Raw genomic sequence first — 57283 nt, 5'->3', positions numbered from 1 at the left:
TCAATCTTATCGCCATTTTCAAATATATATTCCTTGGCATTGACAGGATTTCTGAGCACTTCTAAAACAGCAACCATTACTTCCTCGTCCAAATCTTCGTTTTCTGGAAACTTCAATACAAGCGCTCCGTTATCATATTTAAGTTCGCATCCTTTTTCGGAAACGAGTTTCATTAATTCTTCATTTTTCAATGTGTAACTCGCCCTTTGCTCACTTACATCAAGCTCCATGACGTAGTAGAATGGCATCTTTACACCCCTTGCTCTTTAGCAGCTACGTAAGCCTTAACCTTAGCTGCCAATCTTGACTTCCTCCTGCTCGCTTGGTTTTTGTGTATTGCGCCTCTTCTTGCTGCTTTATCAATCGTACTCTGTGCCTTGATGAAGAGTTTTTGAACTTCTTCAACTGGTTTCTGCTCTGCTATAGCTTTCAAAACTTCCTTAATGCGGTTCTTCATAGCTGTTTTGTAAGCTTTGTTAAGAACTCTTCTTTTTTCAGAAACTCTGACTCTCTTCTCTGCAGACTTGATGTTTGGCATACCAAAACCTACCTCCTGTTTTTCAGTTTTCTGACTTTCTTCATCGATTCACCATCCGTAGATGGTACTTTTAGTACTTTTCCAGAATCTGACAAAAAATCCCGAGACTGTAAACCTCTAATTCTCTTGGTTAACGATGAACGTTAAATGTTGAATGCACCTCTTAATTCTTTAACCATGTCTGTCTTTTCCCACGTGAACTCTGGATCGTTTCTTCCAAAATGTCCGTAAGCAGCTGTCTTTCTGTATATAGGTCTGAGAAGGTTAAGTTTCTTAATTATTGCACCAGGTCTGAAGTCAAATAGCTCTGTAACTACCTTGAGGAGCTTTTCCTCATCGACTTTTGCTGTACCGAAAGTGTTGATCATTATAGATACTGGTCTTGCAACACCTATTGCGTATGCAACTTGTATCATGAACCTGTCAGCTAAACCAGCTGCAACAACGTTTTTTGCAACGTATCTTGCAAAGTAATGGGCAGATCTGTCAACCTTGGTTGGGTCCTTACCGCTGAATGCTCCACCTCCGTGAGGAATCGCACCGCCGTAAGTGTCAACAATTATCTTTCTACCGGTTAGTCCTGTATCTGCCGATGGTCCACCAAGAACGAACCTACCAGTTGGGTTAACAAAGATTCTCATCTTGTCATCTCTTAAATCTGCGGGAATGATTGGATCAATAACGTATTTGACAAGCGCTTCCTTTATTTCAGGAATCGTTACATCTGGTTCGTGCTGAGTTGAAATCAATACTGTGTCAACTCTAACAGGTTTATCATTTTCATCATATTCAATGGTTACTTGCGTTTTGCCGTCTGGTCTCAAGAACGAAAGCGTTCCGTTCTTCCTTACCTCAGCAAGCTTCATAGCGAGTTTATGTGCAAGCATTATTGGAAGTGGCATCAGTTCTTCTGTTTCATTCGTTGCGTATCCAAACATCATTCCTTGGTCTCCAGCACCTACTTTTTCAAGCTCGTCCTCTGCTGCTTGACCTTCCTTGTACTCTGCTGCCTGATCGACTCCAAGTGCTATATCTGGCGACTGGCTGTGGATGGAAGATAGCACAGCACAAGTTTCACCATCGAAACCGTACTTTGCCCTTGTGTAACCAATGTCAAGAACGGTTTTCCTAACAATATCTTGAACGTCAACGTAAGCCTTTGTGGTTACCTCTCCCGCTACTACTGCAACACCTGTTGTAAGAAGTGTTTCAACGGCAACACGAGCTTTTGGATCCTCTGCGATGATCGCATCCAAGATAGCATCGCTGATCTGATCTGCCATCTTGTCTGGGTGACCTTCCGTAACGCTTTCGCTTGTGAACAATCTTCTCATCTCTCGGCCTCCTTTTCATAAGTTTCTCTTGAGATAAACTTTCCACCTTCTATCTCGATACTCACTGGTTTGTACGAACCAGTGAATTTTGCTTTTAATTCAATCTTATTCGGACATTTCGAACCTACATAGACTTTCTCTATAACAAACGGAACTGCACGATTATCGTAATCGATTATAAAATCGTACCCAATTCTAAGATGGCTCCTGAAGACCTCACCGCATCGATTGCATTTCAGATAAACAACGAGAGCATTTCCTTCCTTATAGAACGGGTTCCTCTCAAGATCTGCTTCGCTCTTCTCTCGTTTCTTAAACAGAAACATCGAATCACCTTCTTACTAAGTTGAAGTAGAAGTCTTTTGAGTTGCCAAATTCATCCCTTATTTCCAATTTCACTTGATAGTTAGAAGCGTTATATCCACTCATGTCGTTGACTTTTACAAATGGCAGTGATTCGTCAGAGTACAATTTGTAAAACCCACGATATGTAAGGGCACTCATTACAGTTTTTTCATCATACAAACTGTACGGCTTTTCCCACAATTCCATTGATAATCTGTCAAGCATTATATGATACACCAATTTTTCTGAAAAGTACACTTTTATCTCTTTAACACCAAGTAAATTTTTTGCTAATTCTGTGTATGCTTCCACAGCAATCTTTGGATATGGACCCGTGAACGTGTAAGTTCCATTTTCAGTATAATTAAATTCCTGGCCATCAATAATTAAGCTTTTCAGTATTATTCCCATTTGCACTGGTCTTAACATCGACTTATCAATAAACTCCAACGGATCAAAAATAACCTTTTCTTCCTTATCTCTGACTTCAAAATGACAATGCGCTTGTGCGGCCTCACCTGTCCTTCCAGAAAAGCCTATAACTTCCCCTTTCGAAACTTTGAAATCTTCCGAAAGGAACTCAACAACGATTCGTTTATCCCCGAATTCATCCCTCAACATATTGGCTATTTTTTCAAATTCTTCGTTGAAATTAGCAAGGTGTGCGTAGAGTGTTCTGTACCCATCTGGATGTTCAAGGACCACAGTATTGCCATAGATATTGTCCACATCAATCTCGAGTCTTCTCAAGAAACCTTCCTCAGCAGCCAATATCGGAATTCCTTCTTTTAAAAATGTGCTGAAATCAACTCCCGAATGAAAATGCGGAATCTTTCCGGTTGATCTGAACTCTAAGAATGTCGCTGTAACATATGAATTATCAACAGGTACCCTGTACAAAGCAAATGTCGAAATAGATAGGAATAAAATAAGAATAAATTGAATAATGAGCTTTTGAACAAGCTTTATTTCCATAGTCAACCTCTCCTTGTAAAAATTTAATAAGACTAAGTGATTTACTTTTCTGCACTTATAGAACTTTTTATTTTTTCTAAAACTTCAATCGGCCCGCTTAAATCAACATCTATGAATTCGCCATTAGCGTTCAGAGTATCGTAATTTATGAGTTCTGCATAGCGTAATACCTTTCCGAATTCTGACTGTCTCAATCTTAGTCGAATATGGGAATCGACAAACTGAAAATATCCCGAAATCCGTGAATAAAGTACGTCTAATCCGATACCGTTTTTTGCAGAAATGAAAATAGCTTTTGGATATTCATATCTAATTATTTCCAACCTGCTTTCGGGAACAATATCAATCTTGTTGAAAACAAGCATTATTTCTTTATCTGTAACGCCTATTTCACTCAACACATTATACGAAGCTTTTATCTTATCATTAAAATAGCCGTCCGAAGCATCGACTAAGAGTAATATTAGATCTGCATACAGGACTTCCTCTAAGGTTGAGTGAAAAGCTTCGATTAGGGTATGGGGTAACTTGTCTATGAAACCAACTGTGTCGCTAAAAAGATAGGCACGCCCGTTTGGAAATTTCACTCTTCTAACTTTCGGACTGAGTGTTGAAAATAGTTTTTCTGAAACAAGGATGCTCTTCTCATCAGACAATTTCTTTAACAAGGTACTCTTTCCGGCATTTGTGTAGCCTACTATTGAAACCAGTCTATACCCGCTTTCAAGCCTTGTCTTTCTGATATTTTCCCTTTCTTTCTTTATTTTTAGTAGTTCCTTTTTCAGTGACGAAATGCGCTCTTTGATTTTCCTCTTATCAAGTTCTAAGAGCTTTTCACCTGGTCCTCTTGTACCAATACCGGCTCCAGGGTTTGACAAATACAACCCCTTTCCTCTAAGTCGAGGTAATTCATATGTTAATTTTGCCATTTCTACCTGTAATTTACCCTCATGCGTAGTTGCATGCTGTGAGAAAATTTCTAAGATTACTTGCGTTCTATCAAGAACCTCGAGCTCTAAGAATTCTTCAGTGTTGCGTTGCTGAATAGGGGAGATTTCGTCATTAAAAACCAAAGCATCTACATTGTTTTCTTTACAAAACACCTTTAACTTCTCTAACTTTCCAAAACCTAAATATGTTGCCGGATCAGGTTTATCTCTTCTCTGGACTATCTTTTCAACAACTTCAAAATCTATTGTCTGGCATAGATTTTCAAGCTCGTTTAACGAGTCAAAAGCTTTGTCATCAAGGCGTGGTGATACAGCAACCAGTACTACTCTTTTTATTGTTTTTTCAACCTCCTTAAGAACCTTACAAAGCAAAATTCAGATGAATTATATCTGTTCGCCTTCGCTTTCCTGAGCCTCTTGTTCTTCCTTCTGTTCCTCTTCTTCGGTCTTCATTAGCATTATGTATTCAGAAGGCAAAATCGTACTAATGGCATGTTTGTAAATTAAAGTTTGCTGTTTACCACTCTCCAATAAAACCGTGAAATTATCGAATGATCTAACAATACCCTTAGCCTGAAATCCGTTAACTAAGTAAACTTTAACTTCTATCTTCCTTGTTCTAACAATGTTCAAAAATCTGTCCTGAAGGTTGAACTTTTCCTTTGCCTTTTCCTTTGGCACAAATATCCCCCCGATAGATAATATGGTAAAGAATATTAGATACGAAAGAACGTTAATATGAATTCAAACATATACAAGACAGATAAAATTATATCATAGAATTTGAAAAATTCAAAACAGGATTTAATAAGTTTAAACTCATTCAAAAAGCGCTCTTCAACTTATTCGTGAAGAAGTCTTAACTTCGAATTTAGTCTCTCAGTTATTAAGACCAATGCTAAAAGCAAGCTTAAAAGAAAAAGTGGCAAAAGCTGTATCCCTGCCTTAGAAATTAGAAGTCCAAACAAAAATGGTCCAAACGCACTTCCCAAATACCCACCTGCCATTTGCAAACTAACTATGAAATTTGACACTTCGACGCCAAATCTTCTGGGAGTTTCATGCATCATTGTAGGAAATATTGGTGCACAACCAAAACCAATGACTCCAAGGCTTATTAGATATAATACCGTGGGCATTTTTGACAAAAGCATAATCACCCCTATAAGTATCATGAGTAAAGACAATCTTATCATTGGAATACTTTTGATTTTCATGCTCAAGAAACCAGATAGAATTCTTCCAAGTGTTATTCCAAAGAAGAAAAGCGCAGTTCCTCTGGCTCCAAATGAAGGAGAAAGACCTTTGAAATTCACTAAGAAAGAACTTGCCCAAACATCTGTTGTTGTTTCGATAGCACAATATGCAAAAAAAGCTGTTACTGAGAGAATGGCGTTTTTTACCAAAAGAGGAGAACGTACGATACGTTTTTGCTCGATCTGACCCTCATTATTATTCTTATGAACGTTCCAAACCGGTAACATCAGCATAAATATAAAAGATAACAATAACTGAAACATCGAAACGACAGTGTACCCATTTCTCCACCCACCGTAAGAACCAACAAAAGCAGATATTATAGAAGCACCCAATGTTGTTCCGACACCCCATAGAGAGTGTAGCCAGTTCATATGCTTGGGCTTGTAGTGAAGAGCCACAAAATTGTTTAGTGAAACATCAATGCTACCACCACCTAAAGCCGTGAATGCTGTTGCAATGCAAAGATGTATGAGTGTTCTGGATTGAGAGAATAGTAATAACCCAACAGAAGAAAACAACGTGCTTATCACAATTAGTCTTCCAGTCCCCAAGCGCCTGACAATAAATGGATTTAACAGGGTTGAAAAGACAATAGTCAAAGTGCTTATTAACGAAATCAATCCAGCAGTTGAAACCGGCAACATCATATCATTTCTAATAACAGGCCAAGCGGCTCCAAACATGGAATCAGGTAAACCCAAGCTGATGAATGAAACATATATAAATGCTAATAAAAGTGTGACCATCTTTTACCTCCTGAATATAAATAGATAATTAAGAAAGTCAAATATATTTTATCATTTAGCTAACCAAATACAAGTACTTTCAAATCTCTCATACTGCTTATTTATGCGATTCTTCTCTCTTGTCAAAGTTTGTTCCAATATTTTTGTATTATTTGACAAAAAATTTTATAAGTGATACAATTATTTTGGAGGTGATTGTATGGCGAATATGCTTCCCAGATGTCCAGTGTGCGGGAAACCAATGAAAGTTATACAGCTAAGATGTGATGACGATGGAGTTACGGTTAGTGGTTACTTTGATGCCCCAGCTTTCGCATATTTGGATGAAGAGGATACGAAATTCATAATGATGTTTTTAAGAACAAAGGGAAACTTAAAGGAGATGGAGAGGCTCACCGGTATTGGCTACTTTGCGTTGAGAGGCAGGCTTGATAAGGTGCTCGAAAAGATGGGTCTAACTCCTATCGAATCGGATTCGGAAGAGTCGGAATCCGGAGATGTGTTCAAACTGCTAAAGGAAAAGAAGATAACTGTCGAGGAAGCTATATCTCTTCTAAAAAAGCAGAGAAGGGGTGAGGAAGATGGGAGAACTTCCGAATGACATCAGGGCGATTCTTGAGGCGCTTGCAAGAAAGGAGATCACAGTTGAAGACGCCGAGCAACTTATCCTTGCAATTAAGCAATCTAAAGAATCTGATCGGAGAAAAAAATCGAAAAGTTTTATAGGGAAAGAGTTTGTTTTAAACACAGGTGAAGAATACGTAGGAAATATTGAGATTGTAAACGGTCGAGCAGTGATAAACGGGAAACTTGTCGGTTCTTTGCAAGTTGTTTTTGGAGAAGTCGTGTTTTCAGGTGAAGTAACAAAAAATGTTGAATTAGTAGGGACTAACGTAACGTGGAATGGTGGACGTATTGGTGGTAATCTCCAAATGGTCGGTTGCAATTATAAAGGTGTCAAGCCGGTTGTTGAAGGAAATGTGAGTGAAGTTAACAACTTTTTTGTCAGTGGCATCATAGGTTTAGTAAAGAACGTTGTTGTAAGACCATTACTCTCGGGAATTAAGATAGAGGATTAATGACTCAAGAAGGGGAAGGTGAAAACTATGGAGCTGCGAAAAGTTTTAGAGGCAGTTGAAAGCGGAGACATAACACCAGAAGATGCGGAAAAATTGATTAATGCAATATTCGAATCCGAAGTCAAACACGTTGAGGAAGTAATCGACAGTACAATCGTGATTTCGGAAGGTGAGGTTGTTCGGAAGAATTTATCAGTGACAAATGGCAAAGTATTTATAAGAGGAGAGCTATTTGGAAATGTATCTACTGTCAACAGTACATTAGAAATATCTGGCAAGGTGCATGGAAACATTAACGCTGTAAGGACAAAGGTTAAATGGAGCGGTGGAGAAGTGGATGGCGATGTAAATCTCGTACTTTCGAGTGAGGAGGGCACGCCAACAATAAGAGGTAAACGTAACATAGTATCTTTTGAAGTTCCATTCGTTGAGAAATTTGCAAAGAACATAACATTTGGAGAAAATTCAATAATAGATGGAGAGATGAAGACCGAACGTTACAAGAAGGACAGAATTGTTGTGAATGGGGTTCTTCATGCAGATGATGTAGTGTGCGAAACACTTATCGTAACTGGGAAACTTTTTGCACGGAAGATCTCCACAGAAGAATTTATGGTTTCAAGTAGCGGTTCGATTACTTCTGACGAAATTACAGCAGAAAATGTGGTTAGTAATGGCACAATTGTCGCCAAAACTTTGAATTTTGAAGAACTTCAAAACAATGGTTTAATCAAGACAGAGACGTTTGTTGGTGAGAATATTGAGAATAGCGGAGAAATAGATGCCAGGAACTTGAATATTGAAAATATCACGAATTCTGGGAAGATATCATCTGAAAGTATGCATGCTGAAGATGTTGAAAATAGTGGTACAATATACACGGAGAAACTGTTTACAGAATATATAAGCAATTCTGGAAGCATCAAGGCAAGAGAATTCGATTACGAAGAACTGACTGGAAATCCAATACAAAAAATAGAGTAAGGGGTGTGATGAATGTGTTCTGGGGCGTTATTTTGGTTACGGCTGGTGTTTTTATACTACTTAGCGTTGTATTTTCAATTACTTCCCCAGTGTGGCTTATTTTCGGTGCCATTGCACTGGCGGGCGGTATTATCAGCATGATAAAAAGTTTTCCAAACGGTGTAGGTCTTGCCATACTCGGTGGACTAATTGTCGTACAATCTCTAGATTACATCAAAATGGGATTCTGGGAATTTGTGGTAGCTATCATCGCAGCAGGGTTAATTGAAATTGGTTTAAAGTTCATCATTTCTGGTAAGAGGAAAAGAGATTGGAATTAATTGAAAAAGGGGAGAGTATATCTCCCCTGTGCTTTTCCAATTTCATATGATTCAATAGAAATCACTGTCCACTCCAATAGTTTGGTGGTTCTTTCGTGATAACAATATCATGCGGGTGGCTTTCTTTTACAGATGCCGGTGTAATTTTTACAAATTTCGCTTTCTTTTGCAATTCCTTGATATCTTTTGCTCCTACGTATCCCATTCCGGCCCTAATACCACCAACGAGTTGGTACACTACGTCTTTGACTGCACCTTTGTAAGGCACCATGCCTTCAACACCTTCGGGAACGAATTTTTGGTTTTCGGATTGGAAGTATCTATCGGCACTTCCAGATTTCATCGCTCCGATTGACCCCATACCTCTATATACTTTGTATTTTCTTCCCTGATACAACACGGTTTCACCAGGAGATTCTTCCGTCCCAGCGAATATGCTCCCTAACATGACAGTTTCAGCTCCTGCTGCAAGTGCTTTGACTATATCACCTGAGTATCTTATCCCACCATCTGCTATTATCGGCACATCAAATCTTTTAGCAATTTCTGCACATTCCATGACGGCACTTAGTTGTGGTACACCTATACCAGCCACAATTCTGGTTGTACAGATAGACCCAGGCCCAATCCCAACCTTTATAGCATCAGCACCGGCCTTTATCAGAGCTTCAGTAGCTTCTGCGGTTGCAACGTTTCCCGCTATTAACTCTATCTCAGGATATGTCTTTTTTACCAACTTCACAGTTTCTATAACTTTTCTCGAGTGTCCATGTGCAGTGTCTATAACGATGACATCAACACCTGCTTTAATCAAAGCCTCAACGCGTTCAAGCGTATCTTTTCCCGTTCCGACAGCCGCTCCAACGCGCAATCTACCCTTTTGATCTCGTGCTGCGTTGGGATGTTCTATAACGCTGAGGACGTCCTTTATCGTTATGAGACCTATTAATTTATCATTTTCATCAACTATTGGAAGTTTCTCTATTCTATTTTGGTGCAGGATTTCCTTCGCCTTTTCAAGTGAAATTCCAGGTTTTGCAACAACCAACTTGTTTCTGGGAGTCATAAGTTCTTTTACCTTTTTCTTCACATCTGTCTCGAATCTAACATCTCTATTGGTCAACAACCCGACAAGATATCCACTGTCATCAACAACTGGGAATCCACCTATCTTATACTCTGCCATAAGTTTAAGCGCATTAAAGACCGTATCGTTTGGGTGAATGACTACTGGATTCTCGATTACACCATTTTCTGTTCTCTTTACAATTTCGACTTGGTGTGCTTGTTCTTTAATAGAAAGATTTTTGTGAATAATTCCTATTCCGCCTTCTCGAGCAAGAGCCTTTGCCAACTCACTCTCTGTTACGGTATCCATAGCAGCACTTAACAAAGGGATGTTTAAACGTATTCTTTTTGTTAAGCGCGTTGATACATCGGTATCTGACGGGAGCACTTCACTGTACTGAGGGATTAACAAGACATCGTCAAATGTCAGAGCTTCTTTAAAATTCACTTCTTTTATCCTGCTGACCTGTTTCTTAGAACTTGCCATCTTTTCAACCTCCATTCCGCCCCACGGCTTTTTCGTTTTTGTTTTTCTATAATAAAATAGACCCCGGCAAGGGTCCATTTTCTTAGTATCTATTTGCCATATGCAGATTTTTCTATGTAACTCATCGTAATTCATCTGGAGCGGGCGACGGGATTCGAACCCGCGGCCCTCAGCTTGGGAAGCTGATGCTCTACCAACTGAGCTACACCCGCTCTATGACTTCATTATTTATTATATCACAGTAGTTAAAAGTTTTCAAGTATCCTGAGCACAGACGTGCTGTCTTTAGATTTGAGAATTAACTTATTAGAAATTTGCACTTCCGCCAACGAAAGCTGTTTGTTTCCACTCCTGATTTTCCCAAATATATTTAACTCCGGCGTAGAAACTTCCAAACACAGGATAAGCTATTGTTAATCTTGCCTGCGTATTTGGATCAAAGAACTGTCCATCTTCGAATGGTGTCTCATCGTACAGATATCCGTACAGTACGAGTCCATTGGTACCGCCAATTGCTGGAATATTGACTACACCTTCTCCTGAAAGTGTCATTTTTCCTTCGAAATTCCCTTTTAATGATGCTGAAGCCTTTCCATAAGGACTGAGAGTGAATCCAAGGCTTACTATGTAACCCAGCTCAGCCTTGTACGTTTCAGGTCCAAAATCGTTACTCAATCTAAGTGTTCTATAATTCCTTCCGATAAGCCACGGAGAGAAACCATCAGTTGTCATATATGGTCCTGCTACTAATTGGAGAACTCCGAAATTTCCATAAGCGCCTGCGAATGCACCATAACCAATTGTACCATCTTTCCAATATTGGATATCTGCTTCTGCTCCTAATGATATACCAAATATCTCCTTAGTTAACGACACACCTGCAGCGTATTGCAAAGGTGTTGCACTTGGTGATTCAGACCCAATCTCTACTCCTCCAAATACTGACAAATCAAACATCAAAAGTTTTGAACTTAGCATCCCAGTGTAGAGTGAATCTGATTGAAGAGTTGTAAAATTCGAAAGCTGGGCGATTTGATACGGAATGTGAACCGACAAGTTTGTCTCACCAAATCGAACTCCTAAATCTAGAACCCTTATATCAGGTACAACGTATCCATTGAAAACAAATCCCATGCCATAAGTAATTGGTCTCATCCTTCCGTATCTGAACCAAAAACTCCCAAGATCAAGACCTAAGGCTGTAATGTTAATACCATCGACGATGTTAGTACTTGGTTGTTGAGCTCCGGGATAACCAAAATAGAAGTTACCAGTTGTCAAATCAGTAGCATAAGTAGTCAAGGTAATTCCGAGCGTTAAAGGTCCAACGGTAAACTCTGGACCAAACTCGTAAACCATGTAATTCTCATTACCTATTTGAAGAGTCCCAACGTTCAAGTAAAAATCCGAAAAGCCGTAAACAGCTACAAATAAAATAGAAATCAGTACGAATACTTTCACTTTTCCCATATTTGAACACCTCCTGTACTTATTAGACTGTGTACAAAATATTTTCGTTCAATGTGACATCTAGATTATAGCACAAATTGTATAAACAAAAAAAATACCGGGGAATATTCCCCGGCATAATGCCCGTATCTATCTCATCCGCCTTAGTTGAAACGATAAGCAAGTAATCATTTAAAAGAATTCTTAGCAATTTCCATTCCTTTTAGAATTGCCTGTTTGTTTACTTCTATGAGTGAAGCTTTTCCTCCGCTTAACTTCTTTTCGAGAGCCTTAAAAATACTTTCAGCATCAACGACATTTGTCGCACCTACAACAGCACCAAGCATAACCATGTTTGCGACTTTTAAGTTTCCGAGCTCATCGGCAATTTCGTTACATGGAACTTTTACAATGCTGATGTCATTTCTATGTGCTTCTCTGTCTATAACGGATTCGTTTAAGAATAAGAAACCATCTTTCTCAACGTGCGATTCAAATTTAAGCAAGGAAGGTATGTTCATTGCAACAATAACTTCGGCTTTGTCAGTCACCGGCGATGCAACTGGCTCATCGCTTATCACCACTGTACAATTAGCGGTTCCACCGCGCATCTCAGGACCGTAAGATGGCATCCAAGTAACGTTCTTGCCTTGAATCATACCAGCCAACGAGATTATCTGACCCATCAACATGACACCTTGTCCACCAAAACCGGCAAATATCATCCTTGTTGTCATTTTTCATCCCCTACCTTGTCAACGAATACTCCAAGAGGATATTCAGGTACCATGTGTTCTTCAAGCCACTTGAGTGAAGATACAGGGTCGATTCCCCAGTTTGTCGGACATGTTGAAAGAACTTCAACCATGCCAAACCCAAGACCTTTGACTTGTGCTAAGAACGCTTTCTTTATGGCTTTCTTCGTTTTTTGAACATCTTGAGGTGTATTTACCTTTGTTCGAGCTAAGAAAGCTACCCCTCTTGCTTCCTTAATTACTTCAGAAACGTGAAGTGGGTAACCATCGTTTGTGGCACTTCTTCCATATGGAGTTGTTGTTGTTTTCATGCCAAGTAACGTAGTTGGTGCCATCTGACCACCAGTCATTCCGTAGATAGCATTATTCACGAATATCGTTGTAATCTTCTCACCTCTATTAGCTGCGTGAACTATCTCAGCTGTACCGATTGCTGCCAAGTCACCATCTCCTTGGTACGTAAAGACGTAGAGGTCTGGTCTTGCTCTTTTCATACCAGTTGCAACAGCAGGGGCCCTACCGTGTGCCGCAACTGTTGCATCAGTGTTGAAAAATTGGTATGCAAAAACTGAACATCCGATTGGTGCAACTGCCAGAGTCTTTTCTCTTATACCTAATTCATCAATTACTTCTGCAATGAGTCTGTGTATAATTCCGTGTGTACATCCCGGACAGTATGTGAATTCTCTTTGAGTTAAGCTTTCTGGTCTTTTCAATATCACTTCAAATGCCATATTCATTACCTCCCGAGCTTAGATTTGAGGGCTTGGAGTATCTCATCTGGAGTAGGAACTACTCCACCAAGTCTTCCGTAGTATTCAATCGGTGCGTGATCTTTCACAGCAAGTCTCACATCTTCGAGCATCTGTCCCATGTTCATTTCAACATCGAATATTAACTTCTTGCCTTTTGCAATTTCTTCGAGTCTCTCGTATGGGAATGGCCACAGCGTAATTGGTCTGAGTAAGCCAGCTTTTATACCTTCTCTTCTTGCCTGTTCAACTACACTCTTAGCAATCCTACCAACGGTACCAAAAGCGGTAATCACTATTTCTGCGTCTTCTAATTTGTATTCTTCCCATCGTTTTTCTTTGGCTTCGATTGTCTTAAACTTCTCAATCAATTTAAGATTCATCTTTTCCAAAACGTATGGATCTATATCAAATGAAACAACTATATGCTTTTCTCTTCCAGCAGCACCTGTCAACGCCCAATCTTCGTGCTTTGGAAGAGTGTTCAAATCTCTAAATTCTGGGAATGTTACTGGCTCCATCATCTGTCCGATGACTCCGTCGGCAATTATGAGCACGGGGTTCCTGTACTCGTCGGCAAGGTCAAATGCAAGGTATGTAAGGTCAACCGCTTCTTGAACTGTTGATGGAGCAAGGACTATAAGTTTGTAATCTCCGTGGCCACCACCTTTTGTTGCCTGCCAATAATCTCCTTGTGATGGTTGAATATCTCCCAAGCCTGGTCCACCTCTAACAACGTTCACAAGAACAGCTGGAAGCTCAGCACAAGCCATATACGAAACACCTTCCTGCATGAGGCTGTATCCAGGCGAAGATGTCGATGTCATCACCCTTGTGCCTGTACACGCAGCGCCGTAAACCATGTTGATCGTTGCAACTTCACTTTCTGTCTGCAAGAAAGTACCGTCCACTTCTGGCATTCTCTTTGACATGTATTCTGGTAATTCGTTTTGCGGCGTTATTGGATAACCGAAAAACAATCTACAACCAGCTCTTATTGCTGCCTCACCTATCGCTTCTGTTCCTTTCACAAGCACTCGTTCCATTTCTATTTCCCTCCTCATTCTTTGCTATTTTCACTTATGCGCTTTCTTTATCTCTGTAGACCGTTATGCAAACATCTGGACACATGTTATAGCAAAAACCGCAGGCTATACACTTATCGACATATTTCGCTTCGGCGGGATGATATCCCTTAGCGTTGAAACCATCGCTGAATTCTATTACCTTCATTGGACATACACTTATGCACAATCCACAACCTTTACACCTTTCCTGGTCGATCTCGATGCGTCCTTTTACCTTTGGCATATAGGCTCATCCTCCTTCTCAAATCTCCATTTTCATGAAACGCTTAATTTTGAATATCGGATACCTGAAACCATTTTCACTTACGAACTCTGGTATCACGGTGAATTTGACAGGAACTTCTATAACCTCTGAGACTTTGCTAAGTATTTCTTCGCCTTTCGATATAAGTTCTGGTGTGGTTTCGTAAGACAGATTTGCGTTATTAATGAGGTAATCTACCTTAATCCTTGCGACTCGTTTCAGCTGTTCGTACGCCCTTATAATTCCATCTACTGTTGAAGAAAATGGCCTTGCTATGTTTACAACCATGCTTATTTCGACGTCTCCGAGGTATGGCTTTACGTATCCCAGCACAACTACGCCGTTCTCTTCTCCACCGACGTCCATAACGGTCTTGTACTCTGGATTCGACAAATAACCAATAGCTGCACCGGTTATTATCGGCAAGTCTGCATTCCTCAAAGCTCCTCTCGGATACACAGGTACTATGCCCATCTCTTCAAGTTCTTCGGCAACGTCTCTTGTTCTAAAGTAAGGTGAAATTATATCTCCATCTATGATCGCCACTTTATCGTATTCTTCTTTCAATCTTAATGCCCAGTTTATTGCAACTTCTGTCTTACCGCTTCCAAATAATCCTATAAACGCGTAATTTTTCGCCATTAGATTAACTTCCTTTCTAAAACTGCAATACGTTTTCCCAATAAGTCTTAGCTTTCTCTTGTCCTCTAAGAACTCTTAGTCCACCCATTGCAAGAGCCCTTTCTTCATCTCCGCCCGGGAATATAAGTATCGGTGCGATGAAACTTGTGTATTCAGTTAACCATCTGACCATGAATTCTTTATCGTAAGCAAGACCACCAGTGAGAACTATAGCATCTACTTCTCCTTTCAAAACTGCCGCCATCCTCCCTACCCATTTTGCGATTTGATATGCCATCGCCTTGTAAACGAGCTCTGCTTCTTTATCTCCATTTCTTATTCGTTCCTGGACAGTCATCGCATCGTTTGTACCGAGGTAGTCAACCATCCCACCAGCACCTTTTATCTTCTTTTTCATTTGATCAAACGTGTATTTGCCGCTGAAGCAGAGGTCTATGAGCTGTGTTAATGGAAGCGTACCGCTTCTTTCAGGCGTAAATGGTCCATCTCCATCGAGCGCATTGTTGACGTTGACCACTTTTCCTTTTCTGTGAGCACCTATCGATATTCCACCGCCCATGTGAACGACTATCAAGTTGACATCTTCATAGTTCTTGCCAAGTTGAGCGGCGGCATTTCTTGCCGTTGCTTTCTGATTGAGTGCATGGAAGATCGATTTTCTCCTAAATATTGGATGCCCAGTATATCTCGCCAAAGGCTCAAGCTCGTCTACGACAACAGGATCTACAATAAACGATGGAATATCGTATTTTCTCGTAAATTCGTAGGCAATTAAAGCACCAAGATTAGAGGCATGTTCTCCATTTTTAGCACTCTTCAATAACTCAAGCATGTCTTCTGTTACTTTGTAAGTTCCTCCGGGAATTGGATCCCAATAAGCCCCCTCTTCCAACAACTGCGGAAAGCTCTGTCGGAGCTATTCCGAGTTCTTTAAGAAAATCTTCAACTATCCTCGCTCTGAATTCGAATTGATCAGTTAATTTATCAAACGGAGCAAGCTCTTCGGGTGAATGTCTTAGCGTTTTTGAGGCTATCATCTGCTCATCATCGAAAACCGCAACCTTAGTACTTGTTGAACCGGGGTTTATGACCAGAATTTTCATTTTATGCACACCACCTTCATAAAGTAGTTACTACTCAACCATCAAACATGTAAGAGCAATAGATAATAGCTTTGTTTCATCACTGTCTGCTCGAGAAGTTAGAGCGACGGGGCACTTAGCACCTATTATCGCTGATGCAACCTTCGCACCTGCAAGGAATACCATTCCTTTGTAGAAGATGTTACCGGCTTCAATATCTGGCATGATCAAAACGTCAGCATCCCCAGCAACAGGGCTTACGATTCCTTTGTGTTCGGCGGCTTCTTTAGAAACGGCATTGTCCAACGCGAATGGTCCGTCAACAATACAGCCCTTAATCTGTCCTCTCTCGTTCATCTTTGAAAGCAACGCAGCATGAACTGTCGCTTCCATCTTTGGATTCACTACTTCTATCGCCCCAAGTATTGCAACTTTTGGTTTTTCAACGCCAACAGCCTTCCTTGCAACAAGCACTGAGTTCTCAATTAAATGTACTTTCTGCTCAAGATCAGGTGCGATAGTCATCCCGGCGTCACTAACAACCAAGAGCTTGTGATAAAGTGGTGTCTCGAATATACTCACAAGTGACATCGTTCTTCCTGTTTTGAGATTGTACTCATCTTTTAACACCGCTTTCATCAAATCTCCAGTCTTTATGTTTCCTTTCATGACAAAGTGAGCTTTCCCATTAACAACAGCTTTAACAGCATCATCAGCTGGAGCATTGGAATCTATAACTTCAAAATTCGATAGATTAACGTTAGCATTTTTGGCAGCTTTTTCTATTTTTTCTTTGTTACCGAACAAAATAGCGTCAACGATCCCTTCATTGTATGCCATTTCAACAGCTTTAAGTACTACTTCGTCATCTGCTGCCGCAACTGCGACGACCTTTTTTCCATTGGCTTTTGCCTTATCAAGTAGTTCAGAGAGCTTTTTCATCTCTCATCCCTCCACACCTTTGGTAGTTCTTCCCCTATGAGCACACGCAGGGCTCCATAAGCCAACGCTTCCATTTCCATTTCACCTGGAACCACAAATATAGGGCCGAATTTGTATATATATGACCTTATCATTTCTACAAACCTTTCGCTGTATGCCATCCCCCCAGTAAGGACGATTGCATCTACTTTTCCTTTTAATGATACACACATTGCTCCGATTTCTTGTGCAATTTGATAAGCCATTGCTTCAATCACTTCAAGGGCTTTCGGATCACTTTCTGCCATTCTGAAAGCTTCTCGCAAATCGTTTGTCCCAAGGTAGGCAACAAGCCCGCCTTTTCCAATAAACATCCTTTTCATCTGATCTTTGGTGTACTCACCTGAGTAAGCAAGCTTAACAACATCACCAACTGGCAGTTCACCTGTTCTCTCAACACTGAAAGGACCTTCGTCATTGGCGTTGTTGACATCTATCATTCTACCTTTTTCAAAAGGTGCAACTGATATGCCACTCCCAAGATGGGCAATCACCATATTCAATTCGTTGAACTTTTTTCCCAATTCTTCTGCAATTCTTATGCCAACTGCCCGCATGTTTGAAATATGTGAAAGGCTTTTTCTTTCTATATCCTTTATTCCTGATAAACGTGCTTCTGGAATCATTTCATCAACACTAACGGGGTCAGTTATGTACACAGGTATGTTTTTCGATGCCCCACTCGCAAGTTCGTAACCTATAACAGCAGCTAAATTCGATGCGTGTTGGACTTTTGTCCTATTAACAAGATAATCAACCATGTTCTCATCGACTAAGTAAGTTCCACCTTCAACAGGTGGCAGTATTCCACCACGTGCCGCTATTGCATCAAGATCTTCGATTTTCAGTGAATTCTTTGAAAGAAAGTCTAATATAGCCTTTGCCCTCATATCTTTTTGGTCCATTACAGATTTGTATTTATCGAGTTCTTCGACAGAATGTTGGAGTGTTTCCTGGATAACCTTATTTTTGTCTTCAAAGACAGCGATCTTGGTACTCGTTGCGCCTGGATTTATAACCAAAATCTTCATACTTAGATCAGCCCCTTCTTCTTACCGTACTCTTCAACAACCTCTCTGAGCCTCTTAACACCCTCAACAATCTTTTCTTCAGGTGGCAGACAGAAGGAGAGTCTCATAGATGAACTCTTGCCATCATCTATCGTAAATGCTTCACCTGGTATGTAATAAATCTTCTTCTCTTTTGCAATCTCAAACATTTCCATTGTGTCGAAACCTTCTGGAAGCGTCAACCAGATAAACAAACCACCTTGTGGGTTAACCCATTTCGCACCTTTTATGTCAGCAAAATTTTCCTCAAGTGCTTTTATCATCACATCTTTTTTCTTTCTGTAAAGCTCTATACCAGGTTTCAGTTGCTCAAACAAATCATACCTTTCAAGGTATCTTGCAGCGATGCGCTGGTTCAAGCTTGGACTACAGAGATCAGCAGCCTGCTTTGCAAGTGTTGCTTTTCTAACTATATCTGCTCTGCCAACTATTATTCCAATTCTTAAGCCTGGAGTAAGGATCTTACTAAACGTATTCAGAAGAACAACCCTATCTGGACCTGCTAGTTTATAAAGCGAAGGTAAATGCTCACCTTCAAATCTGAGCATGCCGTACGGATCATCTTCAAGAATCAAAATGTCATATTTTTCAGCAATTTCTATCAATCTTTTTCTCTTTTCGAGGCTCATTGTCACTCCGGCGGGATTATGGAAGTTGGGGACGGTATAGATGAATTTTACTCTGTTTATAAGTCCATTCTTATTGAGTTCGTCAAGCTTCTTCTCCAGGTAATTCACGTCCATGCCGTCTTCTTCAAGAGGTATTGTCTCAAACTTCGTGAATGTCATTCGGAAGGCACTTGCTGCACCTAGATAAACTGGGAACTCCACAAAGAGCAGATACTATCCTTATCCAGAAGCACTCTTGCCATAAGATCTAGTGCTTGTTGCGAACCTGTTGTAAATAGTAAATTCTCTCTTCCGATTCCAGTTATACCGTATGTTCTTTCCAAGAGTTTTACTATTTGAGTGGCTAACTGATCATCACCTTCTGTTGTGTTATATTGGAGCGTATATGCATATTCCTTCTCTATAACCTCTTTCGCAATTTCTGCTAATTCGTGTCTTGGGAATGTATTTGGATCAGGTACGCCACCACCAAACGATATGGAACCGGGTACAGATGCATATTTCAAAAGCTCTCTTATAAGCGACGATCTCAAGTTCCTTCCTACGTCGGATAATATACCTTCTAAGTTCATTGGCCTCACACTCCTTTTGGAAGTTATGAATAGTGTTTTCACTTATATATTAGCAACATTATGCCAAAATTCAAAACAAGCATTTGGATGGTATTTGATAGCTAAAATAGTATAATGAAGATTTTTGACAAATTTCGCACTTGCAAATACTTGCACGCAAAAAATTGCATCATTAAGGATATTGTCAATTTAGTAAGAAAAGATGTAAAATAATTGTGGGCTTATCAAAGATAAAGAAGTAAGTGTATTTTATTACATCACATATATCAAAAAGGAGGGAACAGCATGGTAAAAAGAACTTTACTTTTATCGCCTGGTCCAACGCCAGTTCCTCAAGAGATTCTTTTAGAAGGTGCAAAAGAGACTATCCACCACAGAACTCCAGAATTCGTTAAGATACTTGAAGAGACTCTCGAATTGACAAAATACGTCTTCCAGACACAACATCCTGTCTATGTTCTAACAGCATCCGGCACAGGTGCACTTGAAACAGCGATGGTAAACCTTGTTAATCCTGGCGAAAAGGCAATCATAGTCAGTGCTGGTAAGTTCGGAGAAAGATGGGTAGAAATAGCAAAAGCTTACGGAATTGTTCCTGTCGAGATTAAACTCCCTTGGGGTAAAGCTGTAACACCCGAGATGATAGAAAAGGCAATGAAGGAAAATCCAGACGCTAAGGTTGTTTTCACAACATACAGCGAAACATCAACGGGTACTGTTATAGATCTCGAAAATATAGCCAAGTTGACAAAGAATACTGACGTTATCCTCGTAACAGATGCGGTCAGTGGTTTACTTGCTGAACCACTTAAGATGGACGAATGGGGCGTTGACGTCGTTGTTTCTGGTGCACAAAAAGGTTGGATGCTCCCGCCAGGTCTTGCATTCATCGCTATTAACGACAAAGCATACGCAAAGGTGGAAAAATGCACAAATAATAGATATTATTTCGATCTCAGAAAATATAAGAAAAGCTCACCAGACAACCCATGGACAACAGCAGTTAACTTGATATACATGCTCAACAAGGCTGTTAAAATGCTCAAAGAAGAAGGAATTGAAAACGTCTGGGCAAGGCATGCACTTTACGGAGAAGCAACAAGAGCAGCAGTTAGAGCTCTTGGCTTGACATTCTTCTCAGAACGCCCAGGAAACGTTCTTACAGCAGTCAATTCTCCAGAAGGAATACCATCAAGCAAACTCACAAAACTCATGCGCGATAAATACGGAGTTACGATAGCAGCCGGACAAGAACCTATGAAAGACGAGATATTCAGAATATCACACCTTGGCTACCTTACACCGTTTGACATAATCACAGGTATAACTGCTCTTGAATTTGCACTCAACGAAATGGGATATAAAGTCGAAATTGGAAAAGGAGTCTTAGCTGCAGAAGAGGTACTTTTCAAAGGGTTGGTGAAGTAACATGAGGATACACATAAACGACCCTCTTGACAAACAGGCAACTGAAAAGCTTGCAAACGTTCCGGGTGTTAATCTCACATCTCAGCACTACGAGAAAGACGAACTCATAAAAATAATGCCTGAAATCGAAGTTCTCATAGTAAGGAGCGCAACCAAAGTCACCGCCGACATAATAGAAGCTGGTAGCAATTTGAAGATTATCGGTCGTGCGGGAACTGGACTCGACAATATAGATGTAAAAGCAGCCGAAGCTAAGGGAATTAAGGTAATTAACACGCCGGGTGCAAACAGCATTTCGGTTGCAGAATTGGCTATCGGACTGATGATCGCTTGTTCTAGACACATAGCAAGAGGTACAGCAGATTTGAAAAATGGAAAGTGGACGAAGAAGGAACTCGAAGGTCATGAGTTGTTCGGAAGAACAGTCGGTATAATCGGTTTTGGAAACATCGGCAGAGAAGTTGCTAAAAGGTTACTCGCGTTCGATATGAAAGTACTTGCATACGATCCGTTTGTAAAAGAAACAGATATGCCCGTCAAAATAGTTGACCTTGATACATTGTTTAAAGAAAGTGATTACATAACAATCCACGTGCCACTTACACCTGAGACAAAAAATCTGATAAACAAAGAAACAATATCAAAGATGAAAGACAGTGTCATAATAATAAACGCTGCAAGAGGTGGAATAATCGATGAAGCAGCATTATACGAAGCGCTTACAACAGGCAAAGTATATGCGGCAGGTCTTGACGTATTCGAAGTAGAGCCACCAACAGATGAGTTGAGACAAAAGCTCCTCTCCTTGCCAAATGTCGTTGCAACACCACACGTAGGTGCTTCTACATTCGAAGCCCAAGAAAGAGTTGGCATGTTGTTGGTAGAAAGGTTGATAGCTGAAATAACCAAGTGAATGTAGTGATTTCACAACTAAAAATCAATTAAAGAAATGCACGAGCGGAGGGAATTATTCCCTTCGCTATTTTTTACACGGTGCGTTATCAGTCTTATATTAAGACTGATTAACATTTTAGTATCTGTAAAATTTATAACCTTACAGTACATCTATGTCCAAAATAAACAAGCATAGCAAGGTTATAATTATCACTCTTGACACATGAGTGCTAATTATGTATAATATAGTCGGAACGTGAAAATAAGGAACAAAACCCCAAGGGGAGTGGAGGTGAGAGTATGTTGGCAAGAAGAAGCGACTTATTTGAACCGTTCATGGAACTTCAAAAGGAGATTGACAGACTCTTCTCGGATTTTGTGAGACCATTCAGAAGTGAGTTTGAATTCCTGCCAAAGGTTGATGCATACGAAACAGAAGATAAAGTAGTTCTTGAACTCGAACTTCCTGGTGTAAAGAAAGACGAACTCAAGATTACAGTAGAAGATGGTGTACTGAGAATAACTGGCGAAAAGAAGACAGAAAGAGACGAAAAAGGCAGAAACTACAGAATCGTTGAAAGGTCATTCGGTAAGTTTGAAAGGTCATTCATCATACCAGACTATGTAGATACAAAAGGAATCACAGCAAAATATTCAGATGGTGTTCTAACACTCGAGATGCCAAAGAAGAAAGAAGAAAAGCCTACTGTCGAAATAAAAATTGAGTAAACGCAAGGAAATCAAACGATACCTCCGGCGAGAAATCGCTGGAGGTATTTTTTTTGGCAATCTTCAGGACATTGATTTGACATTACTTACGCGAAATATTCATACAACGTTTTACTGAAAACGAGAGTCATAATACTGTCTTGGAAAGAAGCATCACTTTTGCTCTGATTTTGACTATACAGAACCAGTTATCATTTGAAGTATTTAACTTCATATAAGCAGAGCTAAGGAATACATTGCTCGTGTGGAAGTTCCAAATCTGAGAGGAGAGTGATTTTATGAAGAAGTTTGTCGTAACAGGAGTGCTTTTGTTAGCAATAACCTTAGCATTCAGTTTTGAGATATCTGCATTAGGTGGTTTAGAAATTGGCGGAAAGAACCGTCCATTCCTCGGAGTGCGCATTGGAACGCTTTCTGGTGGGATTTCTCTGATGTTGGAAGCGTATTACCCACTTTCAGACATACAAGAAATCGAAGAAATAGAAGTTGGAGAAATTCAGTTCTTAGAGATTGATCCATATCTTTATCTAGGCATACCGCTCTTTAACACTTTGTTTTACGCAGGTGCTGCACCTATATTTGTATATGATGTTGTTAATTCAGGTTTCACATTTTATCCCGATCTATTTCACGTTAAAGCTGGTGCAAGGTTCGGTCAAGGAATCGTGCTATTTGTAGAAGGTCTTGGTACAATGACAACTTCATTTCAGTTCTTGGATATCTTTGCCGTTTCTGCAGGCATCGGTATCGGATTTTGAGGGGTGATGAATATGAGAAAATTCAGAAGAGCCACGTTATTTGCGTTAATAGCCATTATTAGTGCGCTATTAGTTTATAGCTGTTCGGAAATTCCAATTGCTCCAAGAGTTATTCCGAAAGACCCTGTGGACACGACAAAACCTTCAACATCTGGATATTCAACGACAGATATATTCGGTACAGTGGATAAGACACCTTCACTCGTACCGATAGCAGTTCCAGATACGGTTAACATTAGGATAAGCTTACCAGGTGTTGAGAATTTACCAGTTAGCACTCTCCGGGTGTTCGAAGATAACAAAGAACAAGGATTTGTACTATATAAAGAATCAACAATTAGAAATAGACTTGATATAGCAATAATCTTGGATGTGACAGGTAGCATGAGCTACGCAATAAACGGGGCTAAAAATAGTATAATAGATTTTGCAACAAATCTTGAAGAAAGCGGCATGGATGTAAGAATTGGTGTTATACCATTCGATGACTATGTTAACCCGCCAAGTGATATCGATGTTGATCCTCCATATTTAGGGTTATCTTCACCGTCTGATGCGAAAGATTACGTTGGTGTACTGTACGCTGGTTACGGTGGCGATTGGGCAGAAAACCCGTACGATGCAATAATGTTCGCTGCAACAGCTCTTGAATGGAGACCGAGTGCACAAAGAGTTATGATAGTCATAACCGATGCACCGGCACACTATAAGTCTGACGGCATAGGGTTTTCACATTTTGATAAGGCAGACATGTTCCCAGCATTAGTAGGTTTCTTCACAATCCACGGCGCTTTTGTGCCAAGTGGTTATTACTACGACACCACTACTGACTTTTCAGACCCAGGTGACGTTAGAGAGCTTTGCCAGAAAACAGGCGGTGTGATAAAGTACACTGACAGTGCAGGAAACGTTAATCTTAACGATTTAGGTATCGTCGAGTATGTCGAATCTTCGTGGATAGTCTCTTTCGAAAGCGATTCGCCAGCTGCAACCCATACGATTGAGGTCTTTTACACTACCAGCACTGACAAGAGATATCTGAAAATAGAAGGTGCAACTTACTAAGGCATTTCTAAGACAATGAAAGAAAGAGGCGGTGTGGATAATCACACCGCCTCTTTTATGTTCTATCTCTCAAAAATCTCATCAATCTCTTCCTTTGAAAGTTCTCTCCACTCACCTTTTTTGAGACCACCAAGAGTGAGTCTACCTATGCGAACTCTCATGATTCTTTCCCATTCTATTCCAATCTTCTGGCACATTTTTTTAATTTGATGGTATTTTCCTTCAATAATTGTTATTGAAATAGTCTTCTCATCGATTTGTCCTATCTTTGCTGGCAGAAATTTCTCACCATCAATTTCTAATCCTTTTTCAAATTCTTTTTTAACTTCTTCCGTTAGTTTGTAAGGCTGCTTCGTATATATATAGTATTCTTTCTCAACGTGTTTTTTCGGAGATATCAATCTGTGTGTGAAATCACCATCGTTAGTCAGGATCAAAAGACCTTCGACGTCTTTATCAAGTCTTCCGGCTATGTGCAGTTCATCGACATATGGATGATCAATAAGGTTAAGGACGCTTGGTTCATATTCTGAAGTCGTTGAAACGAATCCTGATGGTTTAAAGAGCATTATATAAACGTTTCTATGAGAATTTACATATTCACCATCTACTGTTATCTCATCATTTGGTGACACGTGAAATTCTGGTTCATCTACTACACGACCATTAACAGTAACTCTTCCTTCTTTTATGTACTTTTTTACCTCGCTTCTTGTTCCCACCTTTGCGTTTGATAGGTACTTATCTAACCTTATTGATTCTTTAATACTTTTCATGATGAACCTTCTTTCACGAGTTTTTAATACTTTTGATTGCTTCTATGATTTTCACTACTTCTTTATTCTCTTTTACATCATGGACGCGTACTATTTCAACACTATGCATAGCGCAATAGGCTGTCACCGCAAGCGTTCCGTTTAATCTTTCTTCTGGCGGTAAGTTCAGAATCATGCCTATCATCGATTTTCGGCTTGCACCTATGAGTAGCGGATAATTAAGCTTCCTAAACTCTTCAATCCTTTTCAGTATTTCAAGGTTGTGTTCCAGCTTTTTGCCAAACCCAATCCCTGGATCAAGTATTAGTTTGTCCACTCCATGTTCCTTAGCGTATCTGATACGCTCATCGAAAAATTCCACGATTTCCGCGACAACGTCTTTGTATTCAGGATTCTCTTGCATAGTCTTCGGATTGCCTTTCATATGCATGAGTACAACAGGACATTTGTAGTGTGACGCGACTTCCACCATTTTTTCATCGAATCTCATAGCGCTGATATCGTTGATTATATCAGCACCTTCTTCGATAGAAAGTCTTGCAACTTCGGATTTATAAGTATCCACAGATATGGGTATGTCGAAGTGTTTTCTAATAATCTTTACAGCCGTTACTGTTCGCCTTATCTCTTCTTCAAGAGGTACTGCTTCTGCGCCAGGTCTTGTGCTCTCGCCTCCGACATCTATTATTTCAACCCCATCTTTAATCATTTGCTCAACTCTAATCAACAAGTTCGTCTCATCTACCCTGCTACCTGAATAGAACGAGTCAGGTGTGACATTTATTATTCCCATTATTCTTGTCCTCTTTGCGTCCATTAATTCATTGTAGTTGAACATACAACCACTCCTTATTTTGTTTCATTGTTTTCTCTCACCTTAGTTACTATGATGCTAACAATCTGCACATCAGGGAGAGAAATTGGTATCTTTGCAACACCATAGTACGGATTGTTTATGAGGAGATATCTTTTATCGGCTGATAATTCTAAAGAAAACTCACCATACAATGTATAAACTCGCCGATTTAATAGCCTTTTTGTGTATATGTCGTAAGTATCTCTGTAAATCGTGGTTTTACCTTCCAAAGGTCCAACACATTTGTACAGAACACGTTTAAGATTTTCAACCTTCTCATCAAATGCAAAAGATGACGTAGATAAAGTTTTGGAATATTTTGAATTTGGTTGTTTAGTTGCATGTCTATGGTAATCGAACCTGATGTAGTTGATAACATGGAATACTCTTAAGGTTCTTATATTCGTATTTAATATATAAGCCATGTGCTGGAGCACATGGCTATATCCATCCAAAGCGCTGATAAATATGATGGTAGAAATTATTAGACAAACCAACAGCTCGATATAGCTCAAAGAGAACCCCCCGCAATCCCCTTGAGATACGGTTGTTCAAACAAACAACAAACAATATGAGAAATGAATGATAAATTTAAAGCTTGAATTTTTCCTTAGGTGCTTCTTCTTTTGCTATCCTGTCCAAGACCCCGTTGATAAACTTGGCGCTTTCATCTGTGTCGTACTTTTTCGTGATTTCTACCATTTCGTCCAAAGTAACCTCTATTGGTATGTCATTCTCGTATAGCAGTTCATACGTGCCAAGTCTCAGAACACCTCTTGCAATGTGCGATACTCTATCAAAACTCCAGTTTAAAAGATGCTTTTCAATTATTTCATCAATCTTCGTTTTCTGTTCATGGATATTTTTGAGATATCTTTCTGCATCTTTCTTAATATTTCCATCCTTAACTGATTTTAATGCGTCACTTAATATTTCATCGAAATCTTCAGGTCTAAAGTCAAGTTGAAAAAGCGCTTTCAAAACTGACTCTCGAAGTATCCTTCTTTTGGAAACCAATTTTTTCAACTCCTTGAATTTCAGCACTACTCACGGTTAGGATTTCGAAAACTCTTTATCGCTAACACCAGTAACTACAACGTTAACCGCTTCAACTGTTTTGTCCGTCATCTGCGAAACATTTTCCGTGACAGTTTTCATTATATTTTCAGAGAAAGAAAGAATGTTCTCACCGTACGGAACTTCCAATTTGATGTTAACGATTACATTGTCCTCAGGTGTTCTCTCGATGTCTATATTTTTTCTAAATTTCTTGAACTCTTTATTATCTGGTTCTACACCATATATACTGCATATTGACCTGTACGCAATTTCGGCAATAACATTATCTGATACTGTTATGTTCCCCATCTTCTCCCTCCTTTCGATATCCTTAGATTTCTTCCCATGCCTTACCCTCTTTATGCCCTTTCAATGTACTCGCCAGTTCTTGTATCCACTTTTATTTTATCACCAACGTTTATAAAGAACGGAACACTAATCTTTAGACCTGTTTGGAGAACTGCAGGTTTTCCACCACCAGAAACTGTATCGCCTTTGAAATTTGGTTCTGTCTCTATCACTTCTAAAACAACCGTTGTTGGAAGTTGTATTCCTATTGGTTTTTCATCGTGCATAACCAGATCGACCTGAGTGTTCTCAATTAGATAATTCTTTGCCTCATCAACCTCTACCTCAGGAATAGCGTACTGCTCATAAGTTTGCAAGTCCATGAAGTAATAATTCTCTCCATCGTTGTAAAGGTATTCTGCCTTTCTGAAAGAAAGTTCTGCTTCCTCAACTTTTTCACCACTTGCGAAATTTGCGTCTCTTACAAGTCCGGTAGAAAGGCTTTTAAGCTTTGTTCTTATCAGTCCTGAACCTCTTGCTCTGAAATGCTTGTTGACATCGATCACGCGGTATATGTCACCTTCATACTTTATGTACATACCTTTCTCAAGATCTCCTACTTCGATCATACAGACACCTCCAACTCTCTTTATTCATATTTGACAACCAATATTGTTGTATCATCATGTTGCGGTACACCATGAGAAAATTCAAAAACAGAATCCATGATCCTTTTTACTATATCAGAAGCCTTCAAATATCTGTTCATCATTATCGTTTCTTGCAGCCTTTCAAAGCCATATTCTTCACCGGAGATATTTCTGGCTTCCACAACTCCATCTGTGTACGCAATCAGTATATCTCCATACTCAAGTTTGAACTTTTCAACATCGTACCACCCATCTCCAAGAATGCCGAACGGAGTGCCAGTGGATTCAAGCTTTACTATTCTATTTCCTCTTAGTATATATAACGGATCATGACCAGCATTGACGTATTCCATGTTACCGTCAGAAGTTATCCTTAGTATTATAGACGTTATAAACCTACCAGTTTCAAAATCTTCATGAATCATTTTATCAAATTGAGCCGCCAGTTTTTTCAAGTCAGTAGATATCTTTCCCGATAGCCTAAACATGCTTCTAAAAGATGACATAATAAGCGCTGCAGGTAATCCTTTTCCAGAAACGTCCGCAATGCAACATACAAAAGATCCATCATCAGCTTCAATTACATCGTAATAATCCCCACCAACCTGTATCGCGGGAACGCTCCGGGCGCTGATATCAAATCTTTCGTGCGTTGGGAAGTACTTGGGTAGTAGACCTTGCTGTATATTCCGAGCTATTTGAAGCTGCTCTTCGAGCTTTCGCTTTTCTATTTCACGTTGGAGCATTATATATCTATTAATAGAAGTAAGTAATTGTTGAGCCACTGCTTCCGTGATTTTCTTGTCGCCCGCTGTAAAAATCTTCTTAGTTCCATATCCAGAGATCAGTAATATACCGTATCTACCAAACTCCGCATAAAGAGGAACGGCAATAAATCCTCCGGAATCTTTGTTATAATCAACAAAAAAGGTATTTTCATCTTCGATATGTTCAATGGCAACTCTTTTAATGTAATCCTCTGCTTCTGAAAGTCCAAAGTATTCGTAATAGGATTTTTCATCGACATTCAGTATAATTACTCCTGCAGAATAGTTCACAGCATTTTTCAAAAGTTTTAAGACATTTCTCAGAATCATCCAAGGCTCGTTTACAGAGGCTATTATCTTATTTATTTCAAAAAGAGCAGAAAGTCCCTCGTATGTTGCCGTTAGTTCTTCGAGCTGTGCATCGATTAGTTGTTGCAGAGCATCGTTATTTGATTTTTGATCAATTATCCATTTTTGAAGATATTCTGTAACACGAGTACACTCCAAAACCAATGTTTCTACATCATTTATGGGTAGAATTTCCAAACCTACAAGCTGTGCAACATCTGTAACAGCTTTTGAGAGTTTCAGAAAAATTTCGTCATTCATTCGCCAAACTCCTCACTTCTTCAATGAGCTGAGTTGGGCTGAATGGTTTTGTAAGAACTTTTTTTGCACCTAAGGATAAGGCAATTTGTTCGTCATCTTGCCCACCCTTTGCAGTCAAGACAATGACAGGAATATTCTTTATGTTTTCATCTCTCCTCATCTCTTTGAGGACAGCAAATCCATCCATTCTTGGCATCATTATGTCCAAAATTACAACATCTGGTTGCCAAGTTTTCATCTTTTCAAGTCCATCTATTCCATCTATTGCTTCTTCCACGTCAAATCCGATTTTTTTAAGGTTAAAAACCGTTATTTTTCTAAGGACATCTGAATCGTCAACAACAAGTACTTTCATAAATCGTCCCTCCACCTATTCTCTTCCAAGTCATTTAAAAGGTTATGCAAATCCAATTCTTTAGCAAATGCCCTTTTTCTTGTAACCAAAAAAACACCGTTTAACAAGTACGGATTGAATATGTTATCCTTCGCAATTCTATATTTTAACACATAAATTCCATTTCTCAAAACTATATGAAAATCTCTTAACAACTCGCTTGGTATAAAAACTTTTCCAGAATGTTTTTTAAATTCCTTTTTCAAGTTAATTTCTTCTTTTGAAAACACAAGGTACTCATATTCATCAACAACACGGTTTAAATTGACTTCAACATCAAAGACATCTGCCAATTCAAGTCCAAAAGGCGATACTTCATTCACTGATTTCAAAATCTGCGCTTTTTTTATTTCATGACTTGTTTTTTCAGCATCCAATTGAACTGAAACGTAAAGCGCTAAATCTATAACTCCTGTTGGCGTTGAATCCAAAAAGGAAATCTTCGGCTTCGGGTGGAATCCTTCAGAATATTGCAATTTCAATCCTGACCTAATAAGTGTTCGTGTTATCAAATTTGCAGTTTCTATGGCAGAAAGAAACCTTAGAAAACCTTTCTTTTTGAACAGTAAAATCATTATACTCCTCCGAATCTATCGCTATATCTTATTCTCTCATTCTTCTCCAAGATAGACTTTCTTCACCATTGTATCTTGCAGAACATCTTCCGGATGTCCTTGTGCTAAAACTTCACCTTTATGAATCACATATAACCTATCTACAATAGGCCTTAACGCATCAACCGAATGGTCGGTGATTATAACCCCTATGCCTTTTTCTTTTAACTGAATTACTATCTTCTGAATTTCCTTTACAGTTTTCGGGTCAATACCTATGAAAGGTTCATCCAAGAGAACAAATTTAGGGCTTAGTGCCATCATCCTTGCCAATTCAAGTCTTCTTTTTTCTCCTCCTGAGAGTGAAAATGCAAACTGCTTTTTCAAATCTTGAATACCGAATTCTTCCAAAGTTGATTTAACAATCTCTTCTCTTTCTATTCTTCTTAGTTTCTGAAACTCAAGAACTAATCTAACATTGTCCTCTACTTTCAAGTCTCTGAAAACAGAAGTCTCTTGTTGAAGATACGTAATTCCAAGCCTTGCACGTCTGTGTATGGGCATATTCGTTATATTCTGTCCGTTGAAATAAACCCTACCTTTTGTTGGAACAACAACACCGAGTATAATGTTAAATAATGTAGTCTTGCCCGATCCATTTGGACCGAGCAAGCCTACAACTTCTCCAGTATTAACGTAAGCATTAACGTTATTAAGCACTACTTTTCTACCAAACTTTTTGAATATGCCTTCACAAGAAATCTGATCGAATACTCTTTCATCCATACAGTGTTTTTGTTTATTGCAATCTTATTTCTTTGCAGTCTTAAGATATTTTATGAACGCATCTGTAATGTTGTACGAACTGCTTCCGTAAGCCATAGTTGTGCTGTTGAAGATAAAATCGTATCCCATTACTTCCGCATATTCCTTTACTTTATTAAGTATTTCTGCCTCTATTTGTGCTTGTGTTTGAGCGATCTTATTGTTGATTGTCTGCTGATATTCAAGATACTTTTGTTGTTTTTGGTTTTGGTCCTTTATCTTATCAAGTTCGGCTTGGTACTTCGCAATCTCGTCTTGCATCTGTTTTTGAAACGTGATCCACTTATCGTAATTCTGAAGAACCTTGTTTGGATCGATGTATCCAAGTTTTGGACCAGACTTTGAATCAGCAGCTGTACCAACGATAACTGCTAATACAACAAGTGAAAGAACAACTGCATACAAAAAGTACCTTTTCATCATAGTAGCACCTCCATGCTGTGATTAAATTACAAATCATATTACAGATTCTGCAAAACTATTGAAGCAGCGCCAAGAATTCCAGCATTTTCAACTAACGGGCTTTGAACTATTGTATACGTATCTTTGAAGGAAGGCATAACAAGGTGTCGAACCTTTTCGCGAAGTGGGGCAAAAAGTATGTTTCCTGCCCTGGAAACACCACCACCGATAACTACTATACTTGGGTTGAATATATGTATAAAATTAGCGACTCCGATTGCAAGAGCATTTACAACACGTTCAGCTATCATCTGTCCGAGCAAATCACCATTACGTGCAGCATCAAACACCGCCTTAGCATTTATCTCTTCAGCAGAGAATATCTCGGATTCCGGAAATTTCTTCTGCCCTTCAAGAGCCATTCGCCTTATTGCAGTTGCCGAGGCAATAGCTTCCAAACATCCGTAATTTCCACAACCACACTGTGGTCCGTTGGGTTCTACTATAACGTGACCAAGTTCAGTCCCTATTCCATCTTTTCCTGTTATGAGTTTCCCATGTGAAATGACACCACCGCCAACACCTGTTCCCAACGTCAAGGCTACTATGTGTTCATGACCTTTACCTGCTCCAAACCATTTTTCACCAAGCACAAATGCGTTTGCATCATTCTCAACAAAAACAGGCTTATTTAGCAACTTTGAGAGAGTTCCACCAAGATTGAAATTTATCCAGTCAGGGAAATTAGGGGAGAACCTTACAATTCCATTATCGTGGTCAATCGAGCCAGGAGAGCCTATTCCAACACCAATATAGTCCTCACCATTGCTAACCTCTAAAACTGCCTGAGCCATTCTTTTAACTACTTTTTCCTTACCTTCCGCTACTCGAGTTTCCCATTCAACTTTTCGGAGAATCTCACCACTTTCGGTATCCACAAGCCCAACCTTAAAAAAGGTTCCACCTAAGTCTATACCAACTACGTACACTTTCGATTCCTCCTTAGTAATAATTAGAAAAAATTCTCAATTCATTATAACACACTTTCGGTATATATTGTATAATAGAATTTGAAATAGAGCAACAAGTACAATTTAAATTCTAAATTCTTTATCAGGAGGAAAGTTGTAGAGATGCCTGACTATACCGAACAAACAACTCAGGATATCCTCGAGAAAATAAAGCTATTATCACCTGGTACAAAACTGCGAAGAGCGCTCGATGACATAATACACGCTCAACTTGGCGCGTTAATTGTTTTCATCAATGAAGATGATATGAAAAACAGCAATGTTTTTCAGTCAGGTTTCAGGCTAGACTGTCCATTTACACCGGAAAAACTATACGAATTATCAAAAATGGATGGAGCAATAGTAATGGATGAAAACGCGACGAAGATATTGGCAGCAAACGTTCATCTTGTGCCGGATCCGAGCATTCCAACATCTGAAACAGGCACGCGGCACCGAACTGCAGAAAGAGTTGCCAAGCAACTTGGCAAAATGGTCGTCGCAATTTCCAAGAGACGGAACGTTGTCACATTGTATTACAGAGATAGAAAACACGTTTTCGAGGATATAAACTTCGTCCTGACAAAAGTTGGTCAAACGATAAACGCACTCGAGCGCTTCAGAGAATCTTTTGACAGGGATTTGGAGCGTCTCGACGAAATTGAGATCGAAGGACGTGTACCGTTGGAATTCGTATGCGAATTGTTGATTAGAGGTGTTGAGATCAACACGATCTCTGCAAATATTCAAACAAGCATAATAGAACTTGGAAACGAGGGAAAATTGGCTCAGCTCAGATTAAGAGAAGTACTGAGCGATCTGGACGAAATCATAAAACTTTTAGTTATGGATTATTCGAAAAAAGAGGTAACAGAGGAAGAAGCGGCAAAGATAACGGAAGCAATAACCAAATCCGAGCACAAGATAATGAACGTCTCTAAAGCTCTTGGATACGATGTACCAAACATCCAGCAACTTTCAGAAGTACGTGTAAGTCCCCGAGGTTACAGAATTCTAAGGAACGAAGTTCACATACCCATGAACATTTCACAAAATGTCATAAAATCATTCCACAGTATCGATAAACTGGTTAAGACGAACGCAAGTGTGCTTCAAAAAGTGGACGGCATAGGCTCAAAACGTGCAAAAGCAATTGTAAAAAGACTAAGAGAGATAAAGAAAAGGCGCGTGTAAGACGCGCCTTTTCAATTGCCGTTCTCTTAAATTAAATGTACGACAATACCACTCTTCAGTTTTGGTTCGAACCATGTGGATTTTGGAGGCATTATCTTTCCTTCATCGGAAACTTTGAGCAGGTCATCTATCGACGTTGGGTACATTGCAAACGCTACCTTAAAGTTTCCACTGTCTACGAGTCTTACAAGTTCTTCGATGCCAAGAATACCACCAACGAAATCTATTCTCTTATCGGTCCTTGGATTTTCAATACCAAGTATCGGAGCTAAGAGATTGTTTTGCAGTATGGAAACGTCGAGTGAAGCGATGACATCGTTTTCATCATACGTTCCAGTCTTAGGTTCGAGTCTGTACCATCTGCCAGATAGGTACATACCGACTGTGTGTTTTCTCTCTGGTTTGTACGTACCATTAACCTTTGTAATTTCAAACACTTCGCCGACTTTTTTCAAAAACTCTTCTTCACTCATGCCGTTCAAATCCTTCACTACTCTGTTATAGTCAAGTATTTTAAGCTGGCTATGTGGAAATAGTGCCGCTAAGAAATAATTGAATTCCTCTTCGCCTGTGTAGTTCGGATTCTCATTTCTGAAATCTATCGCAGCCCTGACAGCGGCAGCAGCCCTGTGGTGTCCATCTGCGATGTAGAACGCATCGACACTTTTGAATGCTTCAACAATCTTATTGATTTCATTTCTATCTCTTAATACCCAAACCATATGTCTTACACCTGATTCATCTGTAAAATCGTATTCCGGTTCACCGGTCGCGTGTTTCATTATCAATGAATCAACTTCTGGTCTGGATTTGTACATCAAAAATACAGGTCCTGTGTGAGCCTTTACTACTTTGACGTGTAAGGCTCTTTCATCTTCTTTATCTTTTCTTGTGAGTTCGTGTTTCTTAATCTTGTTCTCTATATATTCATCAACTGAGAACGTTGCGAAAATTCCAGTCTGAACGTGGTCTCTCCAATGTTGTTGATAAATGTAGATGTAGGGCTCACCATCTTCGAACATGTGACCTTCTTTTATAAGCCAATCCAGATGTTGCCTTCCCGTTTTCAACACTTCTGGGTCATGCGTATCGGCTGAATATTCGAAATTTATCTCTGGTCTTGAGACTTTGTAGAATGTGTACGGGTTGTTTTTTGCAACATCGCGTGCTTGCTCTTCTGTCACAACGTCGTACGGTTTAGCTGCTATTTTACTGACCATTTCCTTAGTAGGTCTTAGTGCCTTAAAAGGTCTAACTACCATCCAATCACCCCCAAGTATGTATCTATTTATCTAAGAATTATTCGACAGCTATCTTGCCTTGATAAAGCGGGAACTTCTTGCAGAGCTCCATGACACGGTCGGAAACTCTCTTCGCAACTTCTTCGTCTACATTTCCTTCCTCGTCCTTAACGTTCTTAAGCACTGTTACGATGAGCTCGGCAATTTCTTCCATCTGCTCTTCCTTCATTCCCCTGGTTGTTAGTGCCGGTGTTCCAAGTCTTATTCCACTCGCCACAAATGGTGACCTTGTTTCATTTGGAATCGTGTTCTTATTGACTGTTATATGGCAATATCCGAGTGCTGTTTCTGCAGCTTTACCCGTTACGTTGAGCGGGTTAAGGTCAACGAGCATCAAGTGTGTATCGGTACCGCCGGAAACGATTCTCAACCCCCTACTTTCAAGGGCTTTTGCAAGAGCTTTTGCGTTTGCTACTATCTGTTTTTGATATTCTTTAAACTCATCAGTCAACGCTTCTTTGAAACATACAGCCTTAGCTGCGATAACGTGCATCAGCGGACCGCCCTGTATTCCGGGGAATATCGCTTTATTTATCGCCTTGTAGATTTCTTCGTCGTTTGTAAGAATCAAACCACCGCGCGGACCTCTCAATGTCTTATGTGTCGTACTTGTCACAACATGTGCGTATTCAAGAGGATTTGGATATAACCCCGCTGCCACCAAACCAGCAAAGTGTGCCATATCGACAACGAGGTAAGCACCAACTTCATCTGCTATTTCTCTAAACCTCTTGAAGTCGATAATCCTTGAGTAAGCACTTCCACCCGCTACGATTATCTTTGGTCTGTGCTCTAATGCTAATCTCCTGACTTCATCGTAGTCAATTACTTCCGTTTGAGGATTCACTCCGTACTGGACAACTTTATATATCTGTCCCGAAAAGTTAACACTTGCACCGTGTGTAAGGTGTCCTCCGTGACTTAAAGACATACCCATCAAAACAGAACCAGGTTCTGCAAGCGCAAAATATGCTCCCATATTCGCTTGAGAACCGGAGTGTGGCTGTACGTTAGCATACTTGGCGTTGAAAAGCTTCTTTGCGCGTTCTCTTGCAAGTGTCTCTGCAACATCAACCCATTCACAACCACCGTAGTATCTTTTCTTTGGATAACCCTCCGCATACTTGTTTGTCAAAACACTTCCCATAGCCTCCATGACAGCTGGAGACACAAAATTCTCAGAGGCAATTAGCTCAAGCCCATATTCTTGCCTTTCCCATTCTTTTAAAATAACCTCATAAATCTCTGGATCGCTCCTCTTAACGCTTTCCCACATAGCTACACCTCCCAATTTGAGCTAATAAACTACAAGAATTTACGCTTGTACGATAAGATTATATATCAACAAGAAAAAAACGTGGAGTTCGAAAAACTCCACGCATGGACAAAAATTCAAAAGATTTTGCGCTTTTCACAAGGATGTTTGACGAAACATATTTATAAAACACGTTTATTCTTTATACTCCAAATACCGTGAAAGATAATCGTTCAGAAAAGCCTTGATAGTTCCAGTCATCGTTACTATAATCTCCTTCGTCACCTTGTACAAGCCTTCTAACTTTCCCTCTTCTTCAAGTCGTCTGAAATCATCAATTTCTGGTATCCTTTCTGTAAGGATACCTTCAAATGCTTTTTTCAACTCACTATGTACTAGCGGGAATTTTATATATCCGTACATCATCACCTCATTCATCAGTGATTCGTTATTTGATGGGATTCTTATTGCAGGAGTACTTTCAATCAGATTTCGTATCTCATCTCTATGTTTTGAATAGTAAATCAAGTACAACAGGTAATTGTCGTACGTGTAGTGCGCATTGTTGAGCAAATTCATAGTTTTCTTATCCATCAGGCTCATCAAAACTTCCCAAAAACTGCCCGGTGTTTCGTGGTATGGCTGGAATAAGTCTTCCATATAGTGCAAAGCGTACGATAAGAACCTCAACCCCCAGTAGCTATCATTTTTTGAAAACGCTTCCTGTGACATATTAACAAAATAAAGAAAAGACTTATCTCCTTCGAAAGCCTCGATAATTCCGAGTTTATACCTCATGTGTCTTACGCCTTGGCTGTTGCCTATAAGTGCTTGGAGTGGTGAAAGGTTGAGTCCTTCATCCATTCCGAAATCCGGAAATTGCGCATAAATTGTCAAAATCTGCCACACTGGAAGTTTTCCATCAACAGGTGCTGGATCTGATGGAAACTTTCCATCACCGAGCGGGTCGAAAAACTTCCTTTGACCTGCAAAATCATCGGTGTAATAAAACTTCGTATTATAAACCCGAGATTCGTTATATGTGTATGGTTTTATCTCTATTAGCTTATCCATGTTAAAATTAAGTGACTTAACAACCAAGTAAGTATATGCCTCATGTCCGCTCCAACCAAAGATTTTAACAACAAGTGTCAGAAACAAAACTACCAAAATACCCTTCTTTCCCATCCTATCCCACCACCTTTCATTCCTTTAATCTGTTTAATTTGACTCTTCTGTTCCAAAGAAATACACGAGCATCTCAGGAAGTCTTCTTGCCCAAGCGCCTTCTGAATGTGTTCCCCCTCTGTCTTCGATGTACAACACTTCCGAGTTATCTTTCTTATCCAATATCTTGAAAAGTTCCCTTGCGTTGTTCAGATGCACTTCTGGATTCTGCCCTTCTGCACTTCCCATGTCAACATAGAACTTCGTTGGATAATTTACTTTCTCAGATTTTACAAATTCTATCAATGCTTTATTAGCAAACCAAATGGAAGGACTCATCGCTCCAATTTTTGAAAAGACGCCGTTGTATTTTATCCCGATGTACAGAGAAATCAAACCGCCCATCGACGAACCGAGTATCGCTGTGTTTTCTCTGTCTGAAAGTGTTCTGAAATTGACATCGATGTATGGCTTCAGCGTATTAACTATGAACTGAGCGTACGAATCTCCTTTGCCTCCACCGTAGTTTGAGTCAACCCATGGGGAATACTCATTAATCCTATCAGCTCCGGTGTTGTATATGCCAACGATGATAATCGGCTTAATTGCACCGTTTTTGATTAATTCTTCAGCACTTTCGTCCGCTTTCCACTCAACACCTGCGAAAGACGTTGACTCATCGAATATATTTTGCCCGTCGTGCATGTACAAAACCGGATAACGATTATCTGATATTTCATAATCTGGTGGCAAGTAGATGATTATATCTCTCTTATTCCCAAGTTCAGGAGAATAAAAATCCTTAATCAGCTTGATATTTCCAGTATAAGTCTTTCTCAACGCTGCTTGTTGCTTTTCCACAAAATCCCTCCAGTGCAGAACAGTTATCTTTACTTCCATGTCTTTATCTACATCCAACACCCTATTAGGTATCTCCGCACCCTTTACACCCTTCTCGACAGTCTCCCAAGAACCGCGAGTGACTTTGAATTCCACCTTGCCAGATAAATCCAAAACCTTCTTGTACACAAATCCGTCTCTAACGCACTTGTAGTTCTCATCTTTTGGATTCCAGTTATTGAACGTTCCAGCCAGATAAATCTCAGCATCGTCTGGTGTGTATATTGGCACTTCGATGATGAATGTGACTTTGTAGGCAAGAGCACTTCTTAGAAACATCAAGAACACGATGAATATCACGACCTTCTTTAACATAACCTTCCCCCCTTCTATTTTCTAGAACAATTATAGCACATTACAATGAAGTTTTAGTATTGATTCCTGCTACCAGTTAAGAGACCAAAAAAGGTTCTACTAATATTCCTCATTTTTCTGCCGATAAATAAAGTGAAATTATACCTGAAAAGCGAGGCGAACTATATGCGCATCGATGACTACAACGTCGAGTTGTCATCTGAAAACCTTGCGATAAATTACTCAAAGTTCTCAAGTAAGATAAGAAAATACCACGTTCCAGAAAAGGTAGTAATCGAGATTAGCGAAAAGAAGCCGCAAATTGATGACAAGCATTTGCAAAAGATAAAACTGCTCAAAATAATGCTCGAAAAACTCACAGGCAAGAAGCTGAAGATATACATACCTGATGATAAGCAGTACGAAATAAGCATCAGAAAAGAAGGCGGGCAGGATATCGTCGAATACGAAAACGAAGAGGAGTACCTAAATGTTCAGTACTCCAACTTTTCAGCAAAAGGACAAGTTAAGACGAAAGATGGAAGGTTAATAGATTTTTCCATACAGACAAAATTATTCCAGCTGAGCTATTCGTATACAAAGACTTCCGGTAGAGTAGTAGACCCACTTGCGATTGATTTGAAGGATAAGACTGGCTCTCAGAAGATTGTTGAGCTCGATTTGAACTTTGACGGTACAAGAGAGAAGTTCTTCTTGGGCAGAGGTGTTGGATTGTTGGTGTACGACAAGAACGGAAATGGCGTTGTTGACAACGCAGCAGAGTTGTTTGGACCTGTTACAAACGAGGGTTTCTCAGAACTTTCGCAACTTGATACAGACAAAGACAATTGGATCGATGAAGATGATTTGGAGTTCTTGAAGATAAAGATTTGGACGATTGACGAAAACGGTAGAGAGCAAGTAGTAGGTTTACTTGATTTAAACGTTGGTGCAATATTTCTTGGCAGTGTGAGTACACCGTTTGACTATGCTGATTCAGTGCAAAAAAGCACAGGAATATACCTCTCAGAAGATGGGAATGTTGGAACAGTCAGGCAGATTGATTTCAAAGTGTAATCATGAAATACGCATAACCTCACCATATCTTCTTTTGTCCACCTGAAAGGGTGGACTTTTTTGATTTTTTTCTTGGGTTTGGTATAATAATAAATTAGATATTGTTCTTTTTAAAGCTAAGTTCAAAATCAATTTGAAGGGAGAAGGTATATGCTCTCGCCCATCGAACTGAGACACGAGTTACACATGTCTCCAGAGCTCGCATTCAATGAGTACAATACCCAAAAAATTCTATCGGAAGCGCTTAAAGAACTCGGTGTAGAATTTCACCCCATTGCAAAAACCGGATTGGCCGTCTTGATTCAGAGAGAGCCAACCGCGCCTTCTGTTCTATATAGAGCAGATATGGATGCATTGCCTATAAAGGAAGAAACCAGGTGGGAATACTGCTCGAGGAATGAAGGTTTAATGCATGCATGCGGGCACGATATCCACATGTCGGTGATGTACGGTGTTATCAAGAAGATCACTGAAGACGATATCCCAGGCAATTATGTATTCATTTACCAACCAGCAGAAGAAACAATCGGTGGGGCAAAGTATGTACTAGATGAGATGAGAGAAAGATACAAGGTTAAATACGCAACTGCCCTACATGTGACTGATGAATATAGACTTGGTGAGTTCGCCTCCACAAATGGCACTCTCTTTGCATGTGCCATGGAGATAACTGCGAAGTTCAAGGGGCTCTCTGCTCATATCGCACAAAAAGAAAAGGGAATTGATGCGATAAAGAATGCTGTAGCATTTACGTCTGAATTCTATCAAAATCCGATAGATAACAATGAGAAAGGTAGAAGAGTTCTTGCAGGATTTGGAAAGATGTTCGGTGGAAACGTCAGAAATGCCGTGGCAGATTATGCACAAGTCGAAGGTTCAATCCGAGGAGAAACTTTGGAAATTGTTATCGAAAACTTCGAAAGGCTCAAAGTTCTTGCAGAAAAGTATAGTGGTACTTTGGAAAGGGGAAGTCTTTATCCGCCAGTAATAAACAACGAGAAGCTCTTCGAACTTTTCAAAGATTACGCTTCAAATAATGGAACTTTCATAGATTGCGGCATGAAATATACTGGTGAAGATTTCGGCTTTTTCACGATGAAATATCCCTCGCTGATGTTCTGGGCTGGTGTGAGGACCAGCGAAGAGGTTTGGGGACTTCACAATCCGAAATTCCTTCCTGATGATTGTGTTATTCCACATTTGGTTGATTTCATGGTTGAATGGTTGATGTTATTAAGTAATAATGTTTGATGGTATAATTTAGTACGCAGGATGAGTAAACAGAAAGGGTAGGTGAATCAGAGATGATAGCATTTATGACCGACTGGGGCAATTCGCACTATGTTGGCATCTGTAAGGGTGTTATGAGACAAATCACAGATGCGGAAATACTTGACTTAACACACAATATCTCGCCATATAACGTACGGGAGGCAATGTATATACTCGATAGAAGTGTCGATTACTTTCCGGAAAAAACGGTATTTTTAATCGTTGTCGATTTTGGCGTCGGTACTGCAAGAAAGGCAATCGCCGTTGAAACAGATAAATACTATTTCGTTGCACCTGATAATGGGATTTTGACACTCGTTCTTGAAAGGCACATTCCAAGAAAGATAGTTGATTTGGTCAACAAAAAATACCATTTTGGAACATCGAGAACGTTCCACGGCAGGGATATTTTCTCACCAGCTGCAGCCTACATAACGAAAGGTATATTCGATGAGCTTGGAACGAGATTGCCTAACTACGCTACACTGCCTTACAGAAAAGCTCACCTTACACCAAATGGTGCATACGGAGAAGTTGCGTATTTTGACCGTTTTGGAAATATCGAGACAAATATTCCATTCAGTTGGATTGCGGAGAAGGACGCTGTTAAAATAAACGTCGGAAAGAAAACGTATGAAGTTCCGGTTGTTGAAACGTACGCCGATGTAGACGAAGGCGAGTTACTTGTACACGAAGATAGCACCGGGTATGTTGAAATTGCGGTCAATAAAGGCATCGCTCGAGAAAAACTGAAGTGTTTCGAAGGGAATGAACTGGAGATACTCTTTTGAGGTGTGACATGCGCCGGTTCCTAACTTTTGCGGTATTTGTTTTGTTAGCTCAATTAGTCTTTTCCGGTGAGCTCTACGACTTTGCGTATTCTTTTATGATAAAGCAGAAGGTACCTGAGAACCATGCCAGGTTGATGGCAAAGGCACTCGAAGAAGAGTCGCTTAAAATTCCAAAAGTGGTTGATCCTTTGTTCATGCTCGCTTTTGGCATTTGCGAGACCGGGTTTATAAACGCTATAGGCGACAACGGAAAAGCGGTTGGGTATTTTCAGCTACATGAAAACGCTCTTTTCTACGTAGCAAACTTTTATGAGGACGTCAGGAAGTTCAAACAGGAGAACCGAAATCATCTGTCTTTGTTGAATCATCCTGATTGGCAGTTGAGAATTGCCTACAGATATTTCTATTTAAGTTTGAAGTACATATTTGACTGGGACATCGTCCGTGCAATTTCGGCTTACAATGGTAGAAGCGATAGGTACAATGTTTATACGGTTAAATTTTTCTCGAATTACGGGAATATAGTTAGAGAATATACTGAGTTCATCAACTCAAGAAAGGATACATCAGACACTTCAAAGACCAAATAAAAGCTTGGGTGATTGATATTGAAACTGACAATTGGTAAATACATTCCTAAGAATTCTCTTATACATAGCTTAGACCCTCGGGCTAAGTTGTTTGTTGTTCTTTTACAAGTAACATCTATCATGTTGGTCAAGGATTTGATAGGTTATATTATACCAGTGTCACTCTTTATTATCTTGATGATTATGTCTAAGATAAAACCCGTTGTTTATTTGAGAAGTTTGAGAAGTTTGTGGTTTTTAATAGTCTTTGCCGCAGTGATACAATATTTTGTTTCAGGTTTTGTGATGAGTCTTTACATCGCTTTGAGGCTTTCCCTTATCTTTCTTTTTGCCTCTATGTACACCTACACAACCCCACCGTTGTTAACTGCGCGCGGAATAGTCGATATTTTGAAATTCTTTCGTGTAAGTGAAGAGAAGCGGGAAGATTTTGGTATGATGCTTGCGATATCTATAAGGTTCATACCTATTTTGCTTGATGAGGCTGATAGGATAATAAAAGCTCAAATTTCACGCGGGGCTAAGTACTCAGAAAAGGGATTGAAGAATAAGCTCTCGGCAATGACAAGCATAATAATTCCGTTGCTTGTTTCGTCTCTGAGAAAAGCTGAAGAGCTATCATTAGCTCTTCAGGCAAGAAAATATGGCATTGGAAAGAGAAATCATTATTATACTCTCGGGTGGACTAAAAATGATACATTTTATCTGGTGTTAAATGCGGTGGTTCTTTTTGGCGTAGTGGTTTTAAGATTTCAATAATTATTCAATGTTTTTCTAAATCTTACGTGGATTTCTTCAATTTCTTCTTCCGTTATATTAAGTGGTAGAAGGAATCTGATTACACCACTGCTCAAAACATTAACAAGCAGTCCATTGTCTATGAATTCTTCTACCTTGAGTGCTTCACCTTTCATTTTCACACCTCTCATAAGTCCCATTCCGTATATTTCACCAAATTCTGAGAACTTCTCTTTGAATAACTCTCCCATTTTTTTGACATTATCAAGTGTTTCATCAACTATCATCTCCAAAACTGCCTTCCCTGCTGCTAATGCTACAGGGTTAGGCGCAAAAGTTGAACCGTGTTCGCCGACCTCGAACACATTAGAGTAGTCTCCAAGCATGATGCAGGCTCCAAGAGGTAATCCACCACCGATACCCTTTGCAACCGTTACGATATCGGGGTTAATATTAAAGTGCTTGTAAGCGTAGAACTTTCCAGTTCTACCAAGCCCACTTTGTACTTCGTCTGCAACAACAATATATCCGAATTTGTTTTTGTATTCGTTTATAATATCAACAATCTCTTCTGGAATAACATTCAACCCACCACTCCCGTGGACAGTCTCAATGAAAACGGCAGAGATAGATTTCTCGTTCTCAAAAAATTCTCTTACTACTTTAATATCGTAGGGTAGGAATACAACATCTTCGCTGTTTACAAACTGCGCTCTTATGTTATCAAATCCTGTAACGCTCAGTGCTTGAAGCGTTCTTCCGTGGAAGTTTTTGACAAACGAGACAATTTTTCCGTTTTTCCTGACTTTTCGAACAACCTTCAACGCACACTCGGTACTTTCTGCGCCAGAATTTGTAAAAAATACCTTTCCATTGACACCAACCTCTTTCACCAAACGCTCGGCGATGAAACAAGCATCTTCGTCAAGAAAGAAATTTGATAGGTGAACGTACCTTTCAATCTTGTTTTTCATAGCTTCAATAACCTTATCATGATTATGTCCGAAAAGAAGAACGCCAATCCCCATGAATGTGTCTATGTACAAATTTCCCGCTGTATCCCAGACGTAGATACCTTTGGCGTGGGATATGGATATTGGATATCTCTTGTAAGTGTTAGCGATATAAGTGCAGTTGCTATTACTCATTTTATCAACTCCTGTTCATTGAATATCAGAGATCGAACTCTTCGCAGATGTTTTTCATAAGTTCCTCCGCCTTCTCTTCAGGAACCAACACAGAAATCTTTATCTCAGATGTTGTTATAATCTCAGGTTCAATGCCGTTTTTTGAAATAACCTCGAGAAACTTCGAAGCAACACCGTAATGCGAGCGCATACCTGTACCCACCACAGTGATTTTGGCGAATTGACCGTAGAAGTGGTACTTTGCACCGTACACTGAAAGTGTGTCATCGAGTAAATCTTTTATCTTCTCAACCCTATCTGGAACGACGGTGAATGATAAGTGGGTCGATGTTCCGTTCTTTACAAGCGAAATCATGTCGACGTTGATACCTTTCTCAGCAACTCTTTTGAATATATCCGAAATTATGTTTGCATCATTCGGAAGGTCCATTATAGATACCTTAACTTGATTTCTGTCCAAGCTTACCCCTGTAACAAGAGGTTCTTCTAACCATTCTGGTAACGTTCCTACCACCCAAGTTCCCTCCTCATCAGAAAATGATGAACCACAATATACCCTTACGTTATATTTCTTAGCTATCTCAACTGACCTTGAGTGCAACACCTTTGCACCCGTTGCGGCAAGTTCTAACATATCATCGTATGTAATGTACTTAAGTTTCTTAGTTTGGGGATAGAGCTTTGGATCGCACGTATAAACTCCTGCCACATCGCTGTAAATTTCACAGTCGCACCCAAGTTTTGCTGCCAACGCCACAGCTGAAGTGTCCGAACCACCTCTTCCCAACGTAGTTAAGTGCTCGTCTTCGGTTATACCCTGGAATCCAGTGATAACAAGCACATCGTGTTCCTGCAAGTATTTCTTGAGCCTTTTTTCGTCTATATCCATTATCCTTGCATTTGTGTGGTGCCTTGTCGTAAGGACGCGTATCTGGAACGCATTAAGCGAGATGGCATTTATCCCAATATCCTTCAGTGCCATAGCAACAAGTGCGCATGATATTTGCTCTCCAGTAGTCAGAAGCATATCCAACTCTCGCTCATCTGGTTTTGGAACCAAACTCTTTGCCATGCTGATGAGGTTATCAGTAGTCTTGCCCATGGCAGAAACAACGGTAACTACTTTGTGCCCTTCTCTGACTCTCTTAGCAATTCTGTTTGCCACGTTTCTAATTCTATCGACATCCGCAACCGATGAACCGCCATACTTTTGTACTATCACACTATTAATCACTGAACTTGACGATGTCTTTGTGCCCAATGCCCTCACCTGCCAAAGTACATATATTATTTATTCAGCTCTCTCAAACTTTCCAATATCTGCGTCTTGCTTGCCGTCTTTTCATCAACTTTTTTGACAACCCTTGCGGGAACGCCTGCAACGACTGTGTAAGGTTCTACATCATTCACTACCACCGCACCTGCCGCCACTACCGAATGGTGTCCAACCCTGACTCCTTCGAGGATAACAGCATTCGCACCAACCATTACGTGGTCTTCTATGACAACTGGTGATGCGCTCGGTGGTTCAACAACACCTGCAACAACGGCACCCGCACCGATATGACAATACTTTCCAATTCGAGCCCTCGCACCTATGACAGCATTCATATCAATCATCGTGCCTTCGCCTATTGTCGCACCAAGATTGATAACTGCACCCATCATGATAACAGCTTTGTCACCGATCTCCACGTATTCTCTGATAATAGCACCTGGTTCAATACGGGCATTGAATTTCGAAATATCAACAAGCGGAATTGCGGAATTTCTCGCAATGTATTCAATCTTGTAACTCTTTATCTTCTCATCTTTAAGAACGTTTGAAATGGACTCGAAATCTCCAATTAGAATACCAAAATCTGCACCCGAAATGATATCAAATTCTCCGTTGGTATTGTACTTACCCCAGTCGATAGAAGACAACTCACCTGAAATGTAGACTCGCACTATGGTCTTCTTTTTGCTCTTTGCAATAATTTCAATAATCTCTTCGCTGGTCAGTTCTCTGGCGCTTTTCTTGATAATTTCTTGAAAGTCACCCACAGCTTTCCCTCCCATTAACTAACGTAAATTCTCATTTAATACATCTTCGTACGAATAAAAACCCTTTTGCTTTTTCAAAGTGAAAAGCGCTGCATGTCTAACTCCTATTGAAAAAGCCCTTCTTGATAGTGCACTGTGTTTAATTTCTACTACCTCTCCTGCGTTCGAGAAAATCACGGTATGTTCACCGAAAACACCGCCGATTCTCAACGAACTTATTGGAATGTCTCTATTCATATCGTTTCTTAACATCTTTGCAGTTCCAGATGGTGCGTCTTTCTTCTGGGTGTGGTGTATCTCAACCATAGCAGCATCCCAATCTGAAAAATAGCGAGTATATTCTCTAAGAATCTTGCGCAAAATATTTATTCCCGTTGAGAAGTTGTAACTTTGGACGACTGGAACCTCATTTGCCAATTCTCTTAGCATTTCGAAGTGCCTTTCTTCCAAAGCTGTTGTCCCAAGTACAAGAGCAATCTTGTGTTCTCTGCAAAGTTTTACAGTCTCTTCCAAAGCGCTTGGAGAGGAAAAGTCTATTATCACCTGCGGTGTGTCTGTTTGCTCGAATGAATCAACATCCTTCTTAAGCACACACTCATCGCCAAACGTTGAAAAATACTCGAAAATCTCCCTTCCCATCTTTCCGCGGAAACCAACGATGCCGTATTTTAGACCGATCATGATATCACTCCCAGTTCTCTCAGAGCTGCTCTAAGCTTTTCCATAGTTGATTCTTTCGGTGGCACGAGAGGGAGTCTGAATTCGTTTTGGATTCTTTCCATGATATGAAGCGCTCCCTTAACTGGCATCGGGTTTGTTTCTATGAACAGGACTTTGAAGAGTGGAATCAATCTAACATGCAAATTCAGAGCGTTCTGTAATTCTCCTCTGAATAAAGCTTCAACCATTTCAACCATTTCCTTTGGCACAACGTTCGATGCAACAGAAATAACGCCCTTTGCACCGGCGCATATCATGTGGAATGCTCTATCATCGTTACCTGAGTATATGTAGAAATCAAGGTTTTTAGTTAGCCTGTATATCTCATCAGCCTGAGTAATATCCAGATTGGCTTCTTTTATTGCCTTTACATTCCTGCACTCCGCCGCAAGCCTTGCAACGGTTTCTGGTGCGATGTTTACTCCAGTTCTTGAAGGTACGTTGTAGATTATTATTGGCAGAGTTATTCTTTCGGATAAGTACTTATAGTGAGCATACAGTCCTTCTTGAGTTGGTTTGTTGTAATACGGAGTGACTATGAGTACCGCATCTGCACCGTTTTTTTCCGCACTCAGCGATAATTCCAAAGATTTATGCGTATCGTTCGTTCCTGTTCCAACAATTACCTGTGCTTTACCTTCGCAGATTTCCTTAGTTATCTGAATCAATCGCTCCCTCTCTTCGATAGTCAAAGTCGCCCCTTCGCCTGTGGTTCCTGCAACGATTATTGCCTTTACTCCGCTTTCAACTTGCCACCTAACTAAGTTTCTGTAAGCCTCGTAATCAACTTCACCGTTTTTAAATGGAGTTACTATAGCAGTTCCAACGCCTTCAAACATCTTACTCATTTACAACACCCCCTCCTAAGTAGATACCATCACTTTCGAATGATAGAGTTAAAATTCCTCCCTTTGTTTTAGCCACCAGCTTATCGGGTATCAAAGTATCCTTGTTTAAGTAGTACTTGATGAAATAACCCGTTGCAGTCGTTCCCGAGCCACAGGATAAAGTCTCTCGCTCAACACCCCTTTCGAACGTTCTAACCTCAAACAACTTGCTATCTAAAACATTGAACACGTTCACATTTGCGTTGAACTTGTGTCTTAATTCTTGTGCAATTCCCATGTCAAAATCCCATATATCTGCCCCGACATTCAAAACAACGTGCGGTACTCCAACCGTTATAAAAGCTCCTTCAAATCCAGCGAGTTCTTCTGGCAAGAGCATCTTTTCGAAAACTGGCTTTGGCATTTGGACCGATATCTCAGCGTCTGCTCTTCCAACTAACAAGCCAGCGTTCGTCCTAATCGATACCTTCCCACTTAAACCAAAGTGTTCCATCAGAAACTTCAAAAAAGCTCTTGAACCGTTCCCACAGAACGATGCACGCTTGCCGTCTCTGTTGAAGTAGTCCATAAAATATGATTCATCAGCCTTTTCGACAAAAATAACACCGTCTCTATCTTCAACAACTTCAAGTACTATTTCCTCTTTCTGTAAGTCGTTTAGATTTATTTGTGTAGCATCCACAATCACAAAACTATTTCCTGTTGCTGTGTACTTATATACTTTCAACACGTTCGACAGCTCCCGCATTCTCAGTAGTCTTCGAATTCAATTGATAATGTAATTTCAATATTCTGACAGCGTTCGTCGCCGCACCGACTCTCAAATTGTCCGCAACAACCCACATCCCAAAAGTGTGTGCGTCAAATAGTCTTATTCTGCTGACATGTGTGTAATCGTCGCCGGCAATTTCAAGAGGGGTGATTATATCATCGTGGACAATAACATCTTCACCAGAGGCAATCGTTTCTATGAGGTCATCTTTGCTCATAATAGGGAATAGTGTGCGAGCAATAACACTCTCGGAATGTCCTATTCGAACTGGAACTCTAACAGTTGTTGGAAAGACAGAAATTGAATTTGAATTTAAAATCTTCCTTGTTTCATTTATCATCTTCCATTCTTCTTGGGAGATGTCATCTCTCAAATCACCTATCAAGGGAATTACATTATGTGCAATCTGTCTTGGAAATACGTTATGTGTATTCTCTCCGTTGAGCTGATTTTCGTACTCACGTACTGCCTTGTAACCGGCGCCAGATACTGCCTGATAAGTCGAGACGAATATCTCGTGTAGCTGATACCTATCGTGCACCCTGTACAATGCCAACACCATTTGGATTGTGGAACAATTTGGGTTTGCTATTATTCCCGAATACCCCTTAAGTAACTTTCCATTGACTTCTGGCACAACCAATGGAATTTCTGACACCATCCTGAAAGCGGAGGAATTATCAATAACGGTTGTACCTACCTCGGCTGCAATTGGTGCATATCGTCTTGAAACATCGGCACCAGCTGAGAAAAGCAAGTAATCAAAACCTTCTCTCATCGCTTCTTCCGTTAATACTTCTACACGAACTGTTGTACCTCGGAATGGAATTTCTTGACCTGCTGACCTTTCCGAAGCAAAGAGCCTGAATTCTGAAATATCAACACCACTACTCTCAAGTACCTCGACCATATTCCTTCCTACCGCACCGGTTGCTCCAACAACGCCTACTCTTAATCCCATAAAAACACCCTCCTTCTATCAAAATTTGATGGTATTATAAAATTAAAGCGGGCTACAGTTTTTTACTGTAGCCCGCCTATGGTGGTTTCTATTTAATCGCCTGCGTTTTTATTCCATGCCAAACGCAAGCTGACCACCAGTAAGCGGGCAGCTGCGTTTAGCTTTCTTATTCATCTTGTTGTCAATTATGCTCATATTTTCGTTTTCAACAATGTTTATCAAAAAATTTCGAACGTATAACACGACTTTCTCTTCCTTTCTTTCGTATGCTTTACTTTGCTTGTATTATATCACACAAGTACCCTATTATGTCAATAGTTTTTCAAAAAAATCCTCTGACACGTCTTGTGTCAGAGGGAAAAGAAAGTAACAATAATGTCGAGATTTGGGAAGGGATGCTGGATTGATAAACTACTTACACGAGTTCTTTGAAACCCTCACCATACACTTGCCGGGCTTCGTTGACGAAGAAAAACGCCTTCGGGTCGATTGTTCGAATTGCAGTTGTAAGTTCGTGTAACTCGCGCCTTTTTATAACTATCATTAGAACATTCTTAGATTGATTTGTGTATCCTCCCCTTGCCTCAAAGACTGTAACACCTCTTTCAAGCTCGTTCAGCACAAATCTTTTAATATCGTCTGCTTTTTCTGAAACAACCCACAGGTTCGTTGATAGTTCGAGACCTTTCATAACAAAGTCAATTGTTGTTCCATTGACGATAATGGCAAGAATAGAGTATAAACCAGTATCTATGTTGTAAGCCAGTCCTGCTGAAAGACCTATGGCAAAGTCGAGAAAGAGTATAGACATACCAAAAGGCGCTCCAAAGAATTTATTAAGAATCTTGGCTATAATGTCTGTACCACCTGTAGATGCGTTCTGTGAGAAGGCGATAGCCATACCAACGGCTGTTAGTATATCGCCAAAGAAGACAGCCAAGATCATGTCGCTACCATGATACTTGTACATTGGAATAACCCTGTCAAATAAATCTATGAAAAAATTCAGCAAAAATGTACAGTATATCGTTTTGAAACTGAAGTCAAAACCTATTATCAAAAATGCGGTCAAAAATAGCGTAGCGTTTATTATGTACATCCATATACCAACCGATATTGGCAAGAATTTGTTCAGAACTATCGCTAAGCCTGAAGCACCACCAGCTGCTATATTATTGGGAATCAAGAATATTACCAAGCCAAGCGCTGTGAGAAATACTCCGAGCGATGATAAAACGTACTCTCTTGTTAGTTCAGCCAAGCGTTTCCTACTTCCCACGGAAATTTCACCACCCTTATTCCCATCTCATTCAGTATTGATTCCTTATACTGTACTTTTCCTTTTTCTCCTTCAACAATAGCACCTGCGTGCCCCATTTTCTTTCCTTCCGGTGCATGCCTCCCTGCAAAGAAAGCAACTATGTCTTTCGGAAGAAAACCTATCTTAAGAGCGTGTTTAATACCACTTATCTCATCTTCACCACCGATTTCGCCTATCACTAAGACTTTATCATACCCCAATTTCTTTACAGTATCAAACGCCTCTGAGACATTTGTACCAACCACTGGATCTCCGCCAAGTCCTAATCCAACCGCTACTCCAATACCATCACTCAGGTATTTTGCTGTCTCATACATCAACGTTCCACTTCTTGAGATAATCGCCACCTTACCGGGTTTGAAATACCTTTCTGGCATTATTCCGACTTTCACTTTTTCTAATGGGTGTATAACCCCCGGACAGTTCGGACCTATAACATTTATACCTTGGTACTTCGCAAGTTTTAAAACTTTCAATGTGTCATGTACTGGAACATGCTCGGTTATAATCACGCAGTTCTTTACACCGTTCGAAGCAGCATCTTGAAACGCCTCCAAGACACTTGGTGCAGGCACGAAAAGAATAGCTGTATCTACTGGTCCCAATTTGGAAACGTAATCTTCGAGTGATACTACAACTGGAATGTTTTCTATCGATTTCACTATCCTATTTTTACTCACGCCACAGACAACATTTGTACCGTACTCGAGCATTCTTTTGAGATGATAACTACCGTATTTTCCAGTAGCTCCATATACACAAACTCTCTCATTCGCGAACAACATCTCTTCTCACTCCTTTAACTCTCCTATCTACAGATTCAATAAGTTCCTTCATGTCATTGGTTGATACGATTCCACTCTCTTCTAACAACTTTTTAGCTATTACTTCGTTGTTTCCCGAAAGTCTTATGTATATCTCAAAACTCGGATTTTTACTTTTGAATTCGGTAACTCCTTTTGCAATTTCAAGACAGTCGGTTATTCCACCGAATATGTTCAGTACAGCCTTGTTTGTTATCTTTTGCACCTTTGTCAACGCACTGTAAAGTGTATCAGCCGTTGCACCACCGCCGATATCGCAGAAATTCGCTGGCTTGAACCCGTGTTCAGTGAGTGCATCTATTGTGGCCATGACGATACCTGCTCCACAACCGATGACACCAACGTCACCGCCGAGTACCACGAAAGAATCTTCCACGGAAGACTCTCCCGCCCACCACTGACGGTAGAGCGCGCTGTCGTCCACGTGGAAAACAGCATCAAGTGCGTAGTAATAACCATTAGATTCAACGAACGGATTTATTTCAAGCAGTGTCAGGTCGTACTTAACGAATATGTCATAAAGTCTTCTTGCAAAAGCTCTTACTTCAAGTGGTAAATCGTTTACTCTGTTTGTTTTTACAACTTCTTCTGGATGAGTCTTCGTAAACTCTTCGATATCTATTCCTCCATGACTCGAATATACAAAAACGATGTCTCTTAGACTTCTATCTATCGTTATCGAAATATAGTGTTCACTTTCGTGTGGAACAAATTCTTCAACGAGAACCCCTTCCGGAATTTCACCTTTTATTTCGCTGTCCATAATCTTACTCACATTACTTATTGCCTGTTCAATGGTTTTTGAAACAAGCACTCCTCCAGCCTTCATCCTTCCGCCTACAAGAACTTGAGCTTTAGCCACCTGAGGAAATCCTAATTTTTTTAGTGCTTCTACATAGTCTTGTAAGTCTGAATTTCTAAGAATCAGAATACTTTTCGGAACTCTCACTCCTTCGGCTCTCAAAATGTCCTTCGCAACGTACTCTTGCACTTTCATACTCTCGCCTCCCCTTAAAATTTTCAAAGAAAAATACCCCAAAAATCTGTGGTTTTTGGGGCGCCCATCCCTTAAAGGCAGGTCTCCCGACTTGCGGATCATCCTACTCCCTGCGCCTTCCCAGCCTTTTGAGAATTAGCCAGTGGCATTGTGCAGGTTTCGTCCCCACTCACGGTGGCCCGACCGTCCCGGATTCGCACCGGTGTTCCCTTTTAAGCTTTCGCACCTCTAAGGTAGGGGATATTTAGATTCAGTATGATTTTTCACTAATATCATATGGTGACTTGATGAAACTTTCAATACTTGCTAATAGTCGAATTTTGAAAATTATAAAGATTTAAATAACTGTTTTTTTAAATTTCATCTTAAATCTTCTGTATACTATATTCACTATTTCTCAAAAAACGATATAAAATTTATATGTAGACAAAGTCTATCTTTTTATGATATAATAAGTTACACCTAATTTAGTTATATTCGGACTCTTTCTATCAGAAAGTGAAGATAAGGGGTGGTTGTATGAAAAACTTGGGTCAATTATTACTCCAAGAAGAGCCTTTTTCAGAGATTGTTATTGGCAACACAGCGATAGTGCGAGCAATGATTGAAAGTGGCGTTAGAGTAGTTACATCGTACCCTGGTTCGCCAACACCTGAGATAGCCGAAACGATTAATCTACTTCCAAAAGAAAAGTCCCCGCTTTATTTCGAATTTTCCACGAATGAAAAGGTAGCCCTTGAGGTCGCCTTCGGTGCGGCGGTGAATGGATACACATCGTGTGTCTTTTTCAAAAGCGTAGGTATGAATGTTGTAGCTGATTCGTTTGTGCAGCTAAGCATGATGGAGATACCTGGCGGTATGGTTGTGGTTATAGGCGATGACCCGGGTGCGAATAGTTCTCAAAACGAGCAAGATAACAGACATTACGCAAGACTTTCATATACACCTTTGTTTGAACCAAAAGACGCTCAAGAAGTTTATAGCATGTTCATCGAAGCGGTTAAATACGCAAGAGAATTCAAGTCTCCTGTAATCCTCCGCCTTACAACCCACACAGCCCATTTCAAGCAAAAAGTCAAATTTGGAATTTACAAACAAACCGAATTAACACCTCATAGGTTTGACCCCAAAAATCTTGGACCGTACATCCCAATAGGGCAAAACGTACCAGTTATGAAGAGGCGTGCACTGGAAAAATTGAGGAAGTGGGAAGAAGTTTCCGAAAAGTACGCGTACATTTTAAACAACGGTAGCGAGATTGGAATTATAACCGCAGGGTTACCTTACCTTTCACTGCTCGATGTACTCGGTGATAATAAAAACAAAGTTGACATATTGAGGCTCGGAATGGTATATCCATTCCCACGAAAGGCAATCGTAAAGTTTCTTAGGTCACATAAGGTGATCAAAATACTTGAAGAGCTCGATGATTTCATCGAGGAAAAAGTTAAGGCAATCGCATTTGAGGAAGGTATAAACGTGAAGATTGTCGGAAAACAGGATATGGAAGATTTGATTGGCGAATACACACCGGAAAAGGTAGCAAACGTAATGCGCAAATTCATGCCTGAGCTGGTGAGAGAGATAAAATCTCCTGAACACAAAGTCCGTGCTATTTCAAGACCACCACAACTCTGTCCAGGTTGTGGTCATAGACCTGTCTTTTACGTGCTTTCTAAAATCCTCCGCGAGCATGACATGTCGGTTGCAGATATCGGTTGTCACACGTTGGGATTCTTAGAACCATACAACGTCGGACAAGTGCTACTTTCGATGGGGCACTCAACTGGTACTGCTTCGGGTTTGAGTTTGTTCAACACTGAGAGAAAAATCGTGGCTTTCCTTGGCGATTCCACATTCTTCCATGCAGGAATTCCTGGAATCATAAATGCTGTATTCAATAAGCATAACTTTACACTCGTTGTTATGGAAAACGGTACAACAGCCATGACCGGTCACCAAGACCATCCAGGAAAGGCAATGAAAATTAGGAACATCTTAGAAGCAATTGGTGTAAAACACATATGGGAAGTTGATACTTACCAACAAGACAAACTTGAAGAGATTTTGAAGACAGCGCTATCAACGCCGGAGTTCAACGTCGTCATAGCAAAGCACCCGTGTATGTTGAAATTCACAAGGGAAAGAAGACGGAAGGGTATTGTCAAGGTACCGCAAATGAAGGTTACAAATGCTTGTACTCTTGCAAGAGTTTGTATCTCCAAATTCGCATGTCCATCGTTCCAAATTGCAGATGACGGGAGTATTTTCGTACACGAAGACTTGTGTATTGGTGATGGTTCGTGTATTCCAGTCTGTCCTTCTGGTGCGCTTGAACTCGAGAAATTTGAAGTTGGTGGTGATACAAAATGAGAAAATTCGATATTTATCTCATCGGTGTCGGCGGGCAGGGAATAGGACTTCTCAGCGAAGTGCTCATACGTGCAATAGATTACAGCGGGCAAAATTGCATAGGGGTTGACACACACGGACTTGCTCAGAGAGGTGGTGTCGTGTCTTCGCATATAGGAATCGGAGACGTTAATTCTCCACTGACGATGTCAGGTGATGTTGATTTAGTCTTAGCACTTGAAAGGCATGAGGCAGGTAGAGCTATGAATTACCTAAAAGACGGTGGTACGTTGGTCTATTATGATACATCGTGGCAACCATTACCTGTCAGACTGGGAAGAGAAGGAGAATTGAAAAATGAAGAATTAGAAATCGTCGCAAGAGAACGGAATATTAAACTCTTCAGAGCTAAGTACAATTTGCCGGATGTACGGATGCAAAACATATCATTACTGGCAGTCGTAGCTAAGAATAATTTGATACCGAATGTCAAAACCGAACACTATTTAAAAGCTATGGAGGATCTGATGAATGAAAAAGTTTTTGAATCAAACAAGAAAGTCTTTGAAAGTATATTGGAGGCGATGTAAGTATGGAAAAGAGAAATGAGATATCAATCGTACTGAGCGGTGCGGCTGGTCAGGGAATTCAAGCTGTCGAGCACATATTGACACGAGTTGCTAAAGACTCTGGCTTTCATGTATTCGCTACAAAAGAGTACATGTCGAGAGTAAGAGGCGGAAACAACTCAACTGAAATCCGGATAGCATCACAACCTGTAAAGGCTTTTGTGAACAGAATCGACGTACTTGTTCCACTTAACGATAATGCAATTGAAAGACTGAGAGAAAGGATTACAGAAGAGACGATTATCATCGGAGAGGGGCGATATGTGGAAAAAGAGAAGAACTCGATACCGCTCATGTTCGAAGAGATAGCTGAGAGTTTTGGGAATAAGATTTACGAGAATTCTGTCGCCATCGGCGTCTTGGCAGGGATAATTAACGCCAGCGAGGATGCTTTGGTGAAGAATATCAGCGCCTATTTCTCAAAGAAAAATGAAGAAGTTGTGAAAGGTAATGTCAACGCAGCGCTTAAAGGTTACGAAATTGGTAAGTCACTTGGTTTGAAATTCGAGATAACGCCAAACGAAAAGGTTAAGAAACAGTATCTCTTGAACGGTTCAGAAGCAGTGGCTAAGGGTGCCATCGCAGGTGGTTGTAACTTCATCTCTTCATACCCGATGTCGCCTGCCACTACGGTATTCACCGAACTTTCAAGATTGTCAAACCAGTACGGTATATTGGTTGACCAAGCTGAAGACGAAATTGCTGCGGCAAACATGGCTATCGCAGCTTGGTATGCAGGTGCAAGAGCTATGGTCTCAACATCTGGCGGTGGTTTCGCACTTATGACAGAAGCGATAAGTTTATCAGGAATGATAGAGACTCCTATCGTTGTCCATCTTGGTCAGAGACCTGGTCCAGCTACTGGATTACCGACAAGGACTGAACAGGGAGATTTGAATCTGGTGCTTTACTCAGGGCATGGAGACTTTCCAAGAGTCATCTACGCTCCTGGCAACTTGTGCGAAGCATATGAACTTAGTGCAAAAGCGTTCAATATCGCGGATAAATATCAAGTTCCAGTCTTTATTCTCACCGATGAATACTTCCTCGATTCGTTCTACAATGTGGAGGAAATGCCAGAAGTAAAGATAGAACGCTACGTAGTGAAGAGTGATGAGAATTACAAACGCTACCTTCTAACCGAAGATGGAATCTCTCCAAGAAGTATTCCGGGTTACGGTAAAGGATTAGTAAGGGTCGACAGCGATGAACACGATGAATACGGACACATAACCGAGAGCGCTAAGGTCAGAAAAACAATGGTTGAGAAGAGGTTGAAGAAAGGCAAAAAGTTGTTGGAAGATGCCGTACCACCGAAGTTGTTCGGAAATGAGAATTATGATTACCTTATCGTCGCATGGGGCTCAACTCAGTTGATAATTCGCGAAGCGCTCGAAAAGATGGGAAATGAAAAAGTTGCACTCTTACATTTTTCACAAGTCTATCCTGTACCAAGAATCGCAGAAGAGTATTTGAGAAAAGCCAAGAAAGTAATATTCGTTGAGCAGAATGCGACTGGTCAGTTTGCAGACTTGGTTAAACTCACTTTTGGAATAGACACGAGTAACAGGATACTGAAATACGATGGATTTGCATTTTCTGTAGAAGAACTTGTTGAAACACTCTCCAAGGAGGTTGAGTAATATGTTCGAACCAAAGATATACGATATTC

The 57283-nt window shown here is 40.1% G+C and carries 63 protein-coding genes, 1 tRNA gene, 2 pseudogenes and 1 riboswitch (2 of these 67 cut by a window edge); of the genes and pseudogenes, 19 read left to right on the top strand and 47 right to left on the bottom strand.

Annotated features, from left to right (window positions below; translation table 11 throughout):
• The 8 genes from BUA11_RS04150 to BUA11_RS04115 form a co-directional block, all read right to left on the bottom strand.
• Positions 1–248 carry the 5' portion of a hypothetical protein gene (locus BUA11_RS04150; RefSeq protein WP_072758647.1) on the bottom strand. The gene continues 160 nt to the left of window position 1, outside the view, so 248 of the gene's 408 nt are visible here — the first part of the coding sequence; it begins with the start codon at positions 246–248; its stop codon lies off the left edge, out of view.
• A gap of 2 nt (positions 249–250) precedes the next feature.
• Positions 251–538 (bottom strand): 30S ribosomal protein S20, encoded by a 288-nt coding sequence (gene rpsT / locus BUA11_RS04145; RefSeq protein WP_072758646.1) that lies wholly within the window; start codon positions 536–538, stop codon positions 251–253.
• A 143-nt stretch (positions 539–681) separates the two neighbouring features.
• Positions 682–1872 (bottom strand): methionine adenosyltransferase, encoded by a 1191-nt coding sequence (gene metK, locus BUA11_RS04140; RefSeq protein ID WP_072758645.1) that lies wholly within the window; start codon positions 1870–1872, stop codon positions 682–684.
• Positions 1869–2198 (bottom strand): hypothetical protein, encoded by a 330-nt coding sequence (locus BUA11_RS04135; protein ID WP_072758644.1) that lies wholly within the window; start codon positions 2196–2198, stop codon positions 1869–1871. Before BUA11_RS04135 ends, metK begins: the two co-directional genes overlap by 4 nt.
• A gap of 4 nt (positions 2199–2202) precedes the next feature.
• Complete coding sequence (locus BUA11_RS04130; RefSeq protein WP_072758643.1) at positions 2203–3192, bottom strand: M23 family metallopeptidase; 990 nt, start codon at positions 3190–3192, stop codon at positions 2203–2205.
• Positions 3193–3233: 41 nt separating this feature from the next.
• On the bottom strand, positions 3234–4514 hold the full coding sequence (hflX, locus tag BUA11_RS04125) for a GTPase HflX (protein WP_143145268.1): 1281 nt from the start codon (positions 4512–4514) through the stop codon (positions 3234–3236).
• Positions 4515–4526: 12 nt separating this feature from the next.
• Positions 4527–4823, bottom strand: coding sequence for an RNA chaperone Hfq (gene hfq / locus BUA11_RS04120; RefSeq protein ID WP_072758642.1), 297 nt, complete (start codon positions 4821–4823; stop codon positions 4527–4529).
• A 161-nt stretch (positions 4824–4984) separates the two neighbouring features.
• Positions 4985–6148 carry an MFS transporter gene (locus BUA11_RS04115; protein WP_072758640.1) on the bottom strand — a complete coding sequence of 388 codons (1164 nt, stop codon included), beginning with the start codon at positions 6146–6148 and terminating at the stop codon, positions 4985–4987.
• Between the two features lie 199 nt (positions 6149–6347).
• On the opposite strand from BUA11_RS04115, the gene BUA11_RS04110 reads away from it, so the two are divergent.
• The 4 genes from BUA11_RS04110 to BUA11_RS04095 are packed head-to-tail and all read left to right on the top strand — an operon-like array spanning position 6348 to position 8531.
• Positions 6348–6749, top strand: a complete 402-nt coding sequence (locus BUA11_RS04110; RefSeq protein WP_143145267.1) for a DUF2089 domain-containing protein — start codon at positions 6348–6350, stop codon at positions 6747–6749.
• Entirely contained in the window at positions 6730–7227 is a 498-nt protein-coding gene (locus BUA11_RS04105) for a hypothetical protein (RefSeq protein ID WP_072758638.1), read from the top strand. The genes BUA11_RS04110 and BUA11_RS04105 overlap by 20 nt, the downstream gene beginning before the upstream one ends.
• 27 nt (positions 7228–7254) lie before the next feature.
• Entirely contained in the window at positions 7255–8211 is a 957-nt protein-coding gene (locus BUA11_RS04100; protein ID WP_072758636.1) for a hypothetical protein, read from the top strand.
• Between the two features lie 14 nt (positions 8212–8225).
• Positions 8226–8531 (top strand): LiaF transmembrane domain-containing protein, encoded by a 306-nt coding sequence (locus tag BUA11_RS04095; protein WP_072758634.1) that lies wholly within the window; start codon positions 8226–8228, stop codon positions 8529–8531.
• 61 nt (positions 8532–8592) lie between these two features.
• Here the strand turns inward: BUA11_RS04095 and guaB are convergent, their stop codons facing one another.
• The 12 genes and pseudogenes from guaB to BUA11_RS04035 form a co-directional block, all read right to left on the bottom strand.
• Positions 8593–10086, bottom strand: coding sequence for an IMP dehydrogenase (gene guaB, locus BUA11_RS04090; protein ID WP_072758632.1), 1494 nt, complete (start codon positions 10084–10086; stop codon positions 8593–8595).
• Between the two features lie 136 nt (positions 10087–10222).
• Positions 10223–10298, bottom strand: a tRNA-Gly gene (locus BUA11_RS04085).
• A gap of 94 nt (positions 10299–10392) precedes the next feature.
• Entirely contained in the window at positions 10393–11556 is a 1164-nt protein-coding gene (locus BUA11_RS04080) for a hypothetical protein (RefSeq protein ID WP_072758630.1), read from the bottom strand.
• A gap of 167 nt (positions 11557–11723) precedes the next feature.
• A complete protein-coding gene (locus BUA11_RS04075) occupies positions 11724–12272 on the bottom strand; it encodes a 2-oxoacid:ferredoxin oxidoreductase subunit gamma family protein (protein WP_072758628.1) in 549 nt (182 codons plus the stop codon).
• Positions 12269–13024 carry a thiamine pyrophosphate-dependent enzyme gene (locus tag BUA11_RS04070; RefSeq protein WP_072758626.1) on the bottom strand — a complete coding sequence of 252 codons (756 nt, stop codon included), beginning with the start codon at positions 13022–13024 and terminating at the stop codon, positions 12269–12271. Before BUA11_RS04070 ends, BUA11_RS04075 begins: the two co-directional genes overlap by 4 nt.
• A 5-nt stretch (positions 13025–13029) precedes the next feature.
• Positions 13030–14088, bottom strand: coding sequence for a 3-methyl-2-oxobutanoate dehydrogenase subunit VorB (locus tag BUA11_RS04065; protein ID WP_072758624.1), 1059 nt, complete (start codon positions 14086–14088; stop codon positions 13030–13032).
• A gap of 34 nt (positions 14089–14122) precedes the next feature.
• Entirely contained in the window at positions 14123–14353 is a 231-nt protein-coding gene (locus BUA11_RS04060; protein WP_072758622.1) for a 4Fe-4S dicluster domain-containing protein, read from the bottom strand.
• Positions 14354–14371: 18 nt separating this feature from the next.
• Positions 14372–15016 (bottom strand): ZPR1-type zinc finger protein, encoded by a 645-nt coding sequence (locus BUA11_RS04055; RefSeq protein WP_072758620.1) that lies wholly within the window; start codon positions 15014–15016, stop codon positions 14372–14374.
• Positions 15017–15032: 16 nt separating this feature from the next.
• Positions 15033–16119, bottom strand: a pseudogene (gene buk / locus BUA11_RS04050) (butyrate kinase).
• 30 nt (positions 16120–16149) lie between these two features.
• On the bottom strand, positions 16150–17040 hold the full coding sequence (locus tag BUA11_RS04045; protein WP_072758618.1) for a bifunctional enoyl-CoA hydratase/phosphate acetyltransferase: 891 nt from the start codon (positions 17038–17040) through the stop codon (positions 16150–16152).
• Positions 17037–18110: a butyrate kinase gene (gene buk, locus BUA11_RS04040; RefSeq protein ID WP_072758616.1), complete on the bottom strand. Its 1074-nt coding sequence runs from the start codon at positions 18108–18110 to the stop codon at positions 17037–17039. Before buk (BUA11_RS04040) ends, BUA11_RS04045 begins: the two co-directional genes overlap by 4 nt.
• A 2-nt stretch (positions 18111–18112) precedes the next feature.
• Positions 18113–19350: pseudogene (locus tag BUA11_RS04035) on the bottom strand (aminotransferase-like domain-containing protein).
• Between the two features lie 285 nt (positions 19351–19635).
• On the opposite strand from BUA11_RS04035, the gene BUA11_RS04030 reads away from it, so the two are divergent.
• The 5 genes from BUA11_RS04030 (at position 19636) to BUA11_RS04010 (ending at position 24224) form a co-directional block, all read left to right on the top strand.
• The gene (locus BUA11_RS04030) at positions 19636–20778 is read left to right on the top strand and encodes a pyridoxal-phosphate-dependent aminotransferase family protein (RefSeq protein ID WP_072758614.1); all 1143 of its coding nucleotides are present in this window, start codon (positions 19636–19638) and stop codon (positions 20776–20778) included.
• A 1-nt stretch (position 20779) separates the two neighbouring features.
• Positions 20780–21691, top strand: a complete 912-nt coding sequence (locus BUA11_RS04025; RefSeq protein ID WP_072758612.1) for a hydroxyacid dehydrogenase — start codon at positions 20780–20782, stop codon at positions 21689–21691.
• A gap of 281 nt (positions 21692–21972) precedes the next feature.
• A complete protein-coding gene (locus tag BUA11_RS04020) occupies positions 21973–22401 on the top strand; it encodes an Hsp20/alpha crystallin family protein (protein ID WP_072758611.1) in 429 nt (142 codons plus the stop codon).
• Positions 22402–22679: 278 nt separating this feature from the next.
• Entirely contained in the window at positions 22680–23159 is a 480-nt protein-coding gene (locus BUA11_RS04015; protein WP_072758609.1) for a hypothetical protein, read from the top strand.
• Positions 23160–23171: 12 nt separating this feature from the next.
• Positions 23172–24224, top strand: a complete 1053-nt coding sequence (locus BUA11_RS04010; protein WP_072758606.1) for a vWA domain-containing protein — start codon at positions 23172–23174, stop codon at positions 24222–24224.
• Between the two features lie 62 nt (positions 24225–24286).
• Here BUA11_RS04010 and BUA11_RS04005 read toward each other — a convergent pair whose 3' ends face one another.
• From BUA11_RS04005 to BUA11_RS03950, 12 genes are all read right to left on the bottom strand, one after another.
• Positions 24287–25000, bottom strand: coding sequence for a pseudouridine synthase (locus BUA11_RS04005; RefSeq protein WP_084634350.1), 714 nt, complete (start codon positions 24998–25000; stop codon positions 24287–24289).
• A 13-nt stretch (positions 25001–25013) separates the two neighbouring features.
• Entirely contained in the window at positions 25014–25838 is an 825-nt protein-coding gene (gene folP, locus BUA11_RS04000; RefSeq protein ID WP_072758604.1) for a dihydropteroate synthase, read from the bottom strand.
• A gap of 11 nt (positions 25839–25849) precedes the next feature.
• The gene (locus BUA11_RS03995) at positions 25850–26371 is read right to left on the bottom strand and encodes a hypothetical protein (protein ID WP_072758602.1); all 522 of its coding nucleotides are present in this window, start codon (positions 26369–26371) and stop codon (positions 25850–25852) included.
• A 76-nt stretch (positions 26372–26447) separates the two neighbouring features.
• Entirely contained in the window at positions 26448–26873 is a 426-nt protein-coding gene (gene nusB / locus BUA11_RS03990) for a transcription antitermination factor NusB (RefSeq protein WP_072758600.1), read from the bottom strand.
• 36 nt (positions 26874–26909) lie between these two features.
• Positions 26910–27224: an Asp23/Gls24 family envelope stress response protein gene (locus BUA11_RS03985; protein ID WP_072758598.1), complete on the bottom strand. Its 315-nt coding sequence runs from the start codon at positions 27222–27224 to the stop codon at positions 26910–26912.
• A 50-nt stretch (positions 27225–27274) separates the two neighbouring features.
• A complete protein-coding gene (gene efp, locus BUA11_RS03980) occupies positions 27275–27832 on the bottom strand; it encodes an elongation factor P (protein ID WP_072758595.1) in 558 nt (185 codons plus the stop codon).
• 20 nt (positions 27833–27852) lie between these two features.
• A complete protein-coding gene (locus BUA11_RS03975) occupies positions 27853–29229 on the bottom strand; it encodes a PP2C family protein-serine/threonine phosphatase (RefSeq protein ID WP_072758593.1) in 1377 nt (458 codons plus the stop codon).
• Complete coding sequence (locus BUA11_RS03970; RefSeq protein ID WP_072758591.1) at positions 29222–29584, bottom strand: response regulator; 363 nt, start codon at positions 29582–29584, stop codon at positions 29222–29224. The genes BUA11_RS03975 and BUA11_RS03970 overlap by 8 nt, the downstream gene beginning before the upstream one ends.
• Positions 29581–30198, bottom strand: coding sequence for a TIGR03936 family radical SAM-associated protein (locus BUA11_RS03965; RefSeq protein ID WP_072758589.1), 618 nt, complete (start codon positions 30196–30198; stop codon positions 29581–29583). Before BUA11_RS03965 ends, BUA11_RS03970 begins: the two co-directional genes overlap by 4 nt.
• 36 nt (positions 30199–30234) lie before the next feature.
• Positions 30235–30963 carry an LPS export ABC transporter ATP-binding protein gene (gene lptB / locus BUA11_RS03960; protein ID WP_072758587.1) on the bottom strand — a complete coding sequence of 243 codons (729 nt, stop codon included), beginning with the start codon at positions 30961–30963 and terminating at the stop codon, positions 30235–30237.
• A gap of 24 nt (positions 30964–30987) precedes the next feature.
• Positions 30988–31425 (bottom strand): OmpH/Skp family outer membrane protein, encoded by a 438-nt coding sequence (locus tag BUA11_RS03955; RefSeq protein WP_245789504.1) that lies wholly within the window; start codon positions 31423–31425, stop codon positions 30988–30990.
• Positions 31426–31463: 38 nt separating this feature from the next.
• Positions 31464–32393, bottom strand: a complete 930-nt coding sequence (locus BUA11_RS03950) for an ROK family protein (protein WP_072758586.1) — start codon at positions 32391–32393, stop codon at positions 31464–31466.
• Positions 32394–32537: 144 nt separating this feature from the next.
• On the opposite strand from BUA11_RS03950, the gene disA reads away from it, so the two are divergent.
• Positions 32538–33608 carry a DNA integrity scanning diadenylate cyclase DisA gene (disA, locus tag BUA11_RS03945; protein WP_072758584.1) on the top strand — a complete coding sequence of 357 codons (1071 nt, stop codon included), beginning with the start codon at positions 32538–32540 and terminating at the stop codon, positions 33606–33608.
• Positions 33609–33634: 26 nt separating this feature from the next.
• On the opposite strand, the gene BUA11_RS03940 is transcribed toward disA, so the two are convergent.
• From BUA11_RS03940 to BUA11_RS03925, 4 genes are all read right to left on the bottom strand, one after another.
• Entirely contained in the window at positions 33635–34870 is a 1236-nt protein-coding gene (locus BUA11_RS03940) for a DUF1015 domain-containing protein (protein ID WP_072758581.1), read from the bottom strand.
• A gap of 37 nt (positions 34871–34907) precedes the next feature.
• The gene (glyA, locus tag BUA11_RS03935; RefSeq protein ID WP_072758579.1) at positions 34908–36185 is read right to left on the bottom strand and encodes a serine hydroxymethyltransferase; all 1278 of its coding nucleotides are present in this window, start codon (positions 36183–36185) and stop codon (positions 34908–34910) included.
• Between the two features lie 174 nt (positions 36186–36359).
• Positions 36360–37352 carry a phospholipase C/P1 nuclease family protein gene (locus BUA11_RS03930; protein ID WP_072758577.1) on the bottom strand — a complete coding sequence of 331 codons (993 nt, stop codon included), beginning with the start codon at positions 37350–37352 and terminating at the stop codon, positions 36360–36362.
• Between the two features lie 33 nt (positions 37353–37385).
• Positions 37386–38546, bottom strand: coding sequence for an alpha/beta hydrolase (locus BUA11_RS03925; protein ID WP_084634349.1), 1161 nt, complete (start codon positions 38544–38546; stop codon positions 37386–37388).
• 165 nt (positions 38547–38711) lie between these two features.
• Between BUA11_RS03925 and BUA11_RS03920 the strand changes: the two genes are divergently transcribed.
• From BUA11_RS03920 to BUA11_RS03900, 5 genes are all read left to right on the top strand, one after another.
• Positions 38712–39602: a hypothetical protein gene (locus BUA11_RS03920; protein WP_072758575.1), complete on the top strand. Its 891-nt coding sequence runs from the start codon at positions 38712–38714 to the stop codon at positions 39600–39602.
• Positions 39603–39752: 150 nt separating this feature from the next.
• Positions 39753–40853 (top strand): M20 family metallopeptidase, encoded by a 1101-nt coding sequence (locus BUA11_RS03915; protein ID WP_072758573.1) that lies wholly within the window; start codon positions 39753–39755, stop codon positions 40851–40853.
• Between the two features lie 53 nt (positions 40854–40906).
• On the top strand, positions 40907–41665 hold the full coding sequence (locus BUA11_RS03910; protein ID WP_072758571.1) for an SAM hydrolase/SAM-dependent halogenase family protein: 759 nt from the start codon (positions 40907–40909) through the stop codon (positions 41663–41665).
• Between the two features lie 8 nt (positions 41666–41673).
• The gene (locus BUA11_RS03905) at positions 41674–42255 is read left to right on the top strand and encodes a hypothetical protein (RefSeq protein ID WP_072758728.1); all 582 of its coding nucleotides are present in this window, start codon (positions 41674–41676) and stop codon (positions 42253–42255) included.
• Between the two features lie 18 nt (positions 42256–42273).
• Entirely contained in the window at positions 42274–43014 is a 741-nt protein-coding gene (locus BUA11_RS03900) for an energy-coupling factor transporter transmembrane component T family protein (RefSeq protein WP_072758569.1), read from the top strand.
• Here the strand turns inward: BUA11_RS03900 and BUA11_RS03895 are convergent.
• The 11 genes from BUA11_RS03895 to BUA11_RS03850 form a co-directional block, all read right to left on the bottom strand.
• The gene (locus BUA11_RS03895; protein ID WP_072758567.1) at positions 43008–44141 is read right to left on the bottom strand and encodes an aspartate aminotransferase family protein; all 1134 of its coding nucleotides are present in this window, start codon (positions 44139–44141) and stop codon (positions 43008–43010) included. The two genes, BUA11_RS03900 and BUA11_RS03895, sit on opposite strands and share 7 nt — an antisense overlap.
• 25 nt (positions 44142–44166) lie before the next feature.
• Complete coding sequence (locus BUA11_RS03890; protein ID WP_245789502.1) at positions 44167–45402, bottom strand: aspartate kinase; 1236 nt, start codon at positions 45400–45402, stop codon at positions 44167–44169.
• Positions 45403–45428: 26 nt separating this feature from the next.
• A complete protein-coding gene (dapD, locus tag BUA11_RS03885) occupies positions 45429–46145 on the bottom strand; it encodes a 2,3,4,5-tetrahydropyridine-2,6-dicarboxylate N-acetyltransferase (protein WP_072758723.1) in 717 nt (238 codons plus the stop codon).
• A 60-nt stretch (positions 46146–46205) separates the two neighbouring features.
• A complete protein-coding gene (locus tag BUA11_RS03880) occupies positions 46206–46868 on the bottom strand; it encodes a 4-hydroxy-tetrahydrodipicolinate reductase (protein WP_072758565.1) in 663 nt (220 codons plus the stop codon).
• Entirely contained in the window at positions 46865–47746 is an 882-nt protein-coding gene (gene dapA / locus BUA11_RS03875; RefSeq protein WP_072758721.1) for a 4-hydroxy-tetrahydrodipicolinate synthase, read from the bottom strand. The genes BUA11_RS03880 and dapA overlap by 4 nt, the downstream gene beginning before the upstream one ends.
• A 1-nt stretch (position 47747) precedes the next feature.
• Positions 47748–48485 (bottom strand): diaminopimelate epimerase, encoded by a 738-nt coding sequence (dapF, locus tag BUA11_RS03870; protein WP_245789501.1) that lies wholly within the window; start codon positions 48483–48485, stop codon positions 47748–47750.
• Positions 48469–49488 carry an aspartate-semialdehyde dehydrogenase gene (locus BUA11_RS03865; protein WP_072758561.1) on the bottom strand — a complete coding sequence of 340 codons (1020 nt, stop codon included), beginning with the start codon at positions 49486–49488 and terminating at the stop codon, positions 48469–48471. Before BUA11_RS03865 ends, dapF begins: the two co-directional genes overlap by 17 nt.
• Positions 49489–49596: 108 nt before the next feature.
• Positions 49597–49731 (bottom strand): hypothetical protein, encoded by a 135-nt coding sequence (locus tag BUA11_RS10545; RefSeq protein WP_281246562.1) that lies wholly within the window; start codon positions 49729–49731, stop codon positions 49597–49599.
• A 172-nt stretch (positions 49732–49903) separates the two neighbouring features.
• Entirely contained in the window at positions 49904–50767 is an 864-nt protein-coding gene (locus BUA11_RS03860; RefSeq protein WP_143145265.1) for a YitT family protein, read from the bottom strand.
• Positions 50737–51594 (bottom strand): succinate--CoA ligase subunit alpha, encoded by an 858-nt coding sequence (locus tag BUA11_RS03855; RefSeq protein ID WP_072758557.1) that lies wholly within the window; start codon positions 51592–51594, stop codon positions 50737–50739. The genes BUA11_RS03860 and BUA11_RS03855 overlap by 31 nt, the downstream gene beginning before the upstream one ends.
• Positions 51578–52630 (bottom strand): ATP-grasp domain-containing protein, encoded by a 1053-nt coding sequence (locus BUA11_RS03850; RefSeq protein WP_072758554.1) that lies wholly within the window; start codon positions 52628–52630, stop codon positions 51578–51580. The genes BUA11_RS03855 and BUA11_RS03850 overlap by 17 nt, the downstream gene beginning before the upstream one ends.
• Before the next feature lie 59 nt (positions 52631–52689).
• Positions 52690–52875, bottom strand: a riboswitch (cobalamin riboswitch).
• A gap of 274 nt (positions 52876–53149) precedes the next feature.
• Here BUA11_RS03850 and BUA11_RS03845 point away from each other — a divergent pair.
• The 4 genes in view from BUA11_RS03845 to BUA11_RS03830 are tightly spaced (at most 2 nt apart) and all read left to right on the top strand, a layout consistent with a single transcriptional unit that may run on beyond the window.
• Entirely contained in the window at positions 53150–55003 is a 1854-nt protein-coding gene (locus tag BUA11_RS03845; protein ID WP_072758552.1) for a thiamine pyrophosphate-dependent enzyme, read from the top strand.
• Positions 55000–55572, top strand: a complete 573-nt coding sequence (locus BUA11_RS03840; protein ID WP_072758550.1) for a 2-oxoacid:acceptor oxidoreductase family protein — start codon at positions 55000–55002, stop codon at positions 55570–55572. Before BUA11_RS03845 ends, BUA11_RS03840 begins: the two co-directional genes overlap by 4 nt.
• A 2-nt stretch (positions 55573–55574) precedes the next feature.
• A complete protein-coding gene (locus BUA11_RS03835) occupies positions 55575–57254 on the top strand; it encodes a 2-oxoacid:acceptor oxidoreductase subunit alpha (RefSeq protein ID WP_072758548.1) in 1680 nt (559 codons plus the stop codon).
• 1 nt (position 57255) lies between these two features.
• Positions 57256–57283, top strand: the 5' end (the start) of a protein-coding gene (locus BUA11_RS03830) for a thiamine pyrophosphate-dependent enzyme (RefSeq protein WP_072758546.1). Its footprint extends 803 nt past the window's final position; the window shows 28 of its 831 coding nt (coding positions 1–28); its start codon is at positions 57256–57258; its stop codon lies beyond the right edge, outside the window.

Origin of the sequence: Fervidobacterium gondwanense DSM 13020 (genome assembly GCF_900143265.1) — a bacterium.
Taxonomy (GTDB): domain Bacteria; phylum Thermotogota; class Thermotogae; order Thermotogales; family Fervidobacteriaceae; genus Fervidobacterium; species Fervidobacterium gondwanense.
The sequence above is the reverse complement of the archived record's forward strand: the minus strand, read 5'-3'. Positions and strand labels throughout refer to the sequence as shown.

Bases quoted from the DNA above. Each gene is read 5' to 3' on its own strand.
- disA (WP_072758584.1), top strand. From the start codon at position 32,538: ATGCCTGACTATACCGAACAAACAACTCAGGATATCCTCGAGAAAATA.
- BUA11_RS04135 (WP_072758644.1), bottom strand. From the start codon at position 2,198: ATGTTTCTGTTTAAGAAACGAGAGAAGAGCGAAGCAGATCTTGAGAGG.
- BUA11_RS03910 (WP_072758571.1), top strand. From the start codon at position 40,907: ATGATAGCATTTATGACCGACTGGGGCAATTCGCACTATGTTGGCATC.
- BUA11_RS04060 (WP_072758622.1), bottom strand. From the start codon at position 14,353: ATGCCAAAGGTAAAAGGACGCATCGAGATCGACCAGGAAAGGTGTAAA.
- BUA11_RS03930 (WP_072758577.1), bottom strand. From the start codon at position 37,352: ATGGGAAAGAAGGGTATTTTGGTAGTTTTGTTTCTGACACTTGTTGTT.
- BUA11_RS04005 (WP_084634350.1), bottom strand. From the start codon at position 25,000: ATGAAAAGTATTAAAGAATCAATAAGGTTAGATAAGTACCTATCAAAC.
- BUA11_RS03850 (WP_072758554.1), bottom strand. From the start codon at position 52,630: ATGAAAGTGCAAGAGTACGTTGCGAAGGACATTTTGAGAGCCGAAGGA.
- BUA11_RS03915 (WP_072758573.1), top strand. From the start codon at position 39,753: ATGCTCTCGCCCATCGAACTGAGACACGAGTTACACATGTCTCCAGAG.
- BUA11_RS04045 (WP_072758618.1), bottom strand. From the start codon at position 17,040: ATGAAAAAGCTCTCTGAACTACTTGATAAGGCAAAAGCCAATGGAAAA.
- BUA11_RS04055 (WP_072758620.1), bottom strand. From the start codon at position 15,016: ATGGCGAAAAATTACGCGTTTATAGGATTATTTGGAAGCGGTAAGACA.
- BUA11_RS04115 (WP_072758640.1), bottom strand. From the start codon at position 6,148: ATGGTCACACTTTTATTAGCATTTATATATGTTTCATTCATCAGCTTG.
- BUA11_RS03895 (WP_072758567.1), bottom strand. From the start codon at position 44,141: ATGAGTAATAGCAACTGCACTTATATCGCTAACACTTACAAGAGATAT.
- BUA11_RS04110 (WP_143145267.1), top strand. From the start codon at position 6,348: ATGGCGAATATGCTTCCCAGATGTCCAGTGTGCGGGAAACCAATGAAA.
- BUA11_RS03985 (WP_072758598.1), bottom strand. From the start codon at position 27,224: ATGGGGAACATAACAGTATCAGATAATGTTATTGCCGAAATTGCGTAC.
- BUA11_RS03865 (WP_072758561.1), bottom strand. From the start codon at position 49,488: ATGGGATTAAGAGTAGGCGTTGTTGGAGCAACCGGTGCGGTAGGAAGG.
- glyA (WP_072758579.1), bottom strand. From the start codon at position 36,185: ATGTGGGAAAGCGTTAAGAGGAGCGATCCAGAGATTTATGAGGTTATT.
- dapA (WP_072758721.1), bottom strand. From the start codon at position 47,746: ATGTTTGAAGGCGTTGGAACTGCTATAGTAACTCCATTTAAAAACGGT.
- BUA11_RS04025 (WP_072758612.1), top strand. From the start codon at position 20,780: ATGAGGATACACATAAACGACCCTCTTGACAAACAGGCAACTGAAAAG.
- BUA11_RS04010 (WP_072758606.1), top strand. From the start codon at position 23,172: ATGAGAAAATTCAGAAGAGCCACGTTATTTGCGTTAATAGCCATTATT.
- BUA11_RS04070 (WP_072758626.1), bottom strand. From the start codon at position 13,024: ATGGCATTTGAAGTGATATTGAAAAGACCAGAAAGCTTAACTCAAAGA.
- buk (WP_072758616.1), bottom strand. From the start codon at position 18,110: ATGAAGATTTTGGTTATAAATCCAGGCGCAACGAGTACCAAGATCGCT.
- BUA11_RS03940 (WP_072758581.1), bottom strand. From the start codon at position 34,870: ATGGTAGTTAGACCTTTTAAGGCACTAAGACCTACTAAGGAAATGGTC.
- BUA11_RS03920 (WP_072758575.1), top strand. From the start codon at position 38,712: ATGCGCATCGATGACTACAACGTCGAGTTGTCATCTGAAAACCTTGCG.
- BUA11_RS04030 (WP_072758614.1), top strand. From the start codon at position 19,636: ATGGTAAAAAGAACTTTACTTTTATCGCCTGGTCCAACGCCAGTTCCT.
- folP (WP_072758604.1), bottom strand. From the start codon at position 25,838: ATGTTCAACTACAATGAATTAATGGACGCAAAGAGGACAAGAATAATG.
- lptB (WP_072758587.1), bottom strand. From the start codon at position 30,963: ATGGATGAAAGAGTATTCGATCAGATTTCTTGTGAAGGCATATTCAAA.
- BUA11_RS03845 (WP_072758552.1), top strand. From the start codon at position 53,150: ATGAAAAACTTGGGTCAATTATTACTCCAAGAAGAGCCTTTTTCAGAG.
- efp (WP_072758595.1), bottom strand. From the start codon at position 27,832: ATGATCGAAGTAGGAGATCTTGAGAAAGGTATGTACATAAAGTATGAA.
- BUA11_RS04080 (WP_072758630.1), bottom strand. From the start codon at position 11,556: ATGGGAAAAGTGAAAGTATTCGTACTGATTTCTATTTTATTTGTAGCT.
- BUA11_RS04015 (WP_072758609.1), top strand. From the start codon at position 22,680: ATGAAGAAGTTTGTCGTAACAGGAGTGCTTTTGTTAGCAATAACCTTA.
- BUA11_RS03965 (WP_072758589.1), bottom strand. From the start codon at position 30,198: ATGATTTTACTGTTCAAAAAGAAAGGTTTTCTAAGGTTTCTTTCTGCC.
- BUA11_RS04075 (WP_072758628.1), bottom strand. From the start codon at position 12,272: ATGACAACAAGGATGATATTTGCCGGTTTTGGTGGACAAGGTGTCATG.
- BUA11_RS03905 (WP_072758728.1), top strand. From the start codon at position 41,674: ATGCGCCGGTTCCTAACTTTTGCGGTATTTGTTTTGTTAGCTCAATTA.
- BUA11_RS03840 (WP_072758550.1), top strand. From the start codon at position 55,000: ATGAGAAAATTCGATATTTATCTCATCGGTGTCGGCGGGCAGGGAATA.
- BUA11_RS03855 (WP_072758557.1), bottom strand. From the start codon at position 51,594: ATGTTGTTCGCGAATGAGAGAGTTTGTGTATATGGAGCTACTGGAAAA.
- metK (WP_072758645.1), bottom strand. From the start codon at position 1,872: ATGAGAAGATTGTTCACAAGCGAAAGCGTTACGGAAGGTCACCCAGAC.
- BUA11_RS03970 (WP_072758591.1), bottom strand. From the start codon at position 29,584: ATGAAAGTACTTGTTGTTGACGATTCAGATGTCCTTAGAAAAATAACG.
- rpsT (WP_072758646.1), bottom strand. From the start codon at position 538: ATGCCAAACATCAAGTCTGCAGAGAAGAGAGTCAGAGTTTCTGAAAAA.
- BUA11_RS04020 (WP_072758611.1), top strand. From the start codon at position 21,973: ATGTTGGCAAGAAGAAGCGACTTATTTGAACCGTTCATGGAACTTCAA.
- BUA11_RS04100 (WP_072758636.1), top strand. From the start codon at position 7,255: ATGGAGCTGCGAAAAGTTTTAGAGGCAGTTGAAAGCGGAGACATAACA.
- BUA11_RS04105 (WP_072758638.1), top strand. From the start codon at position 6,730: ATGGGAGAACTTCCGAATGACATCAGGGCGATTCTTGAGGCGCTTGCA.
- BUA11_RS04130 (WP_072758643.1), bottom strand. From the start codon at position 3,192: ATGGAAATAAAGCTTGTTCAAAAGCTCATTATTCAATTTATTCTTATT.
- guaB (WP_072758632.1), bottom strand. From the start codon at position 10,086: ATGGCAAGTTCTAAGAAACAGGTCAGCAGGATAAAAGAAGTGAATTTT.
- BUA11_RS04065 (WP_072758624.1), bottom strand. From the start codon at position 14,088: ATGGAACGAGTGCTTGTGAAAGGAACAGAAGCGATAGGTGAGGCAGCA.
- BUA11_RS03955 (WP_245789504.1), bottom strand. From the start codon at position 31,425: ATGATGAAAAGGTACTTTTTGTATGCAGTTGTTCTTTCACTTGTTGTA.
- BUA11_RS03925 (WP_084634349.1), bottom strand. From the start codon at position 38,546: ATGTTAAAGAAGGTCGTGATATTCATCGTGTTCTTGATGTTTCTAAGA.
- BUA11_RS03835 (WP_072758548.1), top strand. From the start codon at position 55,575: ATGGAAAAGAGAAATGAGATATCAATCGTACTGAGCGGTGCGGCTGGT.
- BUA11_RS03975 (WP_072758593.1), bottom strand. From the start codon at position 29,229: ATGAATGACGAAATTTTTCTGAAACTCTCAAAAGCTGTTACAGATGTT.
- BUA11_RS03880 (WP_072758565.1), bottom strand. From the start codon at position 46,868: ATGATCGGTCTAAAATACGGCATCGTTGGTTTCCGCGGAAAGATGGGA.